This window comes from Edwardsiella anguillarum ET080813 (genome assembly GCF_000264765.2).
GTDB lineage: Bacteria > Pseudomonadota > Gammaproteobacteria > Enterobacterales > Enterobacteriaceae > Edwardsiella > Edwardsiella anguillarum.
Genome location: NZ_CP006664.1, coordinates 3,956,857 through 4,014,527 on the forward strand (window position 1 = coordinate 3,956,857; position 57,671 = coordinate 4,014,527).

The window sequence follows — 57,671 nt, forward strand, 5'->3', positions numbered from 1 at the left end:
AGGTAGCCCTGCTCAAAGCGCTCGGTTTCGCTGTGTTTCACCTCGATGATGGCTTCCAGACGACGGCGGTTCATCTCGCTGCTGGTCCATTCATACAGCGCCAGGGTGCCACGCAGCACTTCGGCGTTATCCATCATCGAGAGGAAACTGCTGCCGAGATGGCTCAGCACACGCCAGTGGAAGCGGTCCTGGGCTGGCGGATAACAGGGCAACGTCGGGGCGCAAAGATTACGCACGGTAATACTGGCGGAGGTGGTTTTCATCACCGTATCCAGCACCGTGCTTTGCAGAGCGCGGCGCGGCAGCTGCCCGTTGGTGCCGGTCAGCGTCAGAGACAGGTGCTCATCTTCCGGGACAGTGTGGTTATCAAAGGCTTCTCCACCCAGGATAAGCCAGGTATTGTGCAATCCCGACGGACCCCGCCGCACGCGAGTGTGATAGTAATACTCGGGGGCTTCGTGACGCATCATGCCGCCTTTGTGGCGGAAGCTTGAGAACGGCACGTAGGTATGCTGGCCTGAAGACATCACCGAATCCACAGCGTAAATCTCGGTATGGCCATCCTGTACGCGCATCGGACGCAGCATGTACTCTGTCTGCAACGAGTTCAGCGTCAGCGGATCTGATTCCAGCGGGAACAGGTTAATCACCGGCACGCAGTTCATGCGCAGATGTTTTTCCGTAAAGCTGAAGTCATGCTCCCAACGCTCCGCCAGCACCACGTCGATTTCAAACCAGGGGAGCTCAGCCGGGAAGGCCACGGTCTCCAGACCACGCAGGCCGGTGAACATGAATTTCTCGCGGAACGTAAAGTACTCCAGCAGCAGTTGGTAGCCGCTGAAACTGCTGTTTCCCGTCGGCCACAGCGCATCGTCATCACCAAACCCAAGCGCAGTAAAGTGGCCGTCAAACGGTCTTCTGTCCACATCGCCGGGGAGGCGCAGCCACATCCGTGCCACGTTCATGGTAAACGCTTCGTGCATGGCACAGGCCAGCGGGGCGTCAGCATTGAGATAGAGCGAAATATGGCTAAGGTCAAGACGACTCCAGTCCGCAAGACTGCTGCAACTGAAGCGCAGCGTCACGACTGAGCGGCCATCCGGATCGGTTGCCAGACTCGCCCGTGCAAGCGACAGCGGCTGGAGATTAATTTCCTTTGTGGTGGTATAGCAACAGCGCGTACCCTTCTCACCAATCGGCCGGGAATGGACCTCGAAGCCTTTGGCTACCCGCATCGGCTCTTTCATCTGGAGCCAGTCCGGGGAGAATTCGACCACCGACAAGGACGGGATGGTGCGCAGATAATGCGGCCACAGCAGGCTGACCAGCCCTTCAGTCAGCTCTGGTAAATCATCGTCGAGCTTCTCGCGAAGCCGGCCCATCAGGAAAGCAAAACCTTCGAACAGGCGTTCGACATACGGGTCGCGTGCGCCCGCTTTATCAAGATTGAGCATTGCCGCCTGTTCAGGGTGGGCCTGAGCAAATTCTTCACCCGCTTCGAGCAGGTAGCGCATTTCGGCGTCGTAATAACGCAGGGTTAAGTCATCCATACTTTTTTCTGCTTAGTTAATTGCTGCGTGTTAAACACTGAAGCAGACTTCGCGAGTCTGGCAGGAGTATCAAAAAGAAACGAGACCCATCAATGCTGAGCACAAAAGGAGGGCTCTATGGCATATTTTTTTGCTATACCAGGCATCCATCCTGAAGGGATCCCCGGACATTCGGTGTAGCCTTTATCCATGAGAGATGCTGTGTATCTTTCTGAAAAGATAAACATTCCAAGGACAGTAAGCCCTAAGATGATAAACACGGCCTTCAGTAATTTTTTACCTGATGTAACGCTTATCTGCTTTCCGGTAAAAACAATAGGAAAAAGCATCGCTAATAATGGAGAGAAAAAGAAGAAAAAAGCTGCAGCGAAAAACACCCAAAATGAAAAATTGACGACATCAGGATAGGACAGATATTCAGTTAACTTATACATTCCGAGATATGAAACCCCGACGGCAAGCCCCATGAAGAATATGACTCCAACAAAAGCAATGACACGTTGTTTAAATAAATACTTCATAAATAACCTATCATGACTCTGCATTGTAATAACACAATATTAAGTAACTCATATTTCTTCCTGCTTGATTAACTGCGGTTTTATAGACGATGGCAAATCTGGTTACGTAATACAACCAGATTGTTTTAAATTTCTTCAATTTATGACGCAGATAGAAGGATCTTTAACGTAACGGGTTGCAGTTCCTGCCATCCAGCCTGATGGAACACCATTGCAACGGACATATCCCTTGCTGAGCAATTCTTTGGGGTACAAGCAGGTAAATAACACTCCTAATATTACGATAACAATACAACCCCACTTCAAATAAGAAACGTAATTATCCATTGTTTTGAAAGCAAAATCCTTTCCCTTAACAATCATCAGAATAAAATAGATAAGTGGAAAAATCATCACAACAGGCAAGGCAATTAATGCAATACTTAACCATGAAAATACAATGCTATCTTCGAAAGAAAAGTATGACCGGAATATATCACCCCCAAGATAAATACTCAGCACACATAAGCCAAGGATTATTACTATAGCAAGAAAAGGTCGAATTTTTTCCTCAAACATCAATATAATCTCCGTTGAATACTCGTCAGATTATCCCGGATATAATTACGAACCTCCTCAACAATCACATCCTTTCCTTTAATTAACATTTTTTCAGCAAACATTGCCCCAAGATCCAGCAATCCCTGTTCAGCCTCTCTGGCTTTGTTTGCAAATTCTTGTTGTGCTGACTCTATATAGGCTACAACCTTGTCAGTCGCGCCAAATTTTTCATCAAGAATATTTAAGGTAATGGCAGCGACACCGCCAACGACGACAACTATTGCTAAGTTTGCAACGATCCATGGAGTTACCAGAACCAGTCCCACCCCCCAAACGACAGCAGATGCTATACCGATTTTAACTGCATCTGTTGCCAGACTACCAATGAATTCAGAGAAGGATGTTTCATCATTCATAATGTAATCGATAGTGCGATATGCTGCAGCCACATAAAAAGTTAATCTTGCACCTTCTATGATCGATTTCGCCAGACCATACTTACCTATGCCTATATCTACAACCTTAGGGTTCTTTGCAGCAAAAACTGGTGCATTTAATATTTTCCTAACCCCAGGGTAGCCACTTATTTTAATCAATTCTGTGCCTTTATGATTCACATATACCGTGGCCTTTATCCCAAAACTACCTAACTGCCCAACCAACATGGATGTTGTGACGACATCTTTTATATTTGTTCCATAGTTAACAATTATTTGACCCGGTGTGCCTTCAGTTATCGCAACCCAACCGTGCTTCCACGCCCCCCAGGATGACAATACCTCAAACACTTCGGGTAAAGTTAGTAGCATGATGTCTTGGTTATTTTGCTTAGACATCATTCTTAACTTTGCATCAGGTAAATCATGTGTGTTTTTTAACACAGGGTAATCAGATACGAAACCCGTTGGCTTTTGCTCCCCTGTAAGGTATGAGGGCAACTCCTGGGAAGTTTGCACCGGTGCCACAAAGCCTGCTGCTGATTCTGCTGTAGATGCGCCGCTACTCTTCTCGTATGTATCATCCAGCATCGACGGAATAAATTTCGCTTTGCAGGGGCAGGTGCTGTAACTGTCGAGAGTGCCAGCCATACGCCGGTCATGAATGGTGTCGTTATCGATACCGCCGGCAATTTTAAAAAGCCCGGCATGCTTGCCGCAGGTCACACTGTCCCGCTCTCTGGCAACAGGTTTATCAAAGATCGTGTGATCCTCTGCACCCGTCGTTATTCTTCCGCCGCAGGTTGTTTTATCACCCTGTACCAGATAGTTACCTTCTGCCATGTGTGGCTCTCCTTGATAAATTCAGTCCTGATTATCCGCACAGTACCGCGCTGCTTGCCGGGTCAAGCGCGATAAGTCCCGCCAGAAGCTGATCCATCTCTGCCTGAAACCGTGACTTGTCAGTTTCACTGCGGGTGGCTTTCATACGCAGCAGCCGGAGGCGGCGGGATTTGACTTCAAACAGCAGCTCTGGCGTCCACTGTGTCAGGGTGATGATCTGCGCAGCCCCATCGAGTTCACCCAGCAGATGCAGGGCTAGCTCATTCTTTCCCTTCTGCTCGGCCACGCGGGCCATCAGCAGGCGCAGCAGCCATTTATCACGGGTGTTGTCTGTGCCCGGACGGGTCTGGAGCCACTGCAGAGTGGCATCAAGGCCTTCATTGTCGGCTTTCTCCAGCGCTTCCGGCTCAAGGGCCAGGATGTCGTTATCCGTCTCACTGACGGCGCTGACCGGCGCCTCTCGCCAGCCGGGCATACCGTCCAGCACGCTCTGGTTTATCCAGTTCAGCGTGACTTCATCTGCAAACGGCGTCCCGTCATTAAAGGCCAGGGTTTCAAGCCCGGAGAGCCGGCGCAGCAGCCCTTTCAGATCGGCGGTGATAATCTCGGCCAGCACCTCCTGCCCCGACTTCACCAGGGCCTGGTGGGTATACCACTGCAAATCCAGCCAGAGGTGATTGGCGCCGCGCGAGAAGGTGCTGTCCGCCTGCTCAAGTATCTCCAGCCAGCTCTGCTGCAGGTACAGGCGTTTGAGCATGGCCCGCTGGTCAGCGCGCGGCGGTTCGATGCGCGTTTTCCCTTCAGCATCCAGCGCCGGGATAGCGCTCAGCGTGTCATGACGCAGGCTTTTCATCAGCCGGTGTGCGGCGAGCCAGCCATCGGGTTGCTCACGCAGATACCCGGTCAGTGTCCGGGCCTGGGCCAACAAATCCTGACCGGAGGTAATGTGGCTCAGAACCGGCACATCTGACTCGGTCGTATGCGTGGAGGTATGTGATTGCGCCTTATTACCTGCGTTCTGCGGTACCACGGCATCCACACCACCGGCCTTCATCAGGCGAGACTCCAGTCCTCTGTACAAGGCATTCAATTCTGGTCGTGACGCTTTCGGCTCTGTCTCCAGACTGTCAGTGATGAGCAGTAGCGCCCCGGCGGTACGCTGTGCATCCTCGCGTATGACCTCCGGGTACAGTGACAGACTGTCCAGGACTCGGGTACCGGCGAGCCATTCCAGCGCGACCTTGCGACTGCGATCCCGCTGCGGGTGAAGCTGCATTCCGTAGCGCTGCAGTAATCCCGCCAGCAGTTCAAGACCTTCGGCAAAGCCAGCTTCGCCATCCTGATGCAGACGCGCCCAGCAGTAATAAGTCGCAACCCGGATATCTTTGGCTCCGGTGGTCAGTAACTTTTCGGCAAGCGTGCATATCAGTCCGGTATCAATGCCGGAGAGCTTATTGATCTCTTCGCGGATACGCTGAAAATCATCGTCATATCCCGGGTCTTCACCTGTCGGACTGGCAACACTCACCGGAGCAAGCCAGGGCTGCCAGTTTTCCGTGCGTGTCTGCGCCTGTTGCCGCTGCTGAGTTTCGTCCGCCTGACAGGCGGCAACCAGATTATGCAATGTGCTCATTATTCGGCTCCATCCATGTCATCGCTTCCCGTATTAGCCATAAGCGCCTGAGCGGTGGCCGCGCTGTCGACACTGAATATTTGCTCCGGCAGCGTGAAACCACGTAGTTCCAGCAGCGCCAGCGGACCTTTACCCAGCTGGGAACGCAGCACCCACTGCAGTGTGCGACCATCCGGAGCGATGAAACTCATCATCCACTGGCTGCGGTCAAGTTGCTGACGTTTACCCTGCTCCAGCCAGCGGATGAAGCCCCAGGTCCCGCTGTAATCCCCGAACAGACGCGCGCCGGCGCTGGTTGAGGTCCAGGTCAGCATCGTCCCCGGTTTGTAGGTATCTCCCGGCCAGCGGAAGCTTTGCCAGTCGGTCATCTGGTTGAAGTAGCGCAGCTTTTGTCCATCAATGGTCAACTGTGTTTCCACCACCTGCGGTACCGGCCGGGCCTGCAGTTCAAAGCTGATACCCTGGCTGCCATCGGTGAATAGAATGTCTGACAGCTGGCTCAGTTGGTTAATGGCCCGCAGGAAGGCCGGGTTGAACGTCAGCCCCTGGCTGTTGACTTTATCCGGTACCCACTGGCTGCCCTCTTTGTGCAGAACACCACTGAGCTCCGTGGTCAGGAAGCGCTCTATACGTCCGCTGTCCTTACGCACAAATTCAGCCAGCATCGGTAAAGAAGCATCACTTTTGCTGGCGGCAAACGGGAAACGTCCGCCAAAGGCAGTTTGCCAGTTCGCGACAACCGAGCGGCTCCATTTATCATTCAGACTGGCTGCCGACGGCTGAAGCACGGTCTCCCAGGCCTGAGTCAGTGGCTGCACAAACATTGTGCTGCCAAATCTGCTCCACTCCTCGCCAAGACTTGCCGAAATCAGACTGCCATATTGCTGGGTGTCGGTGAGGTCCACGCTTTTACCCTGGAATACGGTCTGTGCCAGGGTCTGCATCATCGCCTGCGGATCAGAGGCACTGGCCACCTGTTGCAGACGCAGGCGCACGCGGGTGATGCGGGTCAGATACGTCTGCAGGCTCAGGGAGTTGTCAGCCGACATGACGTTACTGCCTGTGTTTTTACCCAGAAGCTGAAGCAGCGGACCAAAGGTTTCATCCAGCGGCCCCTGCGGGCCTGATGCAGACTGGTCAATGGCAGGTTTATCCTTTCCACCTACGAGATCTTTAGCCGATTTGATGATGGAGTCCGAAAGACCTTCGCTTTGCTGGCCGGCCTGTCCCTGCCAGGCGAGGGTATTCATCAGGGCAATCAGCGGGGACTGGCGGACGTCACTCATCAGCGTCAGCTGGTCGGTAACGTCAGCAATGTTGTTTGCCGGGTTAAGTCGCAGACTATTAAGGAAGTTCAGCCAGCTGCCGGCAAAGTCGGTGAAGTAACGTTGCGTCAGACGTGCTTTCAGGGCTTCTGGCGACAGGTCAGCTGATACTGCTTTATGGGAATCGCTAAGCACCCAGTCGATTTCATCCCGGCGGGAGTTTGCTGCTTTCTCAATCGCCTGCTGAATGCCCCCTTCCCAGGCCTGACGCGTGAACATCCCCGGCACCACTTCTTCAGTGGTGAACAGCCGGCGGGCATCGGTACCGTTGGTCATATCTTCCAGGGAGACATCCGCAAAATTGCGGCGAACGGATTTGAGCATATTCTCATACAGGGTGCTTTCGGCGTTACGGCGACCAATCTGCTGCAACAGCACCTGACGACTCTGGCTCACCAACTGTGCATCCGATGCGATTTTCCACTGTGGCTGCTCTGGCAGTTCGGCAATGTAGAAGGCCCATAAATCCGGTGACAGGCTTTGCCACAGTCCAGTGGAAATCCCGGTACGGGTCGGCTGCACGGATTTCATCGTTTCGGCATAGAACACGCCGTCAACCTTATCCGGGCGTGACATCATCAGCCAGGCTTTAAGCTGGTCATACCCCGATTTCGCCAGTTGTGCACGCTGGTCACTGTTGGGGGCCGAGTTTGCCAGCACACTGAGCTTCTGCTGCAGAGCCAGGTTGGCCGGGTCACGAATAAGGCGGCTATTCGCCACGCCGTACCACGGCAACATGGCATTGAGTAATGACTGGTTATGGTCGAGGCCAAAACGTTGGTACCACGGCGAACCCTCGCTGATGTTATGCTTCAGGCGGCCCGCATGGTTACGCAGGGTATGCAGTGCGGTCAGCTGGTAATCGGAAACGGAAGGAAGCTCCACCAGGGCGTGGGCCTGTTCGGCAACAGACACTATCTGCTGACGGTTAACCGCAAACGACAGCAGCGTCCCCATACCCCAGAGGCCTATAATGGCCATCAGCGACCAGGCCAGCATCCGCTCCCAGGGCATCCCGACCCGGCGACCGCGTACCCGGGTGCAATCGTCCACAATCCCCTGCCAGATGACAGGTAACGTCAGGGCATGGCGCTGCGAAGCCGGAATAAATTTCTCTTCACCGGCCGTCACCGGTGTGGTTCCCTCCGGCTCTTCTGCTGGCTGGCTCTGTGGCAGGCTGAACATCAGGCCACGTAAGGGGATGCGTTGCTGAGTGGTATATATCCAGGGGGCCAGTTGATCTGCCCAGCGGCGGATACCGCCTGCTTTCAGGGTCCGGCCAAGACGCAGCAGAAAGTCGTTTTGCCGGTGTTGAGCAATCTGACTCACGCCCTGTTCTCGTAGCCCAGAGAGAATCGACTCCAGCTGATGGGTCACATCGTCAGTCCTGGCACGCAGCGGGAACGAGGCCCCCACGGCCTGTTCGGTGCGATTCGTTTGCGACCAGTCACTGTCACACAGCTTCCATATCCAGACGGGAGCCGAGTAGCGCAACAGCTCGCTGATTTTTTCCAGCCCGCGCAGGTCGTTATCGCTGATTTGTGGCGTGAGATTCAGCGTCTGTGGCAGCACCCGGACAATACCGTCCAGAGGGCGGCCCCGGCGCAGTTTGCGCAGCGCGGTGTATTTTTCCTTGTCCGGTTCAGCGGTCAGGCTACCACCGTAAATCAGAACGGTGCGGTTGCCTTCCAGCCACTGATTTTTCTGCAGGCCGGGGGCCAGTTGCTCAATGGCTTCTTCGTTACCCGTGACCAGTAACAGGCGGACCTTACGGCGCCAGAAAAGATTGTAACGACGGCGCATATGCGACTTTAACTCGTGCAAACTACTAATAACGGGAGAATCATTTATGTTTTTATCTTTTGAAGATGCAGAACTTCCCCCCCCGTAAGCGCCTTTGCTTTATGATAAGCCGATCGTCCAAAAATGTATGTTGATATAAAAAACACAATGATGAAAAGAAGTAGTCCGCCGGTCAGCATCATCGCCACAAAAAACAATCTCTCCTGCCAGACTGAACCGGGGGAAATCCCCAATTGTGACGGATCATTTTTAAGTATCAGACATGCAGCGATCCCCAGACACAAAAAAACAAACAAAATGAACCACAACTGAAAGGTTGTACTTTTTAGTCCCTGTAATAAGCGTTTCACTTTTTTCTCCTGGCACGAAACGTGCCGTGCACAATGGTGTTCATGGCTATCGGTGAACGGAATGCTGCGCGAATTATCAATGATGTGGTTGTGATTCTGATGCGGGGTGAACAACCAGCCACCATGGAAGAGCCTCTTTATCAGGCATACTCAGAATCAATTGAGGATTTGGGCTCTGTCCGATATTCCCCGCCGCCAGTGCGATAGCAAGCCAAGGAGATGCTTTTCCACTGTGCCCGGTCTTCATATCAATATCCGTGAGCTGAGAAGACTCGACACAAGGGAATTTAATATTATTGTTCGCCAGCAGCATCTGAGCTCTGTTTTCAGTCCCCAACCCCGCCAGCCATAGCCAGGCAACGTTATCCGCATGAGTACATCCCCATTGCAGGGCCTGCATCGCCGATGTTTTAAAATCGACATCACAGGCATGTTCCGGACGATGCAGACGAGCGGATAACATATCAACATCAGACTCGTTATCGCCAAAATGGAGGAGCAGTCCAACGATAGCTTCTCCTTCACCATCAGCGATTATTGGACGAATACACATGGACACGATAAGCAAAGTTCCAAATCTCTCAGGAGCATCAAGCCAGTTGTCGATATCTGTTAATCCAAACGTTGGTGAGATCAACACTCGTGACGAGGCTGGCAATAGCGCCTTCACCCACTGCTCAATAACAGCGCTATCATCCTCGCTCAGGGCATCGCCACCATCGATCTGAACCACAGTAGTAAATTGACGACCAGACTGCCGTGTTATCGCGGCCTGCAATGTGCGCTCACGCAGAAGCGCGCTCAGTTGCTGATGTATTTTATCCGGTACGTACTGCCCCCCGGCACTGAAGCTGGCCTGAAAACTCACTGACTGTGTTTTCTCATCGACAACTGATGGCAACACAATACCCTGTGGCAACATAAACTGCTGAGTCAACCCCGCTGATGTTACAGCGTGCGGAAGATGGACACTCTGCGCTTCGAGTACCAGGAAACGTTGCCCCCGATGAATCTCATTAGATATATCCTGCTCGCGTTCGTCGTCCCAACCTTCAGCAGGCCATTCAGTAGCGAGATAACACAACCAGCGAGCTCCCAGCAATAATATCCATACCACCAATGGTGCGGTAATGAAGCAGTGCCAGAAAAATGCGCCACGAGAAGGGCTGTTCGAAGGCCATAACCAGGATGTAATAAAACCGCCAAGTACCATGAAAATAAGCAAAATAACCAGCCACCTTTTTATCGATGGCTGGCGGGTTCCTCTGGCGACATCAGGTATAGCAGAAAGATCGACAGGCATCATTTACTCGTTGTTGCATTGGTCAAAGATGAGATGAGCTTACAGCCACAGGAACACTCATAATCATGAAAGGCAACCGGGATGCCTCTATCTTTCATTGTCGGGTGACCTTGTGAAATATATGACGGGCTATGGCCTTCTATAGGGCAGCTGACCGGGTCGTTTAGTCGCGCAGCCCCTATACCTTTAAATTTCATTTTTGACGAACCTGACAGAACTTGGCCGCCCCCCGTTGTTTTATCACCAATACGAATCACACCTTTCATATTTTACCCTCCATGCCGGGCATCAAGTTTTGCTTTGATCTTTTTATTTGCAGATCCCAGCCGTTGATTTTTGGCCTCGTACACTTCTCGCGTTTCATTAGCCAGAACAGTGCGCCAGCGATGGATTGGATTATTTTCAGCACCAATATTAATGGGATCATTCGGTTCGACAGCGCACGCATCAAGAACCTCCTGTGACCACTGAGGTATTTTACTGGTTTGCATGGCGATATAACGGGCGATGCTTTCAACCAGCGCAAAAGGTAAATTCAGGACAAGCAGCAACCAATCACCGCGCGAATCTATTTGCATTAGCCGCTGTAAACCTGCGACATATCCTTCTTTTTGCTTCTCAACCGGAGGGCAAAATAAAACAGTCTCAGCCAGTTCCTCCATGCAATCTTCTTCCATATAACAGCGAATAAACTCCCAGTAGAGAGCCAACTCTTCCCTCTGTCCTACATAACCAAAACTGAACGTATTTAAGACCGTTTCTTTATCTTCTGCGAGAAGATGCCCAACAATGCAGTAACTAATTCTCTGTTTACTGGTGGTAAAGAAAACATCACCCCACGGAACGGTTATAACTTCACCGCTAACCTGATACACATGCACCAGCTGTTTTTTTCGGTTAAACCTTAATAGGGTAATGTGTTTTTCTAAACCAATCCTTCAGTAGGAATCGACCAAAATAGCAAATAGCCCCCATCGAAACCAATGTAACAAAATAAAAAAAATAAAAAACCTTTATTTTCAACAGAAGTGATTTTTGCAATGGCTATAATTACGATAATAAACAATATGCAAAACGCCATCATAAATGATGCAATATATCCTTTTGTAGGATAAAACTTATCCACAACCTCCAGGTAAGATAAATTCATTCGTATAACAGTATCCAGATCGAGTACAGCAGCCTCTCCAAAAACTTTTCTTCTTTTACCCTGAACAAAGCGACTCTGTTTTTCTTCTTTGGTCAGTGGCCGGTTAAGCTTAAACGAAAAAAAAGGCCGATATCATGTGAAATTGCCATTATGCGCTAGCCTTTCCTTGTTATTTTTATTCCAGCTCAGGAACTGTTTTGTATTTCGCATCCAGCTTTGCTTTGATCTCTTGATTTGCTAATTTCAGACGCTGATTTTTTGTATCGTACGCTTCCCGCGTTTCATTAGCCAGAACAGTGCGCCAGCGATGAACTGGATTATTTTCAGCACCAATATTAATGGAATCATTCGGTTCGACAGCGCACGCATCAAGAACGTCCTGAGGCCACTGTGGTATTTTGCTGGTTTGCATAGCGATATAGCGGGCAAGACTCTCGACCAATGCAAAAGGTAAATTCAGAACAAGCAGCAACCAGTCGCCGCGAGAATCTATTTGCATCAACCTCTGCAACCCAGCAATGTAACCTTCTTTTTGTTTCTCTACCGGAGGGCAAAACAACACAGTTTCCGCCAGCTCTTCAAGACAATCCTCTTCCATGTAGCACCGGATGAACTCCCAGTAGAGTGATAACTCTTCCCGTTGCCCGACATAACCAAAGCTGAATGTGTTTAGGACTGTTTCTTTATCATCGGAGAGAAGATGGCCAACAATGCAATAACTAATTCTCTGTTTACTGGTGGTAAAGAAAACATCACCCCACGGAACTGTTATAACGCCACCACTAACCTGATATATATGCACTAGCTTTTTTTTCCGATTAAAGCGCACCGGGTAGTGTGTTTTTCGAAACCAGTCTTTCAAAAGAAATCGCAAAAAAAAACAGATCCCTGCGCTACAAATTAAGAGAATAAAAAGAAAGGCAGGAACGTTTCCATTATTGAAAATAGCAACCTTTGCAATTGCCAAAATAAAGACTGTGAACAACAGACAAAAGGCCATCATAAATGATGCCACATACCCTTTTGTGGGATAGAACTTATCCACCACTTCCAGGTATGATGAATTCATTCGTATAACAGTATCCAGATCGAGTACAGCAGCCTCGCCAAAAACCTTTCTTCTTTTTCCCTGAACAAAACGACTCTGTTTTTCTTCTTTGGTCAGTGGCCGGTTAAGCTTAAACGGAAAAAAAAGACCAATATCATGTGAAATAGCCATTTATTCCCCTCCCCCAACTAACTGCTGAAGCTGCGACATTTCCATCTGCATGGTCGGCCAGATTGCAGGTACCTCACTTTCACCCTCGGGTATTTGACGCCACCAGATTGCCGCCAGCCACTTCTGAATGTCATCACGACTTCGCATCGCAATATAAATCGCTGAACCAAGAACCAAAGCAATCGCTATGGCCAAGCCGGCAGGACCAAGAGCCAGTGAGGTAAATACAGCTGAAGTTACCAATGCACCACCAGCCAATGCTGATATAGCGTGCACGATAGCAAGTCCTGTATTACCTTTCAGATATTCTTCATATCCATTATAAGCATCCCACGTTACAGCCACATACCCAAATGCAGCACACACCTTTCCTGCAAGCTGAATTCTGTCAGCTAATTTTATCATTCCGACTTTGCCATAACGTAAACGAACCAGCGATTTAAGCCGCAGACTTTTAAACTTAAAGATCACCCGTTCCGCAGCGTCCAGCAATGTTCCGCCAGCCCCAATAGTATCAGCGATGAATTTAGTGACCTTTTCTGCCCCCGTAAGCTGCCCCTGCACCAGGCTGCTTGCGGATTTGCTGACGGCTCCCACCTGCATGATCATGGCAAAAACGCATCCTGCAAAGGGCAGGCTTTGCGCACCATCATGTGCCAGATTATTCACCGTACTGCCCTTCGCCTGCGCCAGTTTTTCTCTCCACTGACGAGGAAACAATGTACTGCTAACTTCATCGGCTGAACGCATTGTTTTTGCTGCCGCACTGGCACGCGCAGCTTCTGGCAGGGCCCGCGTCTGCGTGGCTTCTGCAACATCAATCAGTACCAGGGATTTCTGTTGATGAATCCCCACCATCGATACGCCAGCAATTTCCATTCGGCGAACTTCAATGTCGACATAGTGTCTCAGACGTGACGCTGAGATACGGCCTTCAAGGTCGGTCATTTCGCCCAGCTGTCTTACGATGGCACTGATAAAATATTTTCGCTCACCGGTACTGCTTATCACCTTCAGTCCCATGCCATATGACGCAGCCAGTGCCACCAGAGAAGGCAGTAATCTGTCCGCGGCTTTATCCAGCATTCCCGCCAGCGCACTACTGACGGCATTCAGATAGCCTTCCAGTGCAAACTGGACATTCTTCACCGATTTATCCGTTATCTTTGTATAAACGTCGACTAACTTATCTTTCCAGGGAACATCGCTGTAATCTTTATACGCGTTCACTGTGTCGCGAACCTTGAGGGCCCATTGCCTGTTATTCAGCACCGTGGCGCGAAGAAGAATATTTGTTTCACTGATCGATGGCTGAGACAGTTGCTCCATAAACCAGGTCGTCACATCTGATTTATCCTGCATATGCTGAACACAATACATGACCGTTTGGGTGAATAAGGCACCGCTGCCGATATCTTCCGGGTCAAAATTACTGTCCAGGTAGTTGAGCAACGTCTGGCCTTGCAGCCAGGCCAGATACATATTCACCATCGGTGAAATAACCTGCTGGTCATAGGCTGAAAGTGCAGCATCGTACGCCTTCAGAAAAGCCTGCTCTTTTGTTCGATCAATATATTTTTCATACTGCGCCCAGTACATATTAACCTGCTGCGGGAGTGACTGGTTGTTATGGCTGTAAAGCGCACTTTGTTGTGCACTGGCCATGCCAGGCAGCATCACACCGGCCTGCACAGCAATCCCACTACGGGCCTGTTGCTCCACAATGCCATCAAGGGTTAGCTGGTCACGTTCAAATTGCGTGCAAAGCACCTCTTTCAGCGAACTGAGCGCTGAGGATAAAGCTAATCCTCGGGAGTATTTCGGGTTTTGCGAAAATTGTTTTTCTATTCGATGATTGGACAGAGCGGAAATATCCTGAGCAACCGCAACCGGATCGGCCAGAACCAGAATTGCGCCCTTCCCGGCATACAGTGTTTCAGCTGCCTGAATCAGATTTTGCCCTTCCTGGGGCCTGCTATTCCTGAAAGGAGCCGGAGACCAGGTTTTATGGGAGCAGGAGGCTGCTTTAGGGCTGTATTCCGCGAGCGTATTTGCAAGCCCTGAAATGGATAAGGTTTGTTTTTCACTCCCACCATTCACCCAGGCATCCATATCAAAACGCTGCATATACTGGCTACGATATGCCGCATCCTCATGCTTTTTACGCGTTGCATCCGTCCATTCCACTTCGGACCAGCCGAACCAGAATACACCATTTTTCATTCCTGCTGGTTTTACCGGCAAAGTGATCAGCGATGCGGTTGCCAACTCTTCCGGTTTGTTGACACAGGGCTTTCGGGTACCGGCCACAATATCAGCAGGCACATCACCACTCTCAGGCAACGGGTAGTAATAGCCCTCGCTGGTGACATAGTAATTAATCCATCGGGCACCAGATTCGGACCAGATATTCAAAAAACCGGCCCGCAGCAGTCTGGCTGTATAAGCAGTCTGTCCCTGTGCAGGGACAGAAACAGTAATATCAGCAGGCAGTAGCGGTAAGCTGTCATCCGCTGCCATCACGGCTGGACGAGCAAGCAGTATCGGCAGCCCATAACGGCGGCAAAATTTACAATCTTGTTCTGTATTCATTTTCATTCCATTTACTGATACGGATTAGCGCTGCGTCATGGTATTCCAGCGTTCTTCATCCCATAAGCGGGTTTCATCATGGAAAAAATCAGGCGCGCTCCTGGCCTGCTGCAGCAGAGGCAAAAATTTGGGGGATGTCCAGAATGAATCCCGAAGATTGAGGCCATGAAATGCAAACGCAGCCTGGTCTTCCGCTGTTGGTAGCCCCAGTTCTGCTGCCTGCGCCAGAAGTGCATCAATTCGCCGACTGGCCCGCTCCCGCTCAGCAATATCACTAAAGGCTGGAGATCTGCCAATCACCTGATTTATCAGTCCACAACGTTGAAGTTGCTGTCGTGGGAAAGTTCGTACCTCATCGAACTGCACCATCTCAGAGGAGGGGAAAGTCACCGTATGCCAGTGACCTTCAAGCCAGAACGTCCAATAGCTAAACATGTAAGAAGGAAATGTTTGAGCCAGCAACCAGGGGGATAACATCCAGCCCAGGTGAAAGAACACCCGGGGATCGTAATAGCGAAGAATATGCCCCCGGTGATTTTCATCAGTAAAACAGAGCGACCTGATAAGCTGATTCCGGACTTCCGACAATGGCTGCTCACTACGAAACAGCAGGCAGGATACCGGCATAGTTTGGGAAGAATCAGCTTGTTCAAGCTCGCTTATTAACGTTTTCCACTCCCCCGCTTTCATCTCTTTTAAGGGCAAAAGCCAGGGATACAGATGAGCCTGCGGTTTTAGCATCGGTGAGACCAGTTCAAGTACAGGCCATGTTTCGCTTATCTCAGGATGTTGCATTCTGTCGATAATGGCAAAATCATGCTCACCCGGAGCCAGCGGTTGTTCCAGATAATAATTATCCATCAACTGTCCTCAGCTCAGCGGCAATGCAGCATCACCCTTAGCCAGGGCTTCGGAAGCGGCATTTTCACAAGCGGTAAATTTAGGGAAAGGTGTATCCTGTTTTGCCGGGCCGTCATAATCAAAATCTGCGCTCTTGATATAAAAATTGCCACCCGTGCCATTTTCTATTTTCGCCGGATCAATTGTGATGTACGAACCACCACACTTAAGCGTTATCTTTTTCTTCGCACTGATAATGATTTCGTCATCGGTGCTCATCACTGTTAGTGCTTTGTTGGCCAGAATATCCATGCCATCGCTTTGCGCCTGGAGCTCCATCTTTCCTCTGGCTGCAACCAGTTTCATTCCAAGCTCCTGGACAAACGCAACAAATCCCGATTTGGCAGCGAGCACCATTCGCTTTAACGAACTGATTTCTGTACTTCCACCGGAAGTCAGCATCTGATTATGATTGGCGCTAAGCTGAATATGTTGCGGAGTGGACAGAGCAATCCCACCAGGAGCACCCGCGACAATGGCGGGCTGTTGCAGCTGATCTACATTCTGCTGCAGGAATTGCTGCTGCGTGCTGTTATCCAACCCTTCGATCTGCGCAGTCTGCAACAAATCTGACAGGGAATTCGCCAGTGACAATGCGTCAGACAGCTGCCGCTTAATTTCATCCATACTCAACTGTTGATCGATAGCTCCAGGCTGAGCCTGCGTTGTCAGCAGTAACCCTTTTCCACCACGAACAGCCACCCACTCATCAGTTCGCAACTCGGCACCTTCACCACGCTTCTTTCTCTCACTGTCCACCAGATGCCCGAGATTCAGCTGACTCTTGCCGCCGTACTCCGTGCTGACCTTGATATGCTCTTTCCCGCGCGCATCGTCGAGGCGGATTTTGTTGTTCGCCGGGGTGCGCAGGACGTTACGTTTGTAGTTCTGAATGGTGACGTGGTCGCCGTGCGCCGAATCGTGCAGCACGCCGGAGATATACGGCCGGTCCGGGTTACCGTCCTCAAAGCCAATCGCCACTTCGGTGCCCGCCAGCAGCGGCAGGTGCAGGCCATAGGTGTCACCGGCATAGGGGCGCGACTGGCGCACCCACAGGCTTTCAAAACCGGTCTCCCAGTTATCGCGGTCGAACAGCATGTTGACGCGGTAGCGGCCATCGCGGTCGATATGGCCGTAGGCGTCATTTTCGGTGGTGCTGGTAACGCGGGCCGGCAGCGTGCCGGCCATCACCGGACGGGCGCCGGGGGCCGGGCGGAAGCCAAAATCCGAGCTGTCCGGGATACCCTCAAAATTCACACCAAAATCTTCATCACGGCGCGCATGGCTGCGCATCGCGGTGATGACCACGCCATGCGCAAACACGTCTGCCACCTCATAGCCGCCGGTGACCTTTAACAGCATACCCGGGAACAGCGTCGGGCAGCTGGTGATGGCGTGGGTCTGCGTCTGCCCATTCAGGTAACGCTCATGCCGGATACGGGCATAGAACGCCCCGGATTCCGGGGCCGGATGGCGGTCGTATTTACTGCCCGGCGTCAGGTAATTGTCGGCATAGTGATAGGCATCACCGTAGGTAGTGGCGTCCCCCCGGGTCACATCGACCTGGGTGTTCATGTCTTCGTGTGCCGCACGGTAGTTGTAATCACGGGTGCTGACCTGCTTCTGCACCACGTGATGATGGGTCTCCATTCCCCACACCGAGTCCACCCCTTTTGAGTGCTGGCCCGACGGCGGCACCGACGGCAGGGTCAGCCCTTTCTCATAGCCCTGCGGGCCGTCGTAAAACTCCACCACATCGATATTGAGGCGCGTATCGGTGGTAAAGCGGAACCAGATGCCCACTTCGCCCAGCAACCGCGTGATGAAATGCAGATCGTCCTCGCCGTACTGCATCACCTGCTCGCGGCGTGGATAGTCCTGCGTCAGCGAGAACAGAAAATCTTGGCCGCGCATGCTGTGGCGCTCGCGCAGAATTTTTTCAACAATCTGCGGAACCGACATGTCCTGATAAATGGCGTTCTGGTGTGAACGGCTGAGCAACGCCAGGCGCGGGGTCAGCGTCAGGGCGTAATGGGTTTCGTCTTTTGAGGTACCGAGGCGTTCAAAACCGCTGACTACCCCCTGAATCACGCGAACGGCCTGTTGCACCTTAATGCCGTAGCCCTGATCCACCGGTGCCTGCAGCGTCAGGGAAGCGGCTTTCATCAGCATCATTTCCTTGCTGATGGCATGATCGCCACTGGTGAACTCAATACGGTAGCTGAACGGTTTGCTCAGGGCTTCGTGCCCCTCAAAGGCTAGGACGTCCAGCCCGGACTCACAGCCTTTTACCGAAAGCCCGTGGTGATTGTGGCTGAAGCGGATTTTGAGATTCGTGCTCATGCGTCAGTTCCTTCTGGTTCAGTGGCTGGGGTATCAAACGCCAGCACAATGCCCTCATCATCGGTCCACGCCAGAGTCAGTAATTTGGGCTTCTGCTTCGCGGCCATATGGGTCAGCAGCTGCTGACTCAGCACCGGCAGAATGTGTTGATTGAGCAGGCTGTCGACGTTACGCGCGCCGGTGTCCGGCAGCAGGCAGGCCGCGGTCAGCGTGTCATACAGGCTCTCGCCAATCTGCGTGGTCAGACCGTAGTGACGCTTCAGGCGTTGACTCACCTGGCTGAGTTTCATCTCCACGATGGTGCGCATGGCCAATTCTGCCAGTGGGCGATAAATCACCGTCTGGAAACGGGCCAGCAGCGCGGGCTGGAAGTGGTCACGTAAAGTCGGGCGCAGCAGTTCGTGCAGGTCGCTTTCGCTGGTGCCTGGCTGTTCATCCAGCAGCTGCATCAGGTGGTCGCTGCCGAGGTTAGAGGTCATCAGAATAACGGTATTACGGAAGTCGATTTCACGCCCTTCGCCGTCGCGCATAAAGCCGCGGTCGAACACCTGATAGAACAGGTTCATCACGTCACGATGGGCTTTTTCCACCTCATCCAGCAGCACCACGCTGTACGGGCGCTTGCGCACCGCTTCGGTGAGAATACCGCCCTGGCCGTATCCCACGTAACCCGGCGGAGAGCCTTTCAGCTGGGATACCGTGTGCGGCTCCTGGTATTCGGAGAGGTTGATGGTAATCAGCGATTTTTCACCACCGTACAGCACATCGGCCAGCGCCAGCGCGGTCTCGGTTTTCCCCACGCCACTCGGACCGACCAGCAGGAACACGCCCTGCGGGCCGTTCTCAGACGTCAGGCCGGTTTTCGCCGCGCGCAGGCGCTGGGCAATGGCGATCAGCGCCACGTCCTGCCCCACTACGCGCCTACCGATTTCAGCTTCCAGGGTCAGCAGTTCGGTCTGTTCATCTTTCATCAGGGAAGACAACGGAACGCCGGTCCAGTCGGCAATCACGTTAGCCACGGTGCGGGTGTCTACGTCCACCTGGACCAGCACATCACCCTGCTGTGCCTGCTCCAATTGCTGTTGCAGGCCAGTAATTTCAGCCTGCTGACTGATGTCCTGACGGCTGGCCATCAACTGCTGTGCTAGCGCCTTTTCGTTGCTGAAACGTGCTTCCTGCTCCTCGATACGCGCTTCCAGTTCAGTCCGCTGCTGCTCAATGACGCCCAGGCGGTCACCATGACGGTTGCTGCCTGCGGCAATATCTTCCAGCAGCGCCTGCTCTTCCAGCGCCAGTGCATTCAGCTGCGCTTTCAGACGCACAATTTGTTCAGGCACCGTGTCGAGACTCATACGCACACGCGCCGCGGCGGTATCCAGCAGGTCAACGGCTTTGTCCGGCAGCTGGCGTCCGGTCAAATAGCGGCGCGACAATGTGACGGCCGCGCGTACCGCGTCGTCAGTGATATGTACGCCGTGGTGTTCGGCATAGCGGGATTTCAGGCCACGCAGCATCAGGCAGGCGGTCTCGTCATCCGGCTCGTCCACTTTCACCATCTGGAAGCGGCGCTCCAGCGCGGCATCACGCTCGAAGTACTGCTTGTACTCGCTCCAGGTAGTGGCGGCAATGGTGCGCAGCTCGCCACGTGCCAGCGCCGGTTTCAGCAGATTGGCCGCATCCGCACCGCCCGCCGGGTTACCCGCCCCGATAATGGTGTGGGCTTCGTCGATAAACAGCAGAATCGGCACCGGCGACTGTTGCACCGCATCGATGACGTTTTTCAGGCGCTGCTCAAATTCGCCCTTTACGCCAGCGCCCGCCTGCAGTAGACCGAGGTCCAGGGTACGCAGAACGACTGTTTTCAGGCTTTCCGGTACGTTGCCTTCGGCAATGCGCAGCGCCAGCCCTTCCACCAGGGCCGTTTTGCCGACGCCCGGCTCACCAACCAGGATCGGGTTGTTCTTGCGACGGCGCGAGAGAATATCCACCATCTGACGGATTTCCGTGTCACGGCCAAACACCGGGTCGATTTTGCCCTCTCTGGCCTTGGCGGTGACATCGAGGGTGAATTTATCCAGCGCGTTCTGCAGCGCAGGCGACAACTCGCCTTCTTTGCCTTCAGAAACGCCGACCGGGCGGCCCACGAACTCAACCGTATCGCTTTTGGCTAATTCTTCATCCAGCTGCACATCCGGGCGTTCGTCTGACTGCGCATCAAGCAGCGGACGCAGACGCTCCAGCTGACTCTGGCCGAGGGTCAGCAGCGGCCACAGGCCATCGCAGCGCACCAGTTTTGGCCTATCGGCCAGCGCCATCAGCAGATGCACACTGCGGATATGCTCTTCGCCATTAAGGGAGGCAATCAGCCAGGCTTCCTGCATCAGTGTCTGAATGCTGTTTGAAAGCTGCGGGCGACTGCAAACAGAGCGGGGAAGTGAATCCAGCCAGCCGAGCAAATCCTGCCACAGCGCATCCATATCCCACTCGTAGCGACGGGCGATCACCGTCAGGTCACCCTCCCCCTGCTCCAGCAGCTTCAGCAGCCAGTGCTCAGGCAGGATTTCCGCATGGGTGCGGATCTGGCAGAGCGAGGCCGCCCCCTCCATCGCACGGGCACAGTGAGGATTCAGACGTCGCAGCAGGATGGCTGGATTTTCCATGACTTTCTCTCTTTGTCGGTTCCTGGACACGCTACCGCCCCTCACTATTTCCCGTTCAGGGGACCAAAGCGCACACGGTCGGGCTGGCAGTTTGTGGTTTTCTTTGCTCAACGCCCGCGCAGACAGACGTTGAGCAAAAATGGAAAAGCGGACAGAAAAAACCTGTCCGCTGGTGACTTACGCGGTAGCGCGTTCGCTCCAGGAGTCGGAATGAATGATGTTGCCGTCTTTGTAGGTCCAGGTGATTTTTTCGTAACGCAGTTCGATCTGCTCAAGGTGGTTGTGTTTCTCGAAGGCAGGATCCTTGATGTCGTGCATCTTCGGAGCCACTTTCACCACCTTCACGTTCTCCAGTCTGGTGTTGAAGTACTCCACTTCCTGGCCCGCATCGTTGATTTTGTACCACCGAAACTCCGCAGACTTCAGGGTCTGCCCGGTGGTCACCGCCTTGTACAGGTACGGGCTGGACGAATCGATCTCTTTGCTGAACAGGAACGGGGTGTGGATACGGGTACCGGTCAGCTTGCCGGTGTTGTTATCGGTCGGGATATACAGGTTATGCTCCTGGGCCACCACTTCGATGCTGCCTTCGCGATCCTGCACGTCCACAGACCCTTTAATGTCCGCACCGCCATCGTCCTTCAGCCAAAGATAAACAGGAATTGCCATGAGAGTTACTCTCCATTTGATTGTGATACGTCATCATCCTGCGATGACGCTGGGGTTTCGCCGGGTATCTGACAGGCATTAGCCTGCGGTACCAGACTGATTTCGACACGACGGTTAAGTGCGCGCCCTTCCGGGGTGTCATTGGTTGCGACCGGGCGGCTTGCGCCATAGCCCTGCACCGCAAAACAGCTTTCCGGCACATCGCCGGTGTCACGCATCCAGTCGCGTACCGCTTCGGCACGCTTCAGGGACAGCGTCTGATTCAGTTGAGGGCTGCCGGTGTTATCGGTGTGACCACTGACGACAATCAGCCAGCCCGGCTTCGCCTTGATGCCGACCAGTGAGTTCACAAGCCATTTGGTGGAGCCGGTTTTCAGTACCGATTTGCCGGAATCGAACAATGACATGCTGTCGAGGCGGACAATTTTCGGTACCGGTTTAGGTTTCGATACCCGTTTGGGCGTCGGCTGCGCTTCAGATTCAAACGGCGGGGGCACATAAGCATGGATCGCATCCAGTAGCGGCATTCGCAGACGCTCACCCTGATATAAACCGAGGCTCAGACGGGGCGGTATCCCGTTGCGCGCCAGATTATCCAGCGCTGCCGCATCGTCACGCAGGACAGCAACGGCGTCGGCTTTGGGGCCGAAATCATGCATCGGGATACGGTCGTAGCGGGCAATATCAACGCTCACACGCTGCAGCAGCTGGCGATTGTTCCAGCCACTACTGAGCAGCGCTGCAATCGCCGCCAGCGTGAAAATCCCGAGCGCACAACGGAAGGCTCGCCCACGCGGCGTCAGGCCTCGCCCTTCCGGCAGCAGCGGCAGGATAAAATCTGGCAACGGGGAGATAACCGAACTGTCCGTTCCCACTGGCTGCCAGCCCGCCACCTGCTGCATGGCGGTGTGGCGGGACAGCCACGCGGTCCAGGCCGATGTGGCCAGACTTCCGGCAAGGATCGGCCCCATACCCCACAGCTCCGCAACAGGTATAATGGCAGGAACATCGGAGTTCTCATCCATAAAGACAGCTTTGACGTGTTGATGGAACCAGCTCATCAGGCTGTTCATCAACACCTGTTGCTGCATCGCAGGCGACCCACCGGCGGTGACCCATGCAGCGATGGAACCCGGCGCCGAAGACGCACGCCAGACTCTCACGCCTTCCCCTGGGATAGCCGCCTGCCAGAGCAGATCATTCGTCATCGCGCTGCCAATCTGACCATGCAGGACCAGCGGCACAGAATGACCCGTCTCTTTACGCAGCCGGCTGATTTGCCAGCGCAGGGCCAGCAGGCAACGGGTAAGATGCCCGCTGTCGGCGTATTTCTGCGGACAGACGCTGACCATCACCGACAGCTGATCTCCCCAGCCAGGGCGAAGCCATAACAGCTGACGGGCTGTCTGCTCCAGATCCTGAGGGCTCTCCACCCGGATCCAGCACCCCTGGGTGACGGTCAGGACCTGAGATTGCCCGGGCCAGGCCTGGGGGAGATCCCCACAGACCAGCACCACGGGCTGGCGATAGGTGGCGTCAGGCAGGTCGTCGGGGCGCAACGTCGATTCATGCTCTGCACGCCGGCTGGCCACAATCCAGCACGCCAGGATAACCCCCAGCAGCGCCAGCAGAAGCAGCATGGAACCCCCTCGGGATCCCGGCAGAAAACCCAGACAGATCACCGTACTCAGCAGGGCGGCCCACAGCGCAAGTCCGCGCTGTTGTGCCGGACTCATTTCACGACTCCCGGCAGCAGGCTCAACAGCATCTGATCCAGCCAGTGATCCAGGCCCCACCAGAGTGCGGCGACCGCCAACATGCTCAAAGCAATACTCACGGGCCATGACGCCAGCCAGCCGCCCACGCCCCATCCAGCACGGCTTTCCGCCAGCACCGGATGGGACGCTGGATAGCGGAACGGCGTGACATGTTCATTGAGTGCATTGACGAGTTTCTGACGTTCCGGGTCATTCTGAGAATGGAAACTGCCCAGGAAACCCAGCATCATCACACGCTGGAAGCAGGTCACAACGGCATGATCAGGCGCCGGCTCACGCAGCACATCACGCATCCGATCGCACAGCGTATCGCCGGCATCCATGGTCCCCAGGAAATGTCCCTGCAGGGGAATGTCATACCACTGCACACAGGCGTCATCCTCCACGCCGCGCCCCTTGACCGTCTCATCAAGCAGCGCACATTGCGCGGCAAGAATGTGCTGACAGCCCGCCTCATCCAGCTCACGCGCTTTCAGCTCTTGCTGGACCCGCTCCACATCAGCAATACAGCGCTCCCACAAGGTGCGCCCTTCGCCATCCTGGAATGTCGGGCCGTGACGCAGGCTGATCACCTGCAGCCAGGTATCCTGCAGCAGGGCGTCAATATCGATGGACGCGGCCGCGCCGCGTTTACGCTCACTCATGTTCTCAATACCGCAAAGAGTTCAAGCTCAGGCTCGCCGAGCATCCCCGGGACATAAAACATACAGCTGCCGCTTTGCAGCATCTCGGTGGCCAGTGGGTGTGTCACATCGAGGCTGAAATACTGATTTTCCAGGCGCAGCGGAATGGCGGCCGGCACATGACGTAGCGGCGCCAGAGGCACACCCACCCGTGAAGAATTGACGATACTCCTGACATGATCGGGACTACCGACCTTGCACTGACGCGGGAACCGCTCCTGCAGCTGAGCCGCCGGCATCGATGAACGTACGGAGAGATAGTAATCAGCCCCTTCGCGCAGGCGCAGGTCATGCAGACGGGCATGCCAGACGTGAAGCCGGGCATCGTGCTCAAGCTCAATCGACACCACCCGCGACGGCAGGCTGGCTTCCAACAGATCGCCCAGCAAATCAAACAGCGGCGGAAAAACGTTATTCAGCTGCTCATGCTGCCAGACAGGAATAGCACTCACCTGGTGCTCCAGTGAGAAGGTCAACAGGCTGCCCGCAAGGCGCGCCAGCTCCGGATACAGACGCTCGGGCGGGCTTTGCGGGTGGCGCTGAAACTGCCCCAGCACCGGTTCTGCGCTGTTTAGGGCATTGAGCAGCCAGAACAGGGAGACGTCCGCCACGGCAAAATCCGCCATGCGCTCGTTACTTTCCCTGCGCATGGCCATCAGGCGACGGCGGCGGGCGCGCAGCTGCGTCATCAGTTGCTCCAGTTGGGTCACCAGCCAGCGACTGCTCTGGATGGTAAGGAGCGGGGGGAGATACGCCTCATCAAGCGCCCAGCGCCCCTGTGAATCCTGCCGCAGACGAGCGACCGGGCAGATCAGGTAATCGCTGTTGTTCTGATGGATGAAACGCAGCGTCAGCTCCGGCTGCATCACCGCAATCTGGCGAGTATCCTCCCCGAAGGTATTGCGGACATCCCGCCAGCGCTGGCGATAGCGAACAGGGCGCCCGGCCACCTCATCGGGTTTAAGACAGTTGCCACCATTCGCCCGCAGCAGCGGAAGGGCCAGAACCACCACCACTTCCTGTGATTCACCCTCAAGCGCCAGCGCCGGCGGCAAGTCGTCAGCATTATCCGTATCGATAAGCGTACCGTCCGGAAACCGGATATGCAGGTGGCGGGCCTGCAGGCGGCCCAGTTTCAGTGCATCCGGTTCAAAAACGGCATTTATCACGCCCCAGGGCTGTGCAAGACCCAGCCGGGCAATACATTCCGCAGACCAGGCCGCGTATGCGGCCTGTTGCTGGAAGTGCTGGGGAGAGACCATAACGCCCCTGCCCCATAACGGTTGTTCCGTTTTCATCGGCTTCCTGCCTTAGCTTATGATTTCGCCTTCGGCATCTGAGAGACCAGTGACAGGTTGACGTCCATGCCCTCCACCTGGAAGTGCGGGACGGCATACAGCTTCACACGGAAGAAGCCCGGGTTATCTTCAATGTCCTCGACCACCACTTTGGCATCGCGCAGCGGGTGGGACGCCTGCAGCTCGTCGCCCGGATCGGTCATTTCGGTGACCAGACCTTTCACCCAGGTGTTGAGCTCCAGCTCCAGCAGACGACGGTCTTTGGTGGTGCCAATATTTTCACGCTGAATCAGCTTCAGGTAGTGGGCAATACGTGACAGCAGGAAGATATACGGCAGACGGGCGTTGATACGGCTATTGGCCGTCGCATCCGCAGTGTCGTAAAGCGCCGGTTTCTGGGTGGAATTGGCCGAGAAGAAGCAGCTGTAGTCGCGGTTCTTGTAGTAAGAGAGAGGAATGAAACCCAAATTGGCGAACTCAAATTCACGGGTTTCCGGGGTCATCACTTCGGACGGGATTTTCACCTGGCTGCCGGTGCCCAGATCGTAAAGATGGATTGGCAGGTCCTGAACGGCACCACCAGCCTGCGGGCCACGGATCTGTACACACCATCCGTTGTTGATAAAGCTGCGCACCATGTTGGCCGCGAAGGCAAACGAGGCGTTGGTCCACAGATATTTGTCGTGGTCCGGGCCCTTCACTTCTTCCACATAGTTGAAACTGCGCACCGGCACGGTGTCCGGGCCATACGGCAGACGGCCCAGCACGCGCGGCATTACCAGGCCGATATAGCGGGCGTCATCGGTCTCGCGAAAGGATTTCCACTTGATATATTCGGCGCGGTCAAAGTGGTTACCGATATCTTTAATGGCCGCCACCTCCTCCATCGAATCCTTGAGGAAAAATTTCGGGCCGGCCGCGCCGATAAAGGGCATATGGGCAGCGGCCGAGACTTTCGAAATATTGCGTAGCAGGGCAACGTCCTGCGCAGAGGCATCAAACTCGTAAGCCGAAATCAGGGCCGCAATCGGCTCTCCACCCGGCGTATCGTATTCATCGATATAGGTGTGTTTATACAGCCCGCTCTGGATAATCTCCGGACTGTCTTCAAAATCCTGACGCAGGTCGTCTTTAGACATATCCAGCAGTTCAACTTTCACATTCTGGCGAAAATCAGTTTTATCGACCAGAGATTTAACGCCGCGCCACAGGCTTTCTACCGCCTGGAATTCTCCGCTGTGCATTATCGCATCCAGCTGACGGCTAATCTGGTAGTCCAGCTCAGCGATATGATGGTCAATCAGGTTTTTGTCGAGTTTCTCAACTTTTGAACCCGATTTTTTCAGGCATTCCAGAAATACTTGCATCCCGGCCGTTAACCGCTCATCTGCCGTCGCATCGGACATCGCCTGCGCGTCCTGCCAGATATCCAGCGCGCTCAGCGCGGAGACCGGGCTCAAATTGATTTTTTCAAACAGCGACGCATAAACCCCGCCAGCGACAGGGGGTTCGAGCACCTCGCTCTTACTACCCGCGATATTTTCATTTTGTACAGACATGAGCATTCCTTGATTAATCCGTTATAACATCGTGAGGGGTTAAGGCTGTTTTGGAGCCAGAGCGGATAGCTCGCTCCTGAGCTCTGCGCTTAACGCCGGATCCCGCAGAATCTTTTCCAGCTCTTTTCGGAAAGTCTGGTTATCCAGCAGGTTCGCCTTTAAATCACGAAGTAAATTACGCATGGAAAGCATGGCCTTCAGCTGGGGAATTTGCCGTGAAACCTGCTCTGGAGAGAAATCCTTCATGCTCTGGAATCTCAGGCTGATATTATCTTCGCCAGCGTCATCAGCAAGGGTGTTTTTAACGGTAAGATTAACCTTTGGGGAATACTCGGAAAGCACTGCGTCAAAATTGTTTTTATCTAAATTAACCTTTTCGCGCTCAAACAATGGTGCAGACGCCTGACCATTACTGAAGTCACCCGCGATCAGCAACTTCAAGGGGAGCTCAGTCTTTTTGCCTGCGCCACCGGTATGCAGGTCAAGTTTGAGATTAATGCGCGCCTTTGGCACTTCGTTCTGGAAACTTCCTGCCATACACCCCATCCTATTTATATAAATGTCAGCGAAAAAAAACAAACCTAACGCCGACTAGACCAAGGTACAGGCATTGATCAGTATTTCAACGACAAAAGCAAGCATTAGATATATTTTTAGGACGTTGTCTAGATTTATTCTTAATCTGTTTATAAGTGATGCTATAACTTATTCAAAAAACACATAACATAAAGAGAATAAATTAATTATCAATATCATATCCATCATCTATTTATTATATATCCACCACTATTTGCCTTATATCTATTTCTTGACGGATGTTGACGAAGAATGCACGTACTTTAAGGTAAAGTTGCTAATGACGAAGGAGGCCAAGCGCTTTACCGACGACAGCGACAACGTTAAGCAATCTTATTTTCACCATGGCTTGAACGCTGGGGCGATGAGCTACCCACCATTGATAGAAAGAAGGCCTTACGCCACTTAAATAAATACCTCGATATTTTATCGAATTTTTACTTGCTCTCCAGCTCAGGCATCAACATAACATATATTCCTGGGGCGGAGGAGTCAGACAAGTGACAATGCAGTCCATCCTCAACAACGCTATAGCCACCGATTACCTGAAATACTGCGGTGCCCCATCCTGAGAGAAATGGCACTATTTGCTACTCTCCATAACGAGCGCTTCCCATACTGGTATTAGCCACCAATGCGGCTCTCAACATTCTAATTTTACGGGCTGCAAGATATGAGCAGTTGCAATACCGACACTATTTTCGACAACGACGAAGATAATACGGATTCAGTGGTACTGCTGCCCTGGATTGAGCAGCCACAGAACGATGTGTGTGATCTTCACTATCTTCGATCTTTGTCTTCTGTATATACCCAAAACCAGTAATAAGACTATGTTCCACACACCATGTATATCAGCGCTAGCCCTCAGCGATGGCGCTTTGCTTTGCTTTGACATAAGGACAAACACCATACCTGAACTCTCCTTCACCACATCCGACGTTTTAATCGATCGCACTGACGTAATTCTCTCCACCAGCATTGCATGTATTATCACCCTCCGCCAGAACGCGCTTCAGCGACTAGCGCCGGTTATTCAATAAATCGCAAAAGTCTTCCACCCCACGCAGCGTATTGACGGTGACACCACTGAGCGCTGGGGAATGGCACTGGATAATCGCTATGAATACTGGCGACTCCAGCCACAGAAAAAGGCCATGTCCATCATGATCCACAATATCGACCGAGAGATCTGGAACGATCTGATGACGCGTTCAACCACAGCCATGCTGGCATTAATGGATGCACAGACCGCGATGAATGGCATCGCGATCTGAAAAGCAACGGTTTTCCGGAAATCAGCGCAGCGAACATCCTCGCTGCCTTCAAGCTATTGCATGATAGCAGAGGAGAAACGTTTGAACCCCGTGTCACTAACGTATTCAACTCCCTGAGTTGGGGCTATCGCACCAACTGCCCGTATTACTTCAGGAAAAAGATTATCGTGAATGCACTGTTCAGATATGACCGGTGAGGATTTCACTTCAGCCGAGGCGCTCGCAGTCATCAATTGGTAGATCTGGAACGCATGCGACATCAGCTGGACGACGAACCTGTACCGGATAATCGAGCCAATATTACATCACGGTTCGATGACCACGTGAGTCGTCATAGAAAAAGTGCAGAGGACTACAGAGACGATTATCTATTGATTCGCGACTTCCAGAAAGGGTCAGCCCACATCACCTTTAGGTGGCCTAAGCTGGTGGAAAAGATGAATGACATCATCGTTAGATGCTACCTGGGGATGTTGGCAGCAAGATAGTGCTAAGAAATACGGTCCAGAGAGAAACGATAGTCTCTCATACACGTCGGTGACGGAAGGCAGAAACGAAAAACCCCGCGCTACGCGCGGGGTTTGAATTTGGCGGAAGGACAGAGATTCGAACTCTGGGAGCTGTTACACTCGACGGTTTTCAAGACCGTTGCCTTAAACCACTCGGCCATCCTTCCAATGGCTGAGGATATTAATCGGCTCCGAGCCCCTTGTCCAGTTCTAAAATCATCTTTTTACTCAACCGGCTAGCAAATGAGCAGCCCATTTGCTCAGCCGTGTAGCCGCTGGGTTTTGACGCCGCCCAGAGACGCTTTCAGCATCTTCATCGCCGTATTCCAGCGACTGGCGCTATGGCAGACCAACGCATACTTGGCCACGCAGCGTGCGACCTGTAACCTTCTGCTATTCATAGGCTCCTCCTCCGTCAACGTATTTCAGATAAAGCCTATACCCAACGGATTCAATATTTGTATGAGAAATGTAAAGTTGACGGAGGATGTAACGACAGCGGTAACGCGGCCGCGGCGGCGTTCGGCTACGGCGCCTGAATCACGATCGCGACGCGCCGGTTCTCCGCCCGGCCCTGACGGGTCGCGTTGTCGGCGATCGGATTGCTTTTCCCCATGCCGCGCGTCGTCAGGTTCGCCCGCGGCATCCCTCCGCTGGCCATGGCATCCGCCACCTTATCGGCCCGCTTCAGCGACAGCTGCTGATTGTACTGATCCGTTCCGTAGTTGTCGGTATAGCCATCAAGGCGCGCGTGCAGGATAGCCACCTGCGACAGCGTACGCCCGAGCTCGGCCACATGCGCCTGGCTCTCCGGACGCAGCGTCGCCTGGTTATTCCCGAACAGTACCTTCTCCGACATGCCAAAGCTCCACCCCTCCGGCGTCGGGGTAAAGCCCTGCTGCTGCAGTACGGCAATCTGCTGGGGTGAAAACGTCGCCTTATGCTGACAGCCGCTTAAGAGCGCACAGCCCAGCGCCATCCCCAGAGCCCAGCCCTTTCGTTGTTGTATTTGCATCGTGTGTGATTCCCTTGCCTATTAAAGTACACTCCAGCCGCCGCCGCGCTGCTTACTGCGGTACATGGCGGCATCCGCCTTATCCAGCAGCACGGCCGGTTGGCTATGAGGAGACGACAGCGTAAAACCGATACTGAAGGTCATACTGACCCGTACGCCGTTGCTCAACACAATCGGCTGCGGAACCGCCTGCAGGATGCCGCGGGCGACCCGCTCCGCCTCTCGGGGCGCCTCAATATTGCGCAGCAGGATGGCAAACTCATCCCCGCCAAGGCGCGCCACCATATCCGTCTTACGGATCTGTTGGCTCAGGCGGCTGGCCACCTCCACCAGCACCCGATCCCCCGCCGCATGGCCCCAGGTATCGTTAACCGCCTTAAAGCCGTCTCCGTCAAGAAACATGACGCAGACCCGCTCCTGGCGCGGATTAAGGCTCTCCAACATATTCATAAAGCAGGTGCGGTTGGGCAGGCCGGTCAGCGGATCGTGCAGTGCCTTATAGGTCAGCACCCCATTTTCATTGATCAGCAGCGTATGCTGCGATTCGACCTCCGTAAGCAGGCTGTTAAAACCCCGGCTCAGCTCTTCGATCTCGGCGATCTGTGAATGGGGTACCCGTAATGAATAGGTGCGCTGCTCGCGTACCTGCCGGGCCACTTTGGCGATCGCGTACAGCTCGTCCACAATGCCGGCATGCATGCGCCGCACCAGATACAGCGACAGCAGCGCGATCAGGATCAGGCAGCACAACAGCCCCAGCAGCAGATAGCCCAGGAAACGCATCAGCATCGAGCCGTCCGCCTTCAGGGTCACAAAGCCGATCAGCTGGCCATTGTGCTCAATGGGGCCGCTGACCGAGCTGGGCAGCAGCCAGCCGCGCAGCAGGCGGTTTAGCGACTCATGGGATGGCGTAGAGGAGTTCCAGCGCACCCATACCTGATGCTGCACATCGGTGATCGTCGCCTCTGCGATCTGCTCTCGCCTGGCTATCATATTCAGGGCATCCAATGCCGCCGGCTTATCGTTAAAGACCACCGCCGCCTCGCTGGTATAGCTGATGGTCATAGCCACCAGATGCAGGTTGTGCTCCGCGTAGGTGCGCAGCGTAAACAGCGACAGCAGCGACAGCGGGATACCGGCCAGCAGCAGCGTCACCGCAATGATCATGATGTGAATACGCTGAAACATGCGGCGCAGCGTCGGGCGATCCGTGCGTGACCTGGCTCTCTTGGAAAATAAGCGTTTCACCCTGTTACCCTTTTTTCTTTGCCAAGAGCAGCACATTAGGGTTTACCTGTATGTTGCTGCGTGCCAGCGTATCCAGATTCAGCTCAAAAGTGACGTTATGCTCCCCCACCTGCAGACAAAAGGCGCTGCCGTTAACGCATTCACGGTTACCCTCCGCGATAGTCAGCAGACTTTTCCCCTGCAGCTGTGCCATAACAGACTGCTGGAGCGCCGGACTGATATCGCCGTAATAAGCCACGTCGCACCGCTGTAAAATATCCTGCGGTGCAAAGGCAAGCTCCTGTACGGTAAGCTGCGGCGTCGGCGGCATGGATAGCAGCTGCCGGGCAAAATGCGTCGGTGGAATAATACATAGACGAACGGGTACGTGCGGCGTCGGCCAACGGGTAAAGCTAATCATCCCGGTTACGATACGCGCGACATCACGCTCCCGCATACTCTGCAGGCTGTCTGCCGGTAATGCGGCGACAGCCATACTGGCCGGTAGAAGCGCACCTCCTGCCAGCAAACTGACGGCCATCATACCCACTAGCCATTTTTTAAGCGGATGAAACATTGTGACACTCATGCAGCAGGCTCAGCGACTCCCCGGTATTTTCTCTGATACTCAGGGACGCGCCTCCCTGCAACTATCCGCCCCGAGGATGAAACCATTAAGTGTAAAAAAAGTACACAAGTAAACAATAGGATTTTTCTTGCGCCCGAGTGAATTTGGGGTGAAAGCCGCGCCGCTCTCCGCGAGAAGGAGATGGCCATCTCACCGTGCCATTATTTATAGAGGACGGTTAAATCCCCTTACTCTCTATCGGAACATTTGCCGTTTTCTTTAATCAGCGGCGCTCAGAGAGCGCGGCACGATAATGGTATAGGATTAAAAGCCAACTAAATATTGCGCAAGATAAAGCCAATATTACGCAAGATAAAAGCATAGTCGCGATGGCCCGAGCGACGCGGCAGGTTATGCCATAATTCAGCGCAATTTTTGCTAAAATAGGCCGTACAGTTACCGGGAGAGAATACGATGGGAAAGCGGACCCTACGCGAACAGTTAACGATCCAGTGCATGATACGGCTATATCAGTCTGCGGCGCCCGATGCGCGGCACGCCGAGGCGGCCCATTTCGAGCAGCTGTATCAGTATGCCTGCCAGCGCCTGGCGCGCTGCCCGTTCGGCGAGGACAAGCCCGCGTGCAAACGGTGTCCAATCCACTGCTATCAGCCGGCCAAGCGAGAGGAGATGAAAGCGGTGATGCGCTGGGCCGGGCCGCGCATGCTGTGGCATCACCCTCTTCTGGCCCTGCGCCATCTGTTGGACGATCGGAGACCGGTGCCGCCGCTGCCGGAAAAATACCGCCGCCGGGAGCGCCGCTAAAGACCGGCGGCGCCCGCCCCGGACGCGTTTAGCGCACCACCAAGACGCTGGTGGTCGCGTAGCGCACGATCTTGGTGGCGTTGGAGCCCAGCAGGTAGGTGGACATACTGGGACGGCGGGAGCCAATGACGATCAGATCGGCGCCGATCTCCGCGGCCTCCTTCAATACCTCGTCATAGATAGACCCCTTACGGATCTGGCAGCCCACGCTGCTGGGATCGCTCAGGGCGATCGTCTCCGCCAGCGCCTGCATCTTATTCATGCACTCTTCCGCCAGAATATCCTCAAAGCGCAGGGTCTCTTTATTCAGACGGCTGAGTGAACAGTCGGGCACCTGCATGACATAAAGCAAACAGATCTGTACGGCCTCCTGGACCGCCAGCGCGTTGACCTCCTGCAGCGCGGCCTGAGTCAGCGCCATCTCGTCCAGATCGACAGGAACCAAAATCGTCTTATACATCGTTAACCTCCTGTTACGCTTGCCTTGTGGGATGTTATCACCGCCATACCCAAAAAGGGGCACGGGAGTCCGGTTTATGGAGCCAGTTAACATTTTTCCCTACTGGCAGGCGTATTAGGAGAATAATTAATCAAACAATGGCACAGGACGGCCATCATCATCCACCGCGACAAAGTTAAACTGGCCGTTGATCACCTCTTCCCGTCCCTCGCGGTACATGTCTTCCAGGAAGATGGTCACGCTTACCGTAAGGCTGGTGCGCCCGACGCGCGTCACTCGCCCATCCAGCTCAACGATAGAGCCCGATGGAATAGGATGCTGAAAGTTAATCCGCTCGGTAGAGACCGTCACCAGGCGCTTACGGCAAAAGCGAGTTGCGGTAATAAAGGAAACCTCGTCCATCCAGGCCAGGGCGGTGCCGCCAAACAGCGTAGCGTGGTGGTTGATGGTGGTAGGAAACACGACCTTAGCAACCCGGGTCGCCGATTGCGTTATTTTTTGTTCGATAGCAGGTGAGTTCATTGCGATGGTATACAGCTGATATGGATCTTATAGAGCCGGTGATATTAACACACGCCAGGTGCCACCCAGGCCACATATTTTACCATTCCTGGCTATAGCAGATTGAAATTCTGCATAATACGCACCATATACACTATATGAATAGTCGATGTCCCTCGGCAAACGGCGCAAACGGCGCGCGCTGGCATCGACGCTCAGCCAGGCCCGCGCCGGGACGCGCTGAGCAAACGCCGGCGCACCGGCGGTGCCCCGGACGCCCACGGCGCGGGATCCCCCACATAACCCCTGAGGAATGGGATAGATAGATGGCAGATGCGTTAATCGGATTTGTTCTGCTGGTCAGCCCCTGCGGCCACGATGCCTGTGACGCCCTGCCGGTCACAGAGGATATTTACCCAACCCGCGTCGAGTGCCAGCAGATGATAGATCGCCTGCACCAGCGCCGTCCCAACGTGGTGTTATTCTGCGGTGAGGTCTATCGCGATGAAAGTGAAAAGCCGCGCTGACAGCGCGGCGATGGGATAGCGCTGAAGCGGGGCGCGCCGCCGCCCTCCGCCCGTCGGGGACGATAGAGGCCCCCCGCCGCGGACGACGCCGCACCGCCTGCGTCACGCGCGCCGCGCCTAGCGCTCCTCACGCACCGTGGGTTCAGTGGGACCGAATGCAATAAGCGCCAAGAGACTGACCAGATAACTGACATGGCAGCTACGCAGGATTTGCCTGAACAGCTTCATGTGTGACTCCTTTGGAGGGATGCCCAGTCTTACTCTACCCGTTCGCCCATAAAGCGCCAGCCCGCCGCATGATGGGGCTCACACTCCTGCCATCTTTCTTTATATACACCATATACGCCCGCTGAACGCCTGACACAGACATAGGGCTGAGGGTTCTTTGACATCGGATACGTCGCTCCCCCTACCCAACCGCATTCGCCGGCGCGGCGGCAAGATCGCTAGCGTCATCGCTAAAGAGAGAGACAGCAGAGGCAGAGAGTTTGAACGGATTGAACAGATTGAACGGATTGAACAGATTGAACGGATTGAACAGATTGAACGGATTGAACAGATTGAACGGATTGAACAGATTGAACGGATTGAACAGTCTGACTGATCTGGGCGGTCCGAATGCACCGCTGGGAGGCGGGCACGCAGCCCGAGAGGCCGCGTGCGTGCCGCTATGCTTAGTAGTAGTTCTGTGAGGTCAGCTGCAGCAGAACCGAGTTCAGATCATGCATAAAGGATTTAACTTGTTTCATTTTAAACTCCTTAAAAGTGTGAGCTACATCTCTATTTCGAGAGAGATATTAGCGCATTCCCGGCATTAATCAACACACAATCCAAACTTTTTTTTAATCATTCAAAATATTTTTGCACAAAATTCCTCGCCAGGCCGCGCCCCGCCTGGCATCACATCGTTTCACGCTGATGGTAAATGTTATGCAATATGAGCCAGTGTTGACGATAGGTGAGTGAGCGCGGAGGAATGAGTAAACAGAAACCGAACACCACGGCAACAAATACCGACGGCGCTTTTTTACCGCCTCAGAAAAATTGAACTAGCCTATTGAGAGAGCGCAATGAATCTAACCAGGATCCTCGATGGCACTCCATACGACGCAGACAGTCACGCCCCCAACCGCCGCCTATCGCCTCTCGCTGGCGGTGCTGGTGCTGGGCATCCTGTTATCCGCCGCCAGCGCCCGCTGGCTGTATAATCAAATCAAAACCAATACGGAAGCCGACTTTGCCCGCAACGTTGAACGGGTCTCCGGCGAGATCAGCCGACGCTTTACCCAGCCCCTCTACGGGCTGAGCGCCGTCAGCGGGCTCTACACCACCTATCACCAGGTCAGCTACACCCAGTTTAGCGACTACGTCCGCGCGCTGGATCTGCCCAGAGAGTACCCCGGGGTGCGCGGTATCGGCTTTATTCAGCGCGTGGCGCGCGACGATCTGCCGCGCTTTGTGCAGCAGGCACGCATCGACGACAGGATCGACTTCTCCCCCCATCAGATCCAGCCGCAGAACGATCCCGAGCTGTACCTGATTAAATACATCCAGCCGCTGACGCCCAACCGGGCCGCGCTGGGGCTGGATCTGCGCTCCGAAGCGGTACGCTGGGCCGGCCTGCAGCAGGCCATCGACAGCGGTCTCCCCACCCTAACCGGCCATATCCACCTGGTTCAGGACAGCAGGCAACAGCCCGGAGCACTGCTCTACCTGCCGGTCTACACCGTCGATGCGGCGCTGCTGCAGACCCCAGAGCAGCGCCGCGCCGCCCTGCTCGGCGTGATCTACTCCCCGCTGGTGATCGCCGATCTGCTCAGCAACATTCCAGAGTACGCCTCCGGGCGGGTAGATATCGAGCTGTATGACACCCAGGGCGAGATGAACAGCGATAACCTGATCTTTGACGCTGACGGCAGCAAGCGCCTGCAGCACGGCATCATCGATGATCATTCTCCCCAGGAGATACGTGCCCGCGTCTTTACCCGCAATCTGCCGCTGCCCCTGCCGGGGCGCGCCATGACGCTGCGCATCAGCAGCACCTCCCATTTTGAGGCCTCGATAAACTACTACTCGCCCTGGCTACTGTTTGCCTTCGGCGTGCTGCTGAGCGTGCTGTTCACCAGCCTGCTGCGCCAGCAAATCCTTGGCCGCTTCCGCGCCGAACGGCTGGCGCTGGGCATGACCGCCGATCTGGAGCGTCTGGCGCTGGTGGCGCGCAACACCTCCAACGCGGTGATCCTCACCGACACCCAGCGACGGATCACCTGGGTAAACGATGGCTTCGAGCGCATCACCGGCTATCGCCACGACGACGTCCTCGGCAAGGCGCCCGGCGCGCTGCTGCAGTGTGAAAAAACCGATCCGCAGGTGATACAGGCGGTGCACCAGGCGCTGGATCGCGGCCAGGCCTTCAAGGGGGAGCTGCTCAACCGCAGCCGCTCCGGCGAGGAGTACTGGATCGAGATGGAGATCCAGCCGCGCTACGACGCGGAGCACAGACTCATCGGCTTTATGGCCGTCGAGTCCGATATTACCGAGCGCAAGAATACCCAGCATCGGCTGGAGGCAGCGCTGCGCGACAACGATGCGCTGCTGGCGACGCTTAACGTGCACGGCATCATCGCCATCACCGATCGCCACCGTCGGCTGATCGAGGTAAACGACGCCTACTGCCAAATCACCGGCTACCCGCGCGAGGCGCTGCTGGGGCAGCCCCCCTCCATCGTCAACTCCGGCACCCACCCCCCGGCCTTCTGGCGCCAGGCCTGGGCGCTGCTGCTGGCGGGGCAACCCTGGCGCGGCGAGGTGTGCAATCGCGCCAGAGATGGCCGGGTCTACTGGGTCGATACCACCATCGCGCCGTTCAAGGACGCCGACGGACAGATCGATAAATATATCTCCATTCAGTTTGATATTACCCAGGCCAAAACGCTGCAGACCAACCTGAGCATCGCGCGCAACCAGCTGCTGCGCGCCACCGAGGTCGCCGAGCTCGGGGTGTGGAGCTGGAGCATGGCCGACGGTACGCTGATCTTTGACGAGACCATGAACGCCATCTACGCCATTCCGCCGGAGATGCAGGACCCCCATCGTCTGTACGCCTACTGGCACACGCTGATTCACCCGGACGACGTGGCAGAGGTCGATGCCACGCTGCAGGAGACCCTGCGCGCCGGGCAGGGGCACGTGTGTCGCCAGCGCTTCCGCGTCCGCGTCCGCGATCAGGAGCGCATCATCGAATCCGCCGCCGTCGTCGAACAGCAGGGCATCGGCGATACCCTGATGTTGGTCGGCATCAACCGCGACATTACCCGCCAGCGCCAGGCCGAGGCCACCCTGCAGGCCGCCAAGCTGGCGGCGGAAAACGCCAACCAGGCCAAGTCCGCCTTTTTGGCCAATATGAGCCATGAGCTACGCACCCCGCTCAACGCCATTCTGGGCATGCTGACCCTGCTGCTTAAATCCGGCCTGACCCACCGTCAGGCCGACTACGCCACCAAGAGCGAGGCGGCGGCGCGCGCGCTGCTGCGCCTGCTCAACGACATTCTCGACTATTCCAAGATCGAGGCCGGTAAAATGGAGCTGGAGGCCGAGCCCTTCAGCCTGTGCAACCTGCTGCAGGATCTGGCCGTCATCCTCTCCAGCAGCTCGCGCCAAAAGCCGGTCGAGGTGCTCTTCGATATCGATCCCAGCCTGCCGCACTGGCTGGTCGGCGACAGCCTACGACTGCAGCAGGTGCTGATTAATCTGGGCGGCAATGCGCTCAAGTTTACCGAACGGGGCGAGGTGACCCTCTTCATCAGGCTACTGGCACAGGATCAGCAGAGGGTCACGCTGCACTTCGGCGTCCGCGACACCGGCATCGGCATCGCGCCGGAAAAACAGCGCGCCATCTTCAGCGGTTTCTCCCAGGCCGAGGCCTCCATCACCCGTCGCTTCGGCGGCACCGGCCTCGGGCTCTCCATCAGCCAACGCTTTGTCACCATGATGGGTGGCACCCTGCAGGTTGAGAGCGAGCCCGGCAAGGGCAGCCTGTTCCACTTCACCCTGACCCTTCCGCTGGCCGCGGCCGACGCGCACCCCGACGATCAGCAGCAGCATCTGAGCCTGGCCGGGCTGCATGTCCTGATGGTGGATGACAATCCTACCGCCCGCGCCCTGCTCCAGCGCATGGGCACCACCCTGGGCTGGACGGTCGACACCGCGAACTCCGGCGAGCAGGCGCTGGCGCGCATCGCCGAGCAGCAGCGCGCGGGTGCCCACTACGATGTGCTGTTTGTCGATTGGCTGATGCCGGGCCTGGACGGTTGGCAGACCATTCAACGCCTGCACCAACAGATACCGGATACCTCGATGCCGCTGCTGGTCATGGTGACCGCCAACGATCGTGACTGCCTGCTCCAGCGCAGCAGCGAAGAACAGGGGGTGCTGGATGGATTCCTGGTGAAGCCGGTCACGCCGCAGATCCTGTTGGAGACGGTGCTCGCCGCACTGCAGGCGCGGCAGGAGTCGACCCAGCAGGCGATCGCCCTGCCGCCCCCGCGCGTGCGTACGACGGGCAAACAGCTCAGCGGCGTCCGTATCCTAGTGGTGGAGGACAATCTGAATAACCAGCAAATCGCCCGGGAGCTGCTAGAGGATGAGGGCGCCAGCATCACCCTGGCCGCCCAGGGGCAGGAGGCCGTCGACCGCCTGCGAGCCAGCCCGCAGGGGTTTGATCTGGTGCTGATGGATCTCCAGATGCCGGTCATGGACGGCATCAACGCCACCCAGTATATCCGCAGCCACCTGGGCCTGCGCAGCCTACCGATCATCGCCATGACCGCCAATGCCATGGCCTCCGATCGCCAGGAGTGCCTGGCCGCCGGGATGAATGACCACATCGGCAAACCCTTTAACCTGCGCGAGCTCATCCATACGATTCAAAAACACCTGCCCACCCTCCCGGCGCCCGTGGCGGAAACCGAGGCGCCCCCGCCGCCGTCAGCCCTGCCAGAGGGGCTGGCACAGGCGGCGGGACAGGCGGGGATTTCGCTGAGCGGTGCGCTGGAGCGGCTGGAGGGCGACCTGGCGCTCTACCAGCATCTGCTGAGCCTGTTCCTCGGCGAGCTGCACGATTTTCCAGAGAGCTTAACCCGCCAGCTGGACGATCAGGATCTGGCCGCCGCGACGCGCTCGCTGCATACCCTGAAAGGGCTGGCCGCCCAGCTGGGGCAGGATGCCCTGTTCACCGCGGCGCGCGACGGCGAGGCCCGTCTGCGTCAGGCGCCGGGGGGACAACTGAGCGCCGAGCTGCGCGAGGCGGCGCTGGCCGTCGCGACGCTGTGCCGCCGGCGAGAGCCCGCGCTGATCGCGTTTTGTCAGCGGCTCGCCGACGATCTGCCGTCGGCGGAGACGCCGGCGACGCAGACCCAGCCGCCCGCGCCGCCGCTGCAGACCCAGCTGTGCGATCTGATCGCCCTGCTGGAGCGCAGCGACATGGCGGCGCTGGAGCAGATGCGCCGTCTGGCCGCCAGCCCACAGGGACAATCGCTGGGCGACGTGCTGAAAACGCTGGATGCCGCCGTCAATCGGCTCGACTTTAATCGGGCTCAGGCGATTTGCCGCCAGTGGCTTGCCCAAGCATCGTCAACCGATAAGGAAATGGATTGATATGTTAGACCAACTGACCCCCTACAGCGCCTTTAACCTGCCCGGTCGCGAGCGGCCGCGCCTGCTTATCGTCGACGATGAACCGATCAATATTCAGATCCTGTACCAGCTGTTCGCCGACGATCACACCGTCTTTATGGCCACCAATGGGCAGCAGGCCCTCAATATCTGCATGAACCAGCACCCCGACCTGGTCCTGTTGGATATTGAGATGCCGGAAATGAACGGGCTGGAGGTCTGCCAGCGCCTCAAGTCGTCGCCGCAGACGCAGGATATTCCGGTGATCTTCATTACCGCCCATATCGATGAGGCCACGGAGACCACCGGGCTGCGGGCCGGGGCGGTAGACTTTATCAGTAAGCCGATTAATCACAACATTGTACGGGCCCGGGTGAATACCCATCTGCTGCTGAAGATGCAGTCAGACCTGCTGCGTCAGCTGGCCTATCTGGATGGACTGTGCGGGGTGTACAACCGCCGCTATTTTGACGTCCGCTTCGCCCATGAGTGGCACAACGTCCAGCAGCATCAGGTCCCGCTGAGTCTGATCCTGTTCGACGTCGATCTGTTCAAGGATTACAACGACCTGTATGGCCATCTGTGCGGCGATGACGCGCTGCGCCAGGTGGCGGCCACCCTGCGTGAAACCCTGAACCATCCGGGCGATCTGGTGGCCCGCTACGGCGGCGAGGAGTTTATCTGTCTGCTGCCGGCCACCCCGCTAACCGATGCCCTCGCCTGCGCGGAGCGGATGCGCAAGAGCATTCTGGCGCTGAGCATCGAACACGCCCGCTCGCCGGCCTCATCCTACCTGACCGTCAGCGCCGGCGTCTGCAGCGTCACGCTGACCGGCGACGCCCGGGGCGTCGACTTCCTGCAGCAGGCCGACTCGCTGCTCTATCAGGCCAAGTCACAGGGGCGCAACCGCTGCTGCGCGGCCCAGTTCAATCCGGAGGCCTAGCCCGCGCCCGAGAACCGCGGGGGGATTCATTCTTCGTCACGCTTTGTGCTACATTGAGCCCGGCGGCGGGCCTTCCCGCTGCCGGGCTCAATCGGCGGAAAACGGAGAGATCAACATGAAGAAAATGGGTACGCTGCTGCTGCTGGGCGGCCTCTCCGCCGGAGTCAGCCTGCTGGGCATCCTACTTTTCCTGGCGGTGATCTATCTGGACAAGGCGCGCTTCTTCGCGCTGCTGCACCTGCTTTAACCCGGCGGGAGCCTCTGCCCCGCCGCACCCCCTCTTTTTCCTACGCCGCCGGCCCCGCAGCGTCGCGCGGCGGCCTCCCCCTATGGCCGCCGCGGCGCCCGCGCCCCGACCTCCGCAGCCCATCATCGACGGCACCCCAATATTGGTTAACCAAATAACCCTAAAATGATCAATTTGGCATACCAATATTACATTCATGATTAATATCACATATTAATGTTTATTTTTTATGCACTATCGCCTCATCGTTCACGATGCGGAGACCCGCTGATTTACGCACTGGCAAGGCCGTGGCACTACCCCTGACATAACAAAACCAACAACCGAATAACCAAGAGATTACTATGAAAAAGATCAAGAATTTTCGGTGGTATATGATCTTGCTGGTCTGCTTCATTACCATCATTAACTACCTCGACAGAACCGCGCTCGGCATCGCGGCGCCCACGATCATGGAGAGCACCGGGATCACCAAAGAGCAGTACTCCTGGGTGGTCAGCGCCTTTCAGCTGGCCTATACAATTGGTCAACCAATCATGGGATTCTTCATCGATACCATCGGCCTGAAGCTCGGCTTCTTCATCTGCGCCATCGTCTGGGGGCTGGCCACCATGGGACATGCGCTGACGGGCACCTGGCAGGGGCTGGCCTTTATGCGCGGCCTCATGGGATTCAGCGAAGCCTCCGCCATTCCCTCCGGCGTCAAAACGGCGTCGACCTGGTTTCCGGCCAAAGAGCGCGGCATCGCCACCGGCGTCTTCAATATGGGCACCTCATTCGGCGCCATGCTGGCGCCGCCGCTGATTGCCTGGTGTATCCTGTTCCACAGCTGGCAATTCGCGTTTATCGTCTCCGGGAGCCTGGCTATCGTCGCCGCCTTCGTCTGGTATTTTTGCTATAAGGATCCCAAGGAGGCCAAGCGCCTCTCCGATGAGGAGCGCCGCTATATTGAGGCGGGGCAAGAGGCGTTTCTACAGTCCGCGACCCAGGAGAAAACCTCGGTTCGCCATATCATCACCCAGCGCAACTTCTGGGGGATCGGCATCGCCCGCTTCCTGGCCGATCCGGCCTGGGGGACCATTAACTTCTGGGTGCCGATCTTCTTCGTGGAGACCCTGCACTTCAGCCTGAAAGAGATCGCCATGTTTGTCTGGCTGCCCTTTCTGATGGCGGATCTCGGCTGTCTGGCCAGCGGCTTTGTGGCCAAGTTTTTCAACGACCGCGGCGTCACCCTGATCAACTCGCGCCGCATCACCTTTACGCTGGGCGCGCTGCTGATGACCACCATCGGCCTGGTCAGTATCGTGGAGAATCCCTATATCGCGGTGCTGCTGATCAGCATCGGCGGCTTCGCCCACCAGCTGCTGTCGACGGTCGCCGCGACGCTGGGGGCGGATTTGTTTAAAAAGAACGAGGTGGCGACGGCGGTCGGGATGGCCGGCGCCTGCGCCTGGTCCGGTCAGCTCATCTTCAACCTGTTTATCGGCGCCTTCGTCGGCATCATCGGCTTTGGCCCTTTCTTTATCGCCCTGGCGGTGTTCGATCTGATCGGCGCCCTGGCGCTATGGCTGCTGATCGTCGACCGCCAGCCCGCCGCTCACGGCGGCGACGCGACGCTGGCTGAACCCCGCTGAAGCCCGACAGGGCGGCCGCGTTGCCGCCCTACGCATCCGGGATTAGCGACTCAGGATCCGGATGGAGCGGACGCGGTCGTTAAACCCGGTCGCCTCCTGCTCCCCGCCGCTGCGAGTATAGTACCCCCCGCTGTAGTCGGTCCCTTCGTAAAAACGCACCGTCCACCCCTGCGGCACCGAGAACGAGGAGATACGATCGGCGAAACGGTAGCGGGAAAGATCGGGGATATCGCGATCGATGCTCAGCGAAGCCCCGCGCTGACGCGAATCCTCATACACCATCAGGCGATCGGCACCCTGGCTGTAGCCCTCATCCAGCGTCGTGGTGCTACAGGTGGCATCCTTAGGCCGACAGAACAGGCTGCCCTCGCCCTGTCCCCGCTCACAGCGTTGCCCCACCTTGTAGCGGGCAATCTGCTCGCTGCGCGCGGCGTCGGCATAGACGCTGCTGAACGGCGTGAGCATGCAAATATAGATCCGCCCGCCGCCCTGTCCGCCGCGGTACCCAGAAGTATTGTCGATATTATTGATAATGATGGACGCGTCGGCGCAACCCCCCAGGGTCAGCAGCGATGCCACCAAAAGCGTTCTGAACATAAGTAGCCCTATCTGTCTAATAAGTATGCTGTCACAGCAGCCCGCCGCACGTCAGGCGGCGGCGGAGGTCCATAGTACCCAATCGCCCGGCGCAGGGAATTAAGGGATCGTCTGATTTTCCAGCGCGCCACCCAGCATGAGAAAGAGCCACCCGCCGTCGACTCAGCCGCGCACCCACTCCGGCAACCAGTCGCCGTGCGCCGCGATGAGATCGTCGATCAGGGCATAAATCTCATCGATGCTCAGCGCCGCGGCCGTATGCGGATCGAGCAGCGCGGCATGGTATACCCGCTCGCGATTTTCCGTCAGCGCCGCCTCCGTCACCAGCGTCTGCACATTGACATTGGTCTGCATCAGCGCCGCCAGGTGCGAGGGCAGCGCCCCGATCCGGGTCGGCTGGATCCCGTTGGCATCCACCAGGCACGGCACCTCCACGCAGCAGCCCTGCGGCAGATTATCGATTAGACCCGCGTTGCGCACGTTGCCATAGATCACCTCCGGCTCCCCGCTCCACAGCGCATTCATGATCCGGCTGGCGTACTCCCGCGACGGCGTAATCGCGATATGCTGCGCCGTCTGATACTCCGCTAGCTCACGCTGCCAGTTCGCCATCTGCTCCACGCAGCGCTTAGGATACTCATCCAGCGGAATGCGGTAACGCGCGATCAGATCGTCGCGCCCGGGCTTGATAAACCACGGCGTGTATTCGGCCATATGCTCCGAGGACTCCGTGACAAAGTAACCCAACTTTTGCAGCAGCTCATAGCGTACGATATTCTCGCAGCGCAGGTTGCCATGGATATTCGGCTTCGGCGCCCGCCCCTGGCGATAGGCCTGCAGCAGCTGCGGATAGAGATCGCGATACTGACCGTCCTCGCCGCGCAGCTCCAGCGAAAGATAGAAGGCCATATGGTTAATCCCGGCGCAGCGGTAGCGCAGCTGCGCCGGATCGATATCGAGATCCCGCGCCAGCTCCTCCGCCGTGCCCTGTACCGAGTGGCATAGACCGACCTGCCGCAGCTGTGGATAGCGCGCATACATGGCCCAGCTATTCATCGCCATCGGGTTGACATAGTTCAGCAACGTCGCCTGCGGGCACTCCGCCATCATCATCTCGCCTATCTGCCACAGGTGTGGAAAAGTACGCAGCGCGCGCATAATCCCGGCCGGCCCCAGGGTGTCGCCGATGGTCTGGCGCAGGCCATGACGCGCGCAGACCTCGAAATCGGTGACCGTACAGGGCGTATAGCCCCCGATCTGAAACGCCACCACCACAAAATCGGCCCCCTGCAGCGCCGGACGCAGCGTCGTATGGCACTGAATGCGCCCACTGGCCCCGGCCGCCGCCATCAGCCGGCCTACGACGATCCGCGACTCGGCCAGGCGCTGTGCATCGATATCCATCAGCGCGATATCGGCCCCCCGCAGCGCGGGGCGCTGGAATACATCCCCCAGGATATTCTTCACAAAAATAGTTGAACCGGCGCCAATAAAGGCAATTTTAGGTGCGTTCATCGTCTCTCTCCCATAGCACTCATCGCTGGAGGCATCGTGACACGCCGGGCAGACGCGCGCGTCCGCCTTCTTCCCAAAGCATTCCCATTTCCTCGGATTTATCGATCTAGATTCAAAAAAATAACTTTCCGGGAGAGTAATAGGCGAAAAGATGAGGAAAAGCGACAGAATAGCGGTGAGACTACCAACAGCGCGGCGCTGCTCCGGCGAGACCCTCACCGGGGAGCACGGCGTCCCCTGGTGCGCCGGGGATGACCAGGAGGAAAACCATGGAAGAGCGCCGCCGCCAAGAGGCGCCCGCGGGACTGATGTGCAACAGCACCGACCCACAGCCGCACAGCCCACTGATGCTCTATTCGGAGCAGCAGCGCCTGGCGATCGCGCTCTGTTCACCGCAGGCGATGGCTGCCAGCCACTGGCACGCCCAGGTCGAACTCAATATTCCCTTCGACGGCGAGATAGGCTACCGCATTCACGATCGGCAGCTACGCATCCCGCAGGGGCATATCGCCCTGTTCTGGGCCTGTACCCCCCACCGTCTCGTCGATCCGGGGCGCTGCCGCCACATGGCCCTGCTCAGCCTGCCCATGCATCTGTTTCTCTCCTGGCCGTTGGATCCGCAGCTGCTCAGCCACATCACCCATGGCAGAGTATTGACCTCTGCGCACCCGGCGCGGCTAACGCCCGTTGAGATTGGGCGTTGGCAGCAGGATCTGCAGAGCCCATGTCCGCAGATGCGGCAGCTGGCCAGCGATGAGATCCTGCTGATGTTAAAGCGCTTTAGCCTCTCCGGCTGGCACGCCCTGCAGCCCGGCGGCGACGATCCGCGCGCGGGCAACGGCCAGGGGCTCTCCCGCCATGCCCTGTTCTACGTCGGCCAGATGCTGACCTTTACCGCCGCCCACTACGATCGCGCACTGACGATAGATCAGGTCGCCCGACACGTCGGCCTCAACGCCCACTATGCGATGGGGCTATTCCAGCGGGTGATGCAGATGACCCTGAAGCAGTATATTACCGCCATGCGCATCAACCATGTCCGAGCGCTGCTGAGCGACACCGACAGAACGGTCCTCGATATCGCGCTCACGGCGGGATTCAGCTCCAGCAGCCGCTTTTACAGCACCTTCAGTAAATACACCGGTATGTCGCCACAGCAGTACCGCCGGCTGGCGCGCACGGGCGCGGTGCACCGCACACCCACAGATTGATTTATCACCACAGCGTCATTTATTAGCAATAAACACCAAACTTAAATTTCTTAATAGCCATAAAGTCCAGAAAAACATCCTCATCAAGTTTCATTGTCTAATCAGAGGCATTCATCACACATAATCAGCCAAACTGCGGACACTCCCCTAGCCGTTTAGCTTTGGTTTAATTTCAAAATAAATACGTATGTAATAATTTATTACCAACAAAAACATCGCTTGACCAGCGTGTATTATAAGCAATTCATTAGATGTTGATTAAAATAGAACCGCCACTTTTACAGATAGGCTCTGCTATTCTGTTAAGCATATTAACGCTGACCGCAGCGGATGCTGCCGGTGCACCTCAATCGGTAAAAGACACTTTTATCCTCTCTCAAGATGAATTAAAAACACACCCCCGGATTATTTTTCAGGGAATGATCCAGGCGGTAATCAAATCAGACGTCGCCGCCGTCAAGATCTTGCTGCCGCTTTATCAGGAGCAGCTAGGACACGATCCAAATCTGGTCGCATGGGGAAAGGCTATTTTAGCAAAAGAGGACGGTAACTATCGCCAGGCGATTCGCTATTATCGCCGCGTTATCGCCGAGGAACCACAGCTAAATATTGCCCGACTGCAGCTGGCTATCGCGCTGTTTCAGAATAAAGACCGCGCCTCTGCGCTACTGCAGTTCAATAAGCTGCGGGCCAATAGCAACGGCGAAAGAATCAATGAGATATTGGACAGCTATATCAGAGCAATACAGGGGAAAGACAGCTGGTCATTCAATGTAGGCGTTAACTATATTAATGAGAGCAATATTAATAATGCGCCAGGCGATAACGTGAAAATTGGTCAGTGGCAGGCTGAAAAACGGCAAAGTGGACAGGGCTTCTCCTACTACCTTAGCGGCAGCAAAACCTGGTCATTGCCAGAGGGACTGTTTAGCGAGATCCGCACGCTGGCCTACGGGAAATACTTCACCAACAATCATCGCTACGATCAGGCGACGGCCCGTCTGAGCGCAGGCCTGGGCCTACGCAACATCGATGCCTCCCTGCTGCTATTGCCCTTTATCGAGCGCGAATGGGCATCGGATAATCAGGCGCCCTCCCTTTCTAGCGAGGGAACATCGCCGGGGCTGCGTATTGAGACAGAATACCGTCTGAACCCACGCTGGAAAATCGACGTTGACGGTGAGAAAAGCCACACTAAAAATAAACACTACGCACAGCGTGACAGTAAAAATCATCTGCTGTCAGCAACGCTCTATTATTTTTCCAGCCCCGAGCAATTTTTGTTTTGGGGCAGTGACTACCACCGTGAAAACGTTGAACGTAAGAGCTTAGCCTTTCAGAAAATAAAATGGCGGGCGGGCTGGGGGAATGAGTGGCCGGGCGGCGTATCCAGCATCATTCAGATAAATTACGCCAACAAGTTTTACGATAGCAGCGACTTCTTCGGGATTCAGCAACGGAATAAAGAGTACGGCGCACTGATAACCCTCTGGCATCGTGATATTTATTACTTTGGTATCACGCCAAAAATCAACCTGTCATATTTTAAAAGTGACAGCAATCATCCATTTTACGAATACGATAAGAAAATGATCTTCCTGACCTTTAGTAAGCTTTTTTAACGATAGGGATAACTATGAAACCACGCTATAGCACACTCTTCTTACTCTTATCCTCTGCGCTGTTAACCGCCTGCGGTGGCGGTGGCGGTGGCGGCGGTGGCACTAGCGATGCCGCGCCGGCACAGGCCATCGCACCGGCGGCGCCCGCCTCCCAGCCGCTCGCGGTCGTACCGGCGGCGCCCGCCTCCCAGCCGCTCGTGGTCGTACCGGCGGCGCCCGACGTTCCCCCCGTTGCGCCCGACGTTGCGCCCCCTGCCGCCGCCGTCGATGAACCGGAGGCACAATACCGCGGGCTGGTGCGGGAGATCGGCCACCGTGACACCCTCAGTATATCCGGTTTTAACACTCTCAATCCCAACCGCGAGTTCACCGTTAAGGTGGAGGGAACCGATATCGCCATCGACGTCGCCCCCCTCATAAAGCGCCATGAAAAGGACAGCCGCGTCATTAACGGTCAGAAAGTCCTGACGCTGCGCGATGCCGATGGCAAGCTGGCGGGTTACTATGGCCATGTGCACACCTATACCCACCGCGAGACGGCGCAGAATGAAGACGATCAGGACCAGACAACCACCAGCCTGGTATACGCGGTCAACGTCAATGAAGGGCGCCGTCCAGAGACCCAGGCAGACTATGTGGGCACCCTGTTTTATAACCACTTCGATATCCCGCGCGAGGCCGCCATCCGTCTGCACTATCAGGACAACAAGATCACCGGCAATATCAAGGGTAGCGGTCTGGCCAGCGATATCGACTACGTTATCCGGGAGGATGGTGACAATACCGTCAGCGAGGAGGGAACCTTCGGCGCCAGACTGCACCGCGTCGGCGCGCAGCGTAACGCGGTTAACGGCCACCTGGTCGGTGGGTTCTATGGCAAAGAGGGCGAAGTCGCCGCCGGCGAGGTCAAATTTATCGATAACTATAGCGTAGAGCGCGGCGGCGTCTTCGGCGCACAGCGGGTGCAGCACGACTGATCCGGCCAGGGCATAGCGGCAGCGCCATGCCCTATGCCTCCCCATCGGCGTCAGAGGGGGAGAGGCGTGTGGCTGGCCCGCGCTGGCGTCAGGGTGTACAGCCAGCGGAAGATCAACCCGCCTTTCGATGGCGATCCCCATTATCGCACCGACGATCGCCAACCCACCATCCCGCAGAGCCACATGGCCCTATTCTGGGCCGATATCCCCATCGGCAGGCCGATCCCAGTCAATGCCGACAGATGGCACAGTTCAGCCTGCAGGAGCCGCGTTTCCGCGCCTGACCGCAGGGGCTCCCCCTGACGCCGCCGCAGACGTAACCCCCTGATGAGCCGGAAGTGCCACGCTGGCGACAGGCTCGAGCCTGCGATGAGAGCCATCGGGTGTAAAAGCGCGTCAGCCTGTGCGGCTGGCAGTCGCTGCACGCCAACCGAGCGGCGCACGCCCGCTAAGCCACTGGGAGCATCAGCGGCCTGGTGAATCGGCGCTTAGCCCACCAGGCCCCAATAGCCATGTAGCCCCATGACGATCCCCACCGCGCCGATCAGCACGCAAGAGGCGTAAGGCGCTTTCGCCGCCAGCCTCCCGAAGCCCGGCCAACGTCGGCTCGCCTGGCGGACACTCACGGCGGCGGCGACGCCGACCGCGACCAGGGTGATGGCCAGCCCGAGACTGAAACAGAGCACCATCGTCGCCCCCAGGGCAATCGCCTTAAGCTGGATGCAGATCAACAAAATGGTGATCGCCGCCGGACAGGGGATCACGCCGCCGGTCAGACCGAACAGGATGATTTGCCCATTGCTCACCGAGCGCTGGCCGGCGAAGCGCCGCTGGATCGCATCCGCATGCGCCTTGGCGTGCGCATCCCCGCCGGCCTCATCGCCCTCGTCATGATGATGATCCTCCGCTTCATGAAAGGCACAGCGCAGGCTCTGCTGCGCCCCGCAGGGCCCAAGCAGCAAACGCACAGTAAAGCTGTGCGGATCTGGGATCGCCTCTACGGATTGGTAGCCGTCCGCACAGGCACGAAAGGTATACGGCTCGACCCTCCCCGCCCCGCGCGTGACCAGCAGCCGGATCTCACCGACGGGCCGTAACGCCCCCGTCTCGGCGCGAAGCTGGAAATAGGCTCCCTGCGCCTCATCCTGGATGGCCAGGCGTAAACGACCAGCATCACTGACGAGCGTGTGATACTGATGGGGATCATGCGGGTGGTGATGGTGCTGTTCGAGCCGGCCACGCTCCCCCTGCCAGGTGCGTAAGAACATCCAACAGGCCGTCGCCAGAATCACCCCGGCCGAGATCAGCTGCAGCCAGGGCGCTACCGACTGCGCCGTAACGCGTTGACTCAGTAAGATGCCGCCCAAAGCGATCAGCCAGACCACGGCGGTATGCGACAGCGTCGCCGCCAGCCCCAGCATCACGGCCTGACGCACCGTGCCCTTAATCGCGATGATAAAGGCCGCCATCATCGTCTTGGAGTGGCCCGGCTCCAGGCCATGGAGGATCCCCAACAGGATCGCACTGGGGATAAACCACCAGGCATTACCCTGGTGCAACAGCGAGGTGAAGGTGTCCATGCTAAGGCGTCTTACTTATCAAGCGGTGGCCGCATTCTACTCCCCCCCAGTATATAGGGGTGTTATAGTCCAGGCTCACCGGGGTTATCGGAGGATGCCTATGCCACACACCACCCGCGATAAAAAGCGCCTACAGACACGCGTCAATAAGATCCAAGGGCAGCTCAATGGATTGAAAAACATGCTGGATCAGCCACATGAGTGCGCAGCGGTGTTACAGCAGATCGCCGCGATCCGCGGGGCGGTCAATGGGCTGATGCGTGAGGTGATCAAGGGGCATCTTACCGAGCATATCGTGCATCAGTGCGATGAGGAGAAGCGGGAACAGGATCTGACCGTGGTACTCAACGTGCTGGATTCGTATATCAAGTGAACCGGCCCCGGCCTGGCCTCTGCCGCTGGCAAAAGCCGCCCCGCTAAAGCGAGCAGGCGTATCCGTGGATACGCCTGCGACACGGCCGGCACGCAGCGCATCAATGCATGCTGTGTGCGCTCTCGCCAGCCTGCGCGCCCTGATCCGGGTGTGCGGCCAGCCACGCCTTCATCTCCTTGATCTCTTTATCCTGAGAGGCAATGATGTTTTTCGCCAGCTGGCGCATCTGCGGATCTTTACCGTACTTCAGCTCGACCTTGGCCATCTCAACGGCGCCGATGTGGTGCGGCAGCATCCCGGCGGCGAAGGCCACATCGGGATCGTTGCTCATCATGCCCTTCATCATATCCTCATGCATGGTGCCCATGGCGCCGCGCAGCTCATGGTGCATGGCCGTCGCCTGCTCTGCTGGCAGCTCGGCCGCCAGCGCGGGGGCCGCAGCAACGGCCAGTAATAATGCGCTCGCTAACGTTATCGTTTTCATACAACGCTCCTGTTCAGTGGGATACCGTCGATAATCCTAGACCTTCCCCTAAGGGGAGAGTCAAGAGGGACTTTCGCCGCACACGCCGCCCTCCCACTCACCCGCCGCGGCGCGGCGCGCGTGACATATTCATTTCTGTTCTAACTGTTTACTTTATATTCTTTAGCGGACTAAATGCGCCACGCTATAGTCCGGACTACCGCTCACTCACCCGGGCCCATTATGATCACGGACTCCCTACTGGATTTAATTGGCAATACGCCGCTGCTGCGCCTATCGCGCTTCGATAGCGGCCCCTGCGAGCTGCTGCTGAAGCTGGAGAATCACAATCCCGGCGGTTCGATTAAGGATCGCGTCGCCCTGTCGATGATCGCCGCGGCGGAGCGCAGCGGCGCCCTGCGCCCCGGCGGAACCCTGATCGAGGCCAGCGCGGGCAACACCGGACTGGGGCTGGCGCTGATTGCCGCCCACCGGGGCTACCGCCTGATCCTGGTCGTGCCGGACAAGATGAGCACAGAGAAGATCGCCCATCTGCGGGCGCTGGACGTCGACGTTCGACTGACCCGCTCCGACGTGGGCAAAGGTCATCCTGACTACTATCAGGACTATGCCCGCCGCCTCGCCGAGCAGACGCCGGGCAGCCTGTATATCGACCAGTTCGCCAATCCGGCCAACCCCGCGGCCCACGAGGAGACCACTGCCCGCGAGCTCTGGCGCCAGACCGGCGGCCGGATCGACGCCATCGTGGTTGGCGTTGGCTCCGGCGGCACGCTCCACGGCCTGCACCGCTTCTTTTCTCGCTATTCGCCGCACACCCGCTTCATCCTCGCCGATCCCTGTGGATCGATCCTGGCCGACGCGGTGCAGCACGGCCGCCACCGGGAGGCGGGCAGCTGGCTGGTCGAAGGGATCGGCGAAGACTTTATCCCTCCGCTGATGAAGACGGAGGCGATCAGCCAGGTCTACCGCATCCCGGATCGGGAGGCGATTACCACCGCCCGTGCCCTGCTGAGCCGCGAAGGGGTACTGGCCGGCTCCTCCACCGGCACCCTGCTCGCCGCGGCGCTGCGCTACTGTCAGGCGCAGCCCCGAGCTCAGCGCGTGGTGACCTTTGCCTGCGACAGCGGCAACAAGTATCTGTCCAAGATGTTTAACCCCCAGTGGCTCAGCCAGAACCAGCTGATTTAGCCCACCGTTGTTAAGGAGACGCCATGCGTCAGTTTGCGACCCAAAGCGTACACAGCGGCAGCCATGACGACGCCTATGGCGCGGTGATGCCGCCGATTTATGCCACCTCAACCTTTGCCCAGCGCGCGCCGGGCGAACACCGCGGCTTTGAATACGCCCGCAGCGGCAACCCCACGCGCCACGCGCTGGAGCAGGCCATCGCCGAGCTGGAGGGGGGACGACAGGGCTATGCCTTTGCCTCTGGGCTAGCGGCCATCGCCACGGTGCTAGAGCTGCTGGACAGCGGCAGCCACATCATCGCGCTGGACGACGTCTACGGCGGCACCTGGCGCCTGCTGGAGAGCGTGCGCAGTCGTAGCGCCGGGCTGCAGGTCAGCTGGGTCAGCCCCGACGATCTGGCGGGAATCGAGGCCGCCATTCGGCCACAGACCAAGATGATCTGGGTGGAGACGCCGACCAATCCCCTGCTGAAGCTGGCGGATCTGCACGCTATCGCCGCGCTGGCGCGGCGCCACGATCTGCTCTGCGTCGCCGATAATACCTTTGCCTCTCCGGCGCTGCAGCGACCGCTGGAGAGCGGGTTTGATATCGTCGTGCACTCGGCCACCAAGTACCTCAACGGTCACTCCGACGTGCTGGCCGGGCTGGCCGTGGTGGGCGACAACCCGCCGCTGGCCGAGCGCCTGGCTTATCTGCACAATGCCCTCGGCGCCGTACTTGATCCGTTCAGTAGCTTCCTGACGCTGCGCGGGATCCGCACCCTGGCCCTGCGCATGGAGCGCCACAGCGCCAATGCGGGCACGCTGGCGCAGTGGCTGGCGCAGCACCCGAGCGTCGAGCGCGTCTACTATCCCGGCCTGCCCAGCCACCCGCAGTACGCGCTGGCACAGCGACAGATGCGCCACGCCGGCGGCATCATCTCCTGCGTGCTGCGCGGCGATGCCGAGCAGGTCGCTCAGCGCATCGGGCGGCTGCGTCTGTTTACCCTGGCCGAGAGCCTGGGCGGCGTAGAGAGCCTGGTATGCCAGCCCTTCAGCATGACCCACTCCTCGATCCCCCTGGCGCAGCGGCTGACGCGCGGCATCGTTCCCCAGCTCATCCGCCTGTCGGTCGGCATCGAGGATGTCGCCGATCTGCAGGCAGATCTCGCCCAGGCGCTCGACTGAGTGCCTGGGCCCTGCGCCGCGATGAAAGCGGCCATCCCCCCGATGGCCGCCCCGCACCTCAGGCGGAGTAGAGCGACGTCAGCGCGCCGTGCATCTTCTCCAGCAGCTCGGAGGTGACATACTTATCGGTGACCACCTCGATGTAGGCGCCGCAGTCACCGGCTTCGGCATGGCGGATCGCCTCATCCAGCGCCTCGCAGGTGGTCACCCGGGCGGTAAACCAATCGCGGCAGCCCAGCCCCGCCGGCAGTTGGCTGTAGTCCCACTGCGCCAGATCGTTGTAGTAGATGTCGCCGTCCTTGCACAGCATACGCTCGACCAGATAACCGCCGTTGTTCACCACAAAGATCAGCGGCTTCAGGCCAAAGCGATAGAACTGGCCGATCTCCTGCGCCGTCATCTGGTGCGAGCCTTCGCCGGTGATCAGGATGGTGCGTTTCTCTGGCTCCGCCATCGCGACGCCGAATGCCGCCGGCGTCGCCCAGCCGATAGAGCCCCACAGGGTCTGCTGATAAAACACGGCGCCCTGCGGCATCCGGGCGAAGGCCAGCCCCATGGAGGTGGTGCCGGTCTCCGCCACCAGCCGATCGTTCGGCTTCAGCATCTGCTGCCAGCGTGCGTAGAGGTACTCCGCGGTCAGCCTGCCGCTGCCGCTCACCGCGGGGATCCCCTGAGCCGCCGGCATATCGTGGCGGCGGGCCCGGCGGGTCACCCGCCCCATCAGTCCGCTCAGCACATCCTTCATCAGCACGTTCTCATAGACCGACTGACCGATACGAACCGAGGCCGGCTCCACGCTGATGCACTGCGCCTCGTCCAGGCGCGAGGTAAACGCCCCGGTGTTAAAGTCGCTCATGATGGTGCCGATTTTCAGTACGCAATCGCTGCTCTCCACAAACTGGCGCACCCGTTGGTCCATCAGTTGGCCGACATACATTCCAACGTAGTTCGGATGGGACTCATCGATCACGCACTTATCCATCATCATGGTGGCAAACGGCAGGTTAGCGGCGTCGATCAACGCCGTCGCCGCCCTCTGTGCGCCGTGGCGGGCCAGATAAATCCCCGGCAGCACGCAGACACTATCGCTGTTATTCAGGCGCGCGGCGATAACATCGATCACCTCATTCAGGACCCGTGGATCGCTGACGGGTGCGGGCGCCGCCGGTACGCGGCTCTCCACGACCGGCATCGTGGCGTAATCGCTGGGGAAAGCCATATACACCGGCTTACGGTAGCGCAGCGCCGCCGCGATCAGGCGCTCGGTCTCTGCGATGCAGTTTTCCGGCGTCATAATGGCGCGGGCGCAGACGAAGGAGGCCGTGGCCTCATAGAACGGCGTAAAATAGCCGTTGCCCAGCGTATGGTGCACGCACTCTCCCCGCGCCTGGACATGACTTGCCGGCATGCCGACCAGATGGAACAGCGTGACCGACTCGGCGCAGGCGCCGGCGATGCCGTTTATCGCGCTTAGCTCACCCACGCCAAAGGTGGTACTCAGCGCGGCCAGGCCACGGGTGCGGGCGTAGGCATCGGCCGCATAGGCGGCGTTCAGCTCATTGCAGTTGCCTATCCAGCGCAGACGTTTGTCCGCACAGATGGCGTCCTCAATCGGGAAGGCATAATCCCCCGGAACGCCGAAAATGTCATGAATCCCCAACTCATATAGCCGTGACAGTACATATTCGATAACCGTTGTAGACATAATAAATTCCTGTTTTAGCAGATGACTCAATAGACGTTCACGCTTTACTGATAATATTTGGCCGGAGGAAAAAGAATAACAACCAGTTATTTCCGTTAAGGCTATAGGAAAAAATATATTTGTATTATTAATTAACCTTTGCTGATACGGAGAAAAATAAAATCACGTTTCGCCATCCTTTATCCAGCGCACCCACACGACGCGCAGTCCGCCAAAAACAGTGACGACGATCACAGGAAATCCCCGCGTGACGCGGCCTGCGCCCCGCCTGCTGACGTACGGTGCTGGGCCGCCCTGAACGCACCGCAAATATCGGACATTGCGCTATGCCTTATCGCTATTTTAGATAGAGCAAAAGATGACCGCCGCCCGAAATGCTAAATCGCGTGGCGGCGCCGGTGTAAACGCCCCTATCAGTTGGGGACAATCCGCCGCAGAATGCCGAAGCGGGCCATCAGCCACAGCACCGCCAGCGCTAGGCCATGGGTCAGCGTATTCTCCAGCCAGGCATGCTGCCAGAGGCCGAAGCGCACCCACTGGCTAATCGCCATCACGACATACAGATGCAGGATAAAGACATACAGCGAGTTCTGCCCCATCAGAATAAAAAACCAGCCGACGGCGCGGCTGATGGGCAGCCACAGATAGCTCAGCAGCAAATACAGGGCCAGCAGCAGGCAGGCGTCATTCACCACCCGCAGCAGCCCCAGCTCATTCTTTCCCGCCAGCACGTTGTTGATATAGTCAAAGCGGTAGTCAGGCAGCACATGCAGAAAAAAGCGGGCGGGGATAAAGGGGTTGGTATTATTCTGAATGACGAAGAACAGCACCAGAAATATGGCTATCATCAGACCGATAACCCGTTTCCCGGGCAGCGTTTTCGCCAGCGACTGCAGCTCGCCCTTATACCAGCCGCACATCAACCCCAACGTATAGATAAACTGCCAGGCCAGCGGGGGAAAGGCATACTCGAACTGCGCATCGATAATATCTACGGGATACAGCTGGTAGGCGATATACAGCTCCAGCGAAATAATAAACAGCGCACCGCCGTATCCCCGCTGCAGCATCCACACCACCAGCGGGGTTCCCAGCAGCAGATAAAAATAGAGCCCCAGGATCTGCGTCTGCTGCGGCCCTATCTGTAAAAAGAGGATCTGGTTAAACCAGGCTTCGCGCGACTGCGCGGCAATCGGATAAAGGGAGTAGATCAGCTCATCGTGACGCTGGGTAAAATGGGTTACTTCAAAGCTATTGAGCCACGGCAGCTGGCTGAGGGCCAGCACCGACACAATGATCACGATATTCACCGCATACAGCGTCGCCGCCCGGCGCAGCAGGGAGTAGGAGACGGTCGCCATATCACTGTGCTGCAGCTGGCGGCGCTTGGTCTGCCCCAGCACAAAGCCGGACAGAATGACAAAGATTTCGGCGCCGGTGGTAAAGCCAAAGCGCTCCGAGGTAAACAGGTTAAAGACAGAGATAATCTCAACGTGCGTGACGATCATCAGCATCAGCGCCATGCCGCGCATAAAGTCGATGCGCAGATCGCGCGGGCCGTCCGGCACATAGCGCCAGCGGCGCAGATACCCAAGCCCCTTTCCCCCTTCTCTGCGTATCCCCGTCATCAGCATGGCACTCTTCACCCACTCAGCTCCGCCGCCCTCTTTGCAGTGTAGAAACAGCGTGAAAAAAAGCCAACTCACGCGGGCGGCGCGAAGTGGCACCGGAGACGCGCCGGCGATCGGCGCCAGGCGACGCTCGACTGGAAGATGGGGGCGGCCAAGGCCCGGCGTCTGGCCCGCGAGATCGGGCTCGATACCGGCCGGCAGCCCGAAGAACAGGCCGTGGGTCGCGCCGCTGACGAGGAGCATCCCTATCGGTTCGCCCTTCTGGACATGCCGCCCCTCATACACCGTCACACATCCCGACCGCCATCAAGCAACCCCATGGTTGCCGAGCGCGGCAGGCATCCCGCCTCCCAGGCGATCAGAAATCCGCGCCGCCTATCGAAGCCGGCGCGCACGCTCCTGCGGCGGCGCCTTAAAAGCCTCCTCTGCGCCACGCTATTTTATAAAATATTCCCTTTCATCAGCGCCGTGGCGTAATCCTGTG

The 57,671-nt window shown here is 56.7% G+C and carries 46 protein-coding genes, 1 tRNA gene and 2 pseudogenes (1 of these 49 running past the window's edge); 15 read left to right on the forward strand and 34 right to left on the reverse strand.

The features are described 5' to 3' along the window. From tssF to tssB, 21 genes are all read right to left on the reverse strand, one after another. A protein-coding gene (gene tssF / locus ETEE_RS17760) for a type VI secretion system baseplate subunit TssF (RefSeq protein WP_034163294.1) crosses the window boundary here: on the reverse strand, positions 1–1,550 show its 5' portion. 205 nt of this gene lie to the left of the window's left edge; the window shows 1,550 of its 1,755 coding nt (coding positions 1–1,550); it begins with the start codon at positions 1,548–1,550; the stop codon falls past the left edge of the window. 89 nt (positions 1,551–1,639) lie between these two features. Continuing rightward, positions 1,640–2,071, reverse strand: a complete 432-nt coding sequence (locus ETEE_RS17765) for a hypothetical protein (RefSeq protein WP_034163455.1) — start codon at positions 2,069–2,071, stop codon at positions 1,640–1,642. Positions 2,072–2,206: 135 nt separating this feature from the next. Then, entirely contained in the window at positions 2,207–2,629 is a 423-nt protein-coding gene (locus tag ETEE_RS17770; protein WP_034163293.1) for a DUF1240 domain-containing protein, read from the reverse strand. Beyond that, a complete protein-coding gene (locus ETEE_RS17775) occupies positions 2,629–3,891 on the reverse strand; it encodes a PAAR domain-containing protein (RefSeq protein WP_034163292.1) in 1,263 nt (420 codons plus the stop codon). Before ETEE_RS17775 ends, ETEE_RS17770 begins: the two co-directional genes overlap by 1 nt. A 31-nt stretch (positions 3,892–3,922) precedes the next feature. After that, complete coding sequence (tssA, locus tag ETEE_RS17780; RefSeq protein ID WP_034163291.1) at positions 3,923–5,524, reverse strand: type VI secretion system protein TssA; 1,602 nt, start codon at positions 5,522–5,524, stop codon at positions 3,923–3,925. Continuing rightward, the gene (locus tag ETEE_RS17785) at positions 5,524–8,652 is read right to left on the reverse strand and encodes an ImcF-related family protein (RefSeq protein ID WP_081926444.1); all 3,129 of its coding nucleotides are present in this window, start codon (positions 8,650–8,652) and stop codon (positions 5,524–5,526) included. The genes tssA and ETEE_RS17785 overlap by 1 nt, the downstream gene beginning before the upstream one ends. A 44-nt stretch (positions 8,653–8,696) precedes the next feature. Continuing rightward, positions 8,697–9,002 carry a hypothetical protein gene (locus tag ETEE_RS17790; protein WP_034163290.1) on the reverse strand — a complete coding sequence of 102 codons (306 nt, stop codon included), beginning with the start codon at positions 9,000–9,002 and terminating at the stop codon, positions 8,697–8,699. A gap of 76 nt (positions 9,003–9,078) precedes the next feature. Further along, positions 9,079–10,305, reverse strand: a complete 1,227-nt coding sequence (locus ETEE_RS17795; RefSeq protein ID WP_034163289.1) for a hypothetical protein — start codon at positions 10,303–10,305, stop codon at positions 9,079–9,081. Beyond that, positions 10,305–10,571, reverse strand: a complete 267-nt coding sequence (locus ETEE_RS20510) for a PAAR domain-containing protein (protein WP_047358676.1) — start codon at positions 10,569–10,571, stop codon at positions 10,305–10,307. Before ETEE_RS20510 ends, ETEE_RS17795 begins: the two co-directional genes overlap by 1 nt. Positions 10,572–10,574: 3 nt before the next feature. Beyond that, a complete protein-coding gene (locus ETEE_RS21420) occupies positions 10,575–11,240 on the reverse strand; it encodes a DUF6708 domain-containing protein (RefSeq protein ID WP_338031714.1) in 666 nt (221 codons plus the stop codon). A gap of 390 nt (positions 11,241–11,630) precedes the next feature. Continuing rightward, complete coding sequence (locus tag ETEE_RS17805) at positions 11,631–12,674, reverse strand: DUF6708 domain-containing protein (protein ID WP_034163288.1); 1,044 nt, start codon at positions 12,672–12,674, stop codon at positions 11,631–11,633. Beyond that, positions 12,675–15,266: a T6SS effector BTH_I2691 family protein gene (locus ETEE_RS17810; RefSeq protein WP_034163287.1), complete on the reverse strand. Its 2,592-nt coding sequence runs from the start codon at positions 15,264–15,266 to the stop codon at positions 12,675–12,677. It lies immediately after the preceding gene. A gap of 24 nt (positions 15,267–15,290) precedes the next feature. Continuing rightward, entirely contained in the window at positions 15,291–16,127 is an 837-nt protein-coding gene (locus ETEE_RS17815; RefSeq protein WP_034163286.1) for a DUF4123 domain-containing protein, read from the reverse strand. 9 nt (positions 16,128–16,136) lie between these two features. Beyond that, the gene (locus tag ETEE_RS17820) at positions 16,137–18,509 is read right to left on the reverse strand and encodes a type VI secretion system Vgr family protein (RefSeq protein WP_049703795.1); all 2,373 of its coding nucleotides are present in this window, start codon (positions 18,507–18,509) and stop codon (positions 16,137–16,139) included. Then, entirely contained in the window at positions 18,506–21,169 is a 2,664-nt protein-coding gene (tssH, locus tag ETEE_RS17825) for a type VI secretion system ATPase TssH (protein ID WP_051905104.1), read from the reverse strand. Before tssH ends, ETEE_RS17820 begins: the two co-directional genes overlap by 4 nt. A 177-nt stretch (positions 21,170–21,346) precedes the next feature. Next, complete coding sequence (gene hcp, locus ETEE_RS17830; protein ID WP_038631614.1) at positions 21,347–21,838, reverse strand: type VI secretion system effector Hcp; 492 nt, start codon at positions 21,836–21,838, stop codon at positions 21,347–21,349. 5 nt (positions 21,839–21,843) lie between these two features. Continuing rightward, positions 21,844–23,574 carry an OmpA family protein gene (locus ETEE_RS17835; protein WP_038631617.1) on the reverse strand — a complete coding sequence of 577 codons (1,731 nt, stop codon included), beginning with the start codon at positions 23,572–23,574 and terminating at the stop codon, positions 21,844–21,846. Further along, positions 23,571–24,260 carry a type VI secretion system protein TssL, short form gene (gene tssL / locus ETEE_RS17840; RefSeq protein ID WP_034166038.1) on the reverse strand — a complete coding sequence of 230 codons (690 nt, stop codon included), beginning with the start codon at positions 24,258–24,260 and terminating at the stop codon, positions 23,571–23,573. The genes ETEE_RS17835 and tssL overlap by 4 nt, the downstream gene beginning before the upstream one ends. Then, positions 24,257–25,597: a type VI secretion system baseplate subunit TssK gene (gene tssK, locus ETEE_RS17845; protein ID WP_038631620.1), complete on the reverse strand. Its 1,341-nt coding sequence runs from the start codon at positions 25,595–25,597 to the stop codon at positions 24,257–24,259. The genes tssL and tssK overlap by 4 nt, the downstream gene beginning before the upstream one ends. Positions 25,598–25,614: 17 nt before the next feature. Continuing rightward, positions 25,615–27,162: a type VI secretion system contractile sheath large subunit gene (gene tssC / locus ETEE_RS17850; RefSeq protein WP_038631623.1), complete on the reverse strand. Its 1,548-nt coding sequence runs from the start codon at positions 27,160–27,162 to the stop codon at positions 25,615–25,617. A 33-nt stretch (positions 27,163–27,195) separates the two neighbouring features. Then, positions 27,196–27,693 carry a type VI secretion system contractile sheath small subunit gene (gene tssB, locus ETEE_RS17855; RefSeq protein WP_034166143.1) on the reverse strand — a complete coding sequence of 166 codons (498 nt, stop codon included), beginning with the start codon at positions 27,691–27,693 and terminating at the stop codon, positions 27,196–27,198. A 1,142-nt stretch (positions 27,694–28,835) separates the two neighbouring features. Between tssB and ETEE_RS22105 the strand changes: the two genes are divergently transcribed. Next, on the forward strand, positions 28,836–29,009 hold the full coding sequence (locus tag ETEE_RS22105; RefSeq protein WP_225865068.1) for a hypothetical protein: 174 nt from the start codon (positions 28,836–28,838) through the stop codon (positions 29,007–29,009). Between the two features lie 20 nt (positions 29,010–29,029). Continuing rightward, positions 29,030–29,497 (forward strand): annotated as a pseudogene (locus ETEE_RS22110) (DUF4942 domain-containing protein). A 100-nt stretch (positions 29,498–29,597) separates the two neighbouring features. On the opposite strand, the gene ETEE_RS17865 reads toward ETEE_RS22110, so the two are convergent. The 5 genes from ETEE_RS17865 to yfiR form a co-directional block, all read right to left on the reverse strand. Further along, positions 29,598–29,685, reverse strand: a tRNA-Ser gene (locus ETEE_RS17865). Positions 29,686–29,778: 93 nt separating this feature from the next. Further along, positions 29,779–29,919 (reverse strand): hypothetical protein, encoded by a 141-nt coding sequence (locus ETEE_RS21665; RefSeq protein ID WP_167549812.1) that lies wholly within the window; start codon positions 29,917–29,919, stop codon positions 29,779–29,781. Between the two features lie 125 nt (positions 29,920–30,044). Beyond that, on the reverse strand, positions 30,045–30,533 hold the full coding sequence (gene yfiB, locus ETEE_RS17870) for an outer membrane lipoprotein YfiB (RefSeq protein WP_045427457.1): 489 nt from the start codon (positions 30,531–30,533) through the stop codon (positions 30,045–30,047). A 21-nt stretch (positions 30,534–30,554) separates the two neighbouring features. Further along, positions 30,555–31,781, reverse strand: coding sequence for a diguanylate cyclase DgcN/YfiN (dgcN, locus tag ETEE_RS17875; protein WP_225865069.1), 1,227 nt, complete (start codon positions 31,779–31,781; stop codon positions 30,555–30,557). Positions 31,782–31,785: 4 nt separating this feature from the next. Continuing rightward, a complete protein-coding gene (gene yfiR / locus ETEE_RS17880; protein ID WP_034165647.1) occupies positions 31,786–32,337 on the reverse strand; it encodes a regulatory sequestration protein YfiR in 552 nt (183 codons plus the stop codon). A 465-nt stretch (positions 32,338–32,802) separates the two neighbouring features. On the opposite strand from yfiR, the gene ETEE_RS17885 reads away from it, so the two are divergent. Continuing rightward, positions 32,803–33,153: a nitrous oxide-stimulated promoter family protein gene (locus ETEE_RS17885; protein ID WP_034165649.1), complete on the forward strand. Its 351-nt coding sequence runs from the start codon at positions 32,803–32,805 to the stop codon at positions 33,151–33,153. Between the two features lie 28 nt (positions 33,154–33,181). Here the strand turns inward: ETEE_RS17885 and ETEE_RS17890 are convergent, their stop codons facing one another. Continuing rightward, positions 33,182–33,613 (reverse strand): universal stress protein, encoded by a 432-nt coding sequence (locus tag ETEE_RS17890; protein ID WP_034165650.1) that lies wholly within the window; start codon positions 33,611–33,613, stop codon positions 33,182–33,184. A 126-nt stretch (positions 33,614–33,739) separates the two neighbouring features. Continuing rightward, positions 33,740–34,135, reverse strand: a complete 396-nt coding sequence (locus tag ETEE_RS17895) for an acyl-CoA thioesterase (protein ID WP_015461580.1) — start codon at positions 34,133–34,135, stop codon at positions 33,740–33,742. A gap of 305 nt (positions 34,136–34,440) precedes the next feature. Between ETEE_RS17895 and ETEE_RS17900 the strand changes: the two genes are divergently transcribed. From ETEE_RS17900 to ETEE_RS17920, 6 genes are all read left to right on the forward strand, one after another. Continuing rightward, positions 34,441–34,641, forward strand: coding sequence for a hypothetical protein (locus tag ETEE_RS17900; RefSeq protein WP_034165651.1), 201 nt, complete (start codon positions 34,441–34,443; stop codon positions 34,639–34,641). A gap of 385 nt (positions 34,642–35,026) precedes the next feature. Then, positions 35,027–35,245: a hypothetical protein gene (locus tag ETEE_RS21565; RefSeq protein WP_034165652.1), complete on the forward strand. Its 219-nt coding sequence runs from the start codon at positions 35,027–35,029 to the stop codon at positions 35,243–35,245. Positions 35,246–35,733: 488 nt separating this feature from the next. Beyond that, a complete protein-coding gene (locus tag ETEE_RS17910; RefSeq protein WP_034165653.1) occupies positions 35,734–40,296 on the forward strand; it encodes a CHASE domain-containing protein in 4,563 nt (1,520 codons plus the stop codon). A 1-nt stretch (position 40,297) separates the two neighbouring features. Next, positions 40,298–41,257 (forward strand): diguanylate cyclase domain-containing protein, encoded by a 960-nt coding sequence (locus ETEE_RS17915; protein ID WP_034165655.1) that lies wholly within the window; start codon positions 40,298–40,300, stop codon positions 41,255–41,257. Positions 41,258–41,372: 115 nt separating this feature from the next. After that, on the forward strand, positions 41,373–41,504 hold the full coding sequence (locus tag ETEE_RS22210; protein ID WP_255640274.1) for a hypothetical protein: 132 nt from the start codon (positions 41,373–41,375) through the stop codon (positions 41,502–41,504). 344 nt (positions 41,505–41,848) lie between these two features. Further along, a complete protein-coding gene (locus ETEE_RS17920) occupies positions 41,849–43,138 on the forward strand; it encodes an MFS transporter (RefSeq protein WP_034165656.1) in 1,290 nt (429 codons plus the stop codon). Positions 43,139–43,180: 42 nt separating this feature from the next. Here the strand turns inward: ETEE_RS17920 and ETEE_RS17925 are convergent, their stop codons facing one another. Together ETEE_RS17925 and melA are read right to left on the reverse strand one after the other, a co-directional pair. Continuing rightward, positions 43,181–43,735, reverse strand: coding sequence for a beta/gamma crystallin-related protein (locus ETEE_RS17925; RefSeq protein ID WP_034165657.1), 555 nt, complete (start codon positions 43,733–43,735; stop codon positions 43,181–43,183). A 162-nt stretch (positions 43,736–43,897) separates the two neighbouring features. Continuing rightward, positions 43,898–45,250 (reverse strand): alpha-glucosidase/alpha-galactosidase, encoded by a 1,353-nt coding sequence (gene melA, locus ETEE_RS17930; RefSeq protein ID WP_034165658.1) that lies wholly within the window; start codon positions 45,248–45,250, stop codon positions 43,898–43,900. A 269-nt stretch (positions 45,251–45,519) separates the two neighbouring features. On the opposite strand from melA, the gene melR reads away from it, so the two are divergent. The 3 genes from melR (at position 45,520) to ETEE_RS17945 (ending at position 49,060) form a co-directional block, all read left to right on the forward strand. After that, positions 45,520–46,461 (forward strand): transcriptional regulator MelR, encoded by a 942-nt coding sequence (gene melR, locus ETEE_RS17935; protein ID WP_034165659.1) that lies wholly within the window; start codon positions 45,520–45,522, stop codon positions 46,459–46,461. Between the two features lie 251 nt (positions 46,462–46,712). Then, complete coding sequence (locus tag ETEE_RS17940; protein WP_034165660.1) at positions 46,713–48,083, forward strand: surface lipoprotein assembly modifier; 1,371 nt, start codon at positions 46,713–46,715, stop codon at positions 48,081–48,083. A gap of 14 nt (positions 48,084–48,097) precedes the next feature. After that, a complete protein-coding gene (locus ETEE_RS17945; protein WP_034165661.1) occupies positions 48,098–49,060 on the forward strand; it encodes a membrane protein in 963 nt (320 codons plus the stop codon). A gap of 488 nt (positions 49,061–49,548) precedes the next feature. Here the strand turns inward: ETEE_RS17945 and ETEE_RS17950 are convergent, their stop codons facing one another. Continuing rightward, a complete protein-coding gene (locus ETEE_RS17950) occupies positions 49,549–50,640 on the reverse strand; it encodes a nickel/cobalt efflux transporter (protein WP_034165662.1) in 1,092 nt (363 codons plus the stop codon). A gap of 100 nt (positions 50,641–50,740) precedes the next feature. On the opposite strand from ETEE_RS17950, the gene rcnR reads away from it, so the two are divergent. Beyond that, positions 50,741–51,013 (forward strand): Ni(II)/Co(II)-binding transcriptional repressor RcnR, encoded by a 273-nt coding sequence (rcnR, locus tag ETEE_RS17955; protein ID WP_034165663.1) that lies wholly within the window; start codon positions 50,741–50,743, stop codon positions 51,011–51,013. Positions 51,014–51,113: 100 nt separating this feature from the next. Here the strand turns inward: rcnR and copM are convergent, their stop codons facing one another. Then, the gene (copM, locus tag ETEE_RS17960; protein ID WP_034165664.1) at positions 51,114–51,497 is read right to left on the reverse strand and encodes a CopM family metallochaperone; all 384 of its coding nucleotides are present in this window, start codon (positions 51,495–51,497) and stop codon (positions 51,114–51,116) included. 219 nt (positions 51,498–51,716) lie between these two features. On the opposite strand from copM, the pseudogene ETEE_RS17965 reads away from it, so the two are divergent. Both ETEE_RS17965 and ETEE_RS17970 read left to right on the forward strand, forming a co-directional pair. Beyond that, positions 51,717–52,682 (forward strand): annotated as a pseudogene (locus ETEE_RS17965) (PLP-dependent cysteine synthase family protein); the annotation flags it as partial. 26 nt (positions 52,683–52,708) lie between these two features. Next, entirely contained in the window at positions 52,709–53,851 is a 1,143-nt protein-coding gene (locus ETEE_RS17970; RefSeq protein ID WP_034165666.1) for a trans-sulfuration enzyme family protein, read from the forward strand. Between the two features lie 58 nt (positions 53,852–53,909). Here ETEE_RS17970 and ETEE_RS17975 read toward each other — a convergent pair whose 3' ends face one another. Together ETEE_RS17975 and opgC are read right to left on the reverse strand one after the other, a co-directional pair. Next, positions 53,910–55,556 (reverse strand): alpha-keto acid decarboxylase family protein, encoded by a 1,647-nt coding sequence (locus tag ETEE_RS17975; protein ID WP_034165668.1) that lies wholly within the window; start codon positions 55,554–55,556, stop codon positions 53,910–53,912. A gap of 413 nt (positions 55,557–55,969) precedes the next feature. Continuing rightward, positions 55,970–57,190 carry an OpgC domain-containing protein gene (gene opgC, locus ETEE_RS17980; RefSeq protein WP_034165679.1) on the reverse strand — a complete coding sequence of 407 codons (1,221 nt, stop codon included), beginning with the start codon at positions 57,188–57,190 and terminating at the stop codon, positions 55,970–55,972. Positions 57,191–57,671: the final 481 nt, after the last annotated feature.

What these genes read in the sequence shown, in the direction of transcription:
- ETEE_RS17970 (WP_034165666.1), top strand. Translation starts at nt 52,709, where the DNA reads ATGCGTCAGTTTGCGACCCAAAGCGTACACAGCGGCAGCCATGACGAC.
- ETEE_RS17765 (WP_034163455.1), bottom strand. Translation starts at nt 2,071, where the DNA reads ATGAAGTATTTATTTAAACAACGTGTCATTGCTTTTGTTGGAGTCATA.
- ETEE_RS17950 (WP_034165662.1), bottom strand. Translation starts at nt 50,640, where the DNA reads ATGGACACCTTCACCTCGCTGTTGCACCAGGGTAATGCCTGGTGGTTT.
- ETEE_RS20510 (WP_047358676.1), bottom strand. Translation starts at nt 10,571, where the DNA reads ATGAAAGGTGTGATTCGTATTGGTGATAAAACAACGGGGGGCGGCCAA.
- tssH (WP_051905104.1), bottom strand. Translation starts at nt 21,169, where the DNA reads ATGGAAAATCCAGCCATCCTGCTGCGACGTCTGAATCCTCACTGTGCC.
- ETEE_RS22105 (WP_225865068.1), top strand. Translation starts at nt 28,836, where the DNA reads ATGGCACTGGATAATCGCTATGAATACTGGCGACTCCAGCCACAGAAA.
- ETEE_RS17915 (WP_034165655.1), top strand. Translation starts at nt 40,298, where the DNA reads ATGTTAGACCAACTGACCCCCTACAGCGCCTTTAACCTGCCCGGTCGC.
- ETEE_RS22210 (WP_255640274.1), top strand. Translation starts at nt 41,373, where the DNA reads ATGAAGAAAATGGGTACGCTGCTGCTGCTGGGCGGCCTCTCCGCCGGA.
- yfiR (WP_034165647.1), bottom strand. Translation starts at nt 32,337, where the DNA reads ATGTTTCATCCGCTTAAAAAATGGCTAGTGGGTATGATGGCCGTCAGT.
- opgC (WP_034165679.1), bottom strand. Translation starts at nt 57,190, where the DNA reads ATGCTGATGACGGGGATACGCAGAGAAGGGGGAAAGGGGCTTGGGTAT.
- yfiB (WP_045427457.1), bottom strand. Translation starts at nt 30,533, where the DNA reads ATGCAAATACAACAACGAAAGGGCTGGGCTCTGGGGATGGCGCTGGGC.
- ETEE_RS17890 (WP_034165650.1), bottom strand. Translation starts at nt 33,613, where the DNA reads ATGTATAAGACGATTTTGGTTCCTGTCGATCTGGACGAGATGGCGCTG.
- ETEE_RS17900 (WP_034165651.1), top strand. Translation starts at nt 34,441, where the DNA reads ATGGCAGATGCGTTAATCGGATTTGTTCTGCTGGTCAGCCCCTGCGGC.
- rcnR (WP_034165663.1), top strand. Translation starts at nt 50,741, where the DNA reads ATGCCACACACCACCCGCGATAAAAAGCGCCTACAGACACGCGTCAAT.
- tssC (WP_038631623.1), bottom strand. Translation starts at nt 27,162, where the DNA reads ATGCTCATGTCTGTACAAAATGAAAATATCGCGGGTAGTAAGAGCGAG.
- copM (WP_034165664.1), bottom strand. Translation starts at nt 51,497, where the DNA reads ATGAAAACGATAACGTTAGCGAGCGCATTATTACTGGCCGTTGCTGCG.
- hcp (WP_038631614.1), bottom strand. Translation starts at nt 21,838, where the DNA reads ATGGCAATTCCTGTTTATCTTTGGCTGAAGGACGATGGCGGTGCGGAC.
- ETEE_RS17835 (WP_038631617.1), bottom strand. Translation starts at nt 23,574, where the DNA reads ATGAGTCCGGCACAACAGCGCGGACTTGCGCTGTGGGCCGCCCTGCTG.
- ETEE_RS17895 (WP_015461580.1), bottom strand. Translation starts at nt 34,135, where the DNA reads ATGAACTCACCTGCTATCGAACAAAAAATAACGCAATCGGCGACCCGG.
- ETEE_RS17815 (WP_034163286.1), bottom strand. Translation starts at nt 16,127, where the DNA reads ATGGATAATTATTATCTGGAACAACCGCTGGCTCCGGGTGAGCATGAT.
- melR (WP_034165659.1), top strand. Translation starts at nt 45,520, where the DNA reads ATGGAAGAGCGCCGCCGCCAAGAGGCGCCCGCGGGACTGATGTGCAAC.
- ETEE_RS17820 (WP_049703795.1), bottom strand. Translation starts at nt 18,509, where the DNA reads ATGAGCACGAATCTCAAAATCCGCTTCAGCCACAATCACCACGGGCTT.
- ETEE_RS17925 (WP_034165657.1), bottom strand. Translation starts at nt 43,735, where the DNA reads ATGTTCAGAACGCTTTTGGTGGCATCGCTGCTGACCCTGGGGGGTTGC.
- melA (WP_034165658.1), bottom strand. Translation starts at nt 45,250, where the DNA reads ATGAACGCACCTAAAATTGCCTTTATTGGCGCCGGTTCAACTATTTTT.
- tssB (WP_034166143.1), bottom strand. Translation starts at nt 27,693, where the DNA reads ATGGCAGGAAGTTTCCAGAACGAAGTGCCAAAGGCGCGCATTAATCTC.
- ETEE_RS21665 (WP_167549812.1), bottom strand. Translation starts at nt 29,919, where the DNA reads ATGAATAGCAGAAGGTTACAGGTCGCACGCTGCGTGGCCAAGTATGCG.
- ETEE_RS17920 (WP_034165656.1), top strand. Translation starts at nt 41,849, where the DNA reads ATGAAAAAGATCAAGAATTTTCGGTGGTATATGATCTTGCTGGTCTGC.
- ETEE_RS17975 (WP_034165668.1), bottom strand. Translation starts at nt 55,556, where the DNA reads ATGTCTACAACGGTTATCGAATATGTACTGTCACGGCTATATGAGTTG.
- ETEE_RS17785 (WP_081926444.1), bottom strand. Translation starts at nt 8,652, where the DNA reads ATGCGCCGTCGTTACAATCTTTTCTGGCGCCGTAAGGTCCGCCTGTTA.
- ETEE_RS17940 (WP_034165660.1), top strand. Translation starts at nt 46,713, where the DNA reads ATGTTGATTAAAATAGAACCGCCACTTTTACAGATAGGCTCTGCTATT.
- ETEE_RS17885 (WP_034165649.1), top strand. Translation starts at nt 32,803, where the DNA reads ATGGGAAAGCGGACCCTACGCGAACAGTTAACGATCCAGTGCATGATA.
- ETEE_RS17810 (WP_034163287.1), bottom strand. Translation starts at nt 15,266, where the DNA reads ATGAATACAGAACAAGATTGTAAATTTTGCCGCCGTTATGGGCTGCCG.
- tssK (WP_038631620.1), bottom strand. Translation starts at nt 25,597, where the DNA reads ATGAAAACGGAACAACCGTTATGGGGCAGGGGCGTTATGGTCTCTCCC.
- ETEE_RS17795 (WP_034163289.1), bottom strand. Translation starts at nt 10,305, where the DNA reads ATGCCTGTCGATCTTTCTGCTATACCTGATGTCGCCAGAGGAACCCGC.
- ETEE_RS17770 (WP_034163293.1), bottom strand. Translation starts at nt 2,629, where the DNA reads ATGTTTGAGGAAAAAATTCGACCTTTTCTTGCTATAGTAATAATCCTT.
- ETEE_RS17910 (WP_034165653.1), top strand. Translation starts at nt 35,734, where the DNA reads ATGGCACTCCATACGACGCAGACAGTCACGCCCCCAACCGCCGCCTAT.
- tssL (WP_034166038.1), bottom strand. Translation starts at nt 24,260, where the DNA reads ATGAGTGAGCGTAAACGCGGCGCGGCCGCGTCCATCGATATTGACGCC.
- ETEE_RS17775 (WP_034163292.1), bottom strand. Translation starts at nt 3,891, where the DNA reads ATGGCAGAAGGTAACTATCTGGTACAGGGTGATAAAACAACCTGCGGC.
- ETEE_RS17945 (WP_034165661.1), top strand. Translation starts at nt 48,098, where the DNA reads ATGAAACCACGCTATAGCACACTCTTCTTACTCTTATCCTCTGCGCTG.
- tssA (WP_034163291.1), bottom strand. Translation starts at nt 5,524, where the DNA reads ATGAGCACATTGCATAATCTGGTTGCCGCCTGTCAGGCGGACGAAACT.
- ETEE_RS17805 (WP_034163288.1), bottom strand. Translation starts at nt 12,674, where the DNA reads ATGGCTATTTCACATGATATTGGTCTTTTTTTTCCGTTTAAGCTTAAC.